Consider the following 56,090-nt stretch of genomic DNA (forward strand, 5'->3'; position numbering starts at 1 on the left):
AGCGCCAGCACGCGCAGCGGGCTGCCCGAGCCGCTGCGGATCTTCAGCGGCGCGGAAAAGATCACGGCGCCCGTGGCCGGCAGCTGGTCCAGGTTGGTCAGGCATTGCAGGCCGTAGCGGTTGTTGCCGTGCATGTAGTAGTGGCAGGGGTAGGGCGGGTCCAGGTGCTGGGCCTGGCCGGCGTCGGTGCCCACCGATTCGGTGCCGAAGCCGTGCACGTCGCGCTCTTTGATCAGCCAGGGCACGACCTCGGCGTCGGGGCCGGGGGAGTGCGCGCCGTCTTCCCGCATGTTCAGGTATTCGGCGGGCTTGGCGCGCTTGGACCAGTCGGTGCGCATCAGCACCCAGGACCGCGCGGGAATGCGGCCATGCCGTTCTTCCCATTTCTTCACGAAGTCGACGGTCAGGAGAAAGTCCGGGTTGTCGCGCGATTCGGCGGAACAGTCGATGACGCAGGCGCTGGCGATGAAGGCGTCGACGGGGATCGTGTCGACAGTATTGTCGGGCTGGTCCTTGCCCGTGACCCAGTGCGCCGGCGCATCGAAGTGCGTGCCCGTGTGCTCGGAACAAGAAAAGTTGTTCCAGTACCAGGCCGGGCCGCGCTCGTCGTAGCGCGAGATTTCCTCGATGCGGAACGGCCAGGCCTGGCCGAACTCCGGCGGCAGCACGATGGTGGGGAATTCCGGCGTCAGGGTTTCGGTCAGGTCCACCAGGCGGATGCGTCCGGAAACCAGTTCGGTCATGAATTGGGCAAGAATGTTTTGACTCACGGTGCTGTCTCCAGTTGGTTCGTGGGGGCGGCGGCGCGCGGCTACGCGCCCAGCTCCCGTTCCAGGCCCTTGGGGTTCTCGGCCAGCCGGGCGCGAAACTCCTGCGCCACGTCGCCGACATACACGTCCTCGATGCCATCCTTCAGCGCCCGCACGATGGCGGCGGCAATCGCCGCGGGCGCCACGCGCGGCGGCGGCGTGCGCTGTTCCCATTCATGGTCGACCGGGCCGGGGAACACGTTGACCACCCGCACTCCCGCGCCGCGCAGCTCCGCGCGCAGACATTGCGCCAGCGACAGCGCGGCGGCCTTGGATGCCGACCACATGCCGCGCGACGGCAGGTTCATGTGGGCGTAGATGGACAGCACGTTGACCCAGGCCGCGGCGCTGTTCACGCCGTCGGCGGCGCGTCCGCACAGCGCGGGGCCGAAGCACTGGGCCAGGCGCATCAGGCCCAGCACGTTCACGTCCATGGCGTCGCGCGCGGTGTTCACGTCCTTGCGGTTCAGCAGGCCGCCTTCGCGTTCCAGGTCGGCGGTGTTCACCAGGATCTCGACCTTGCCGCCGATGGAAGCGGCGACGCGCTCGACGGAATCGGTGTCGGTCACGTCCAGCGCCACCACCTGCACCCGCGGGTCCGCGCCCAGCGCGTCAAAGGCGGCATCGCGCTTCCAGGCCTGCGGGTCGCCCAGGAACACCGCGGGGCAGCCCGCGTCCAGCAGCGCGCGCGCCACGGCCTGGCCGACGGCCGACTTGCCGTCCGTCACCAGCGCGCGGCGGAACTTCGGGTCGCACGAGGTCTCGCGCAGGGTCTTGTCGTCTTCCATGTTCGGGGTATTCCTCTCAGGCAGGGCGATCATCACGGCCTGGCCGCTGCGGTCCAGCTTGAGCGCCAGGCGCACGCGGCCGCCATCGGCGCAGTCCTGGTGGACGTGCGCCACGACGGAAGGGCCGGCGTCCATGCGCACCGTGCCCACGCGCCAGGGCAGGCGCTCGCGGAAGTACAGGTCGTTGCTGTGATGCAGGGTGGTGCTGACCAGCAGCGCGCCGTTCGGATCGGCCGGCCGCCAGGGCAGGTGTTCGGACAGGCAGTCGCCGCACACTTCGCGGGGCGGGTACTGCACGGCGCCGCAGTCGGCGCAGGTCTGCAGGTCGAAGCGTCCTTCGGCGGCGGCGGCGGTCAGCCCCAGGGCCGCGCGGCTGCGCGAGCCGGGCGGCAGCGTGGGCTGCCGGGTGCGCGCAACGGGGTTCTTCCGGGGCGGCTTGGCTAGCGGCTCGGTCATGCGTCGCTCCTTGCCAGGATGGCCGCGGCGGTGCACAGCCCGCGGTCGTAATTGATCATGCCGAAGCCGCTGACCAGCCCCAGGCGGGCGCTGGCGACCTGCGTGCCGCCGGCCGCGCCGGTCAGCTGGCGCAGCGCCTCGACCATGCCGAGATAGCCGCCGGCGGCGCCCGCCTGGCCGACCGACAACTGGCCGCCGTTGGTGTTGAACGGGAAGCTGCCGTCCACCGTGAAGGTGTTGCCGCGCACGAAGTCCGGCGCCGCGCCTTTCTCGCAGAAGCCCAGGTCTTCCATCTGCATCAGGTTGATCACGGGGTAGTCGTCGTAGGCCTGCAGGAAGTCCATGTCGGCGGGGGCGGCGTTGGCCTGGCCGTACAGCTCGTCCACGTCCATGGTCCAGCCGCCGCGCGTCTGGATGGGATCTTCGATCCAGGCGTTGTGGCGTTCGATGGTGGACAGGATGCGGGCGCAGGGCAGCTTCAGCGCGCGCGCCCGGTCCTCGCTCATGACCAGGAAGGCGTCGGCCCCGGCGCAGGGCATGACGCAGTCGAACAGGTGGATCGGGTCGGTGATGACGCGGGCGTCCAGGTACTGCGCCAGCGTCAGCGGCTTTTTCATCAGCGCGTGCGGATAGCGCAAGGCGTTGTCGCGCTGGGCCACGCAGAGCTTGCCGAAGTCTTCGCGGGTGGCGCCGGTGGCGCGCATGTAGTTCGCGGTCAGGAGCGCGAAGCTGGCGTTCGGGCCGCCCGCGCCGTACGGGTAGACGGCGTCCTGCGCGAACCGCGAGAACTGGCTGACCGTATTGCGGAACGAGTCCACATGGTTGGTGTCGCCCGCGATGCAGGCCACGATGTCCGCGTCGCCCGCCTGCACGGCGCGCGCGGCGCGGCGCAGCGCGGCCACGCCGCTGGCGCCGCCCATGGGGATGTGGTCCAGCCAGCGCGGGCTCATGCCCAGGTGCTGCACCAGCCCGACGGCGGTGTCGGGCGCAAGGGTGAAGCTGGACACGCACAGCCCGTCCACATCGGTCTTGGCCACGCCGGCTTGCCGGATCAGCGCGCCCAGCGCGCGGCCCAGCCACCAGTGCGCGGCGTGCGTCGAATAGCGCTCGTAGGGAATCGTGACGGGCAGGGCCGCCACGACGCCGTCATAGCCCAGGCGGCTCATGGGCGAGCCTCCTCGGAGGCCGGCAAGCCCGCTGCAGCGGGCGTGGCATGGGGGCGCTTCTTCATCGCCGTCGTGTCCATGCAGCGCGCCGTGCCGGGCAAGGTGGGCGCCAGCGCCTTCATCTCGCCGCGCTGGATCTTGTTGGTGGTGGTGAGCGGCAGGCTGTCCACGAACGCGACATAGCCCGGCGCCTTGTAGTACGCGAGCTGCTCCAGGCTCCATTGCACGATGCCGCGCGCGGCCTCGGCCATGGCGGCTTCGCCGGCGGGCAGGATTTCCGGCACCACGCAGGCCAGCACTTCGTCGCCGCGCACGGGGTCGGGCACGGCGGCGACCGCCACCGCCTTCACCAGCGGATGCTGCATCAGCACGCTTTCCACTTCCACGGCCGAGATGTTCTCGCCGCTGCGGCGGATCACGTTCTTCTTGCGGTCGACGAAGCGCAGCGCGCCGTCGGCTTCGCGGCGCACGATGTCGCCGGTGTGGAACCAGCCGTCCTGCCAGGCTTCATCGGTGGCGGCCTGGTCCTTCAGGTAGCCGGCAAAAAAGCCGTAGCGCGGATCGTCGCCGGCATGGCGCACCAGCAGTTCGCCGTGTTCGCCGGCCGCGGCGGGGCCGCCTGCGTCCGTCACGATCCGCACCTGCACATCGTCTTCCTCGCGGCCGAAGCTGCTGGTGCCGACATGGCGCGGTTCCTGGTTGGCGATGACGACCGCGCCCGCGCCGGTCTCGGTCATGGCCCAGGCTTCCAGCAGCGGAAAGCCGAAGCGCGCTTCAAAGGGCTGGTGCAGCTTGCGGTCCACGCCCGCCCCGAAGCCGAAGCGGATGGCGGGCTGGCGGTCGCGCTCGGACGGCTCGGCCTTCATCAGGATGGCGGGCATGACGCCCAGGTAGTGCAGCACGGTGGCGCCGGACTCCCGCACGCTGTCCCACCAGGTCCTGGGATGGAAGCGGTCCAGCGGGATCAGGCAGCCGCCCGTCAGCACCATGGCCATGGCCGAATACGCCATGGCGTTCATGTGCACCAGCGGCAGCGGCGTCAGCATGCGTTCCTGGCCGGGGCGCAGCGCGGCCAGCCCGCCGATGCGCGCGTACCAGCCGCCCGCGTGCAGGAAGTAGCGGTTGGGCAGGATGCAGCCCTTGGGGCGGCCGGTGGTGCCGGACGTGTAGAGCAGCGCGCATTCGGTCAGCTCGGCGGGCGGCGTGTCGCCCAGGGGCGCGGGAAACGGCGCGGCGGGCGGCGCATCGTCCGGCCCCATGATGCGCAACGGACGGCCAGCGCGTTCGGCGGCCGCCAGCAGGTCGGCATGGCGTTCGGGCAGCGCCACGGCCAGCGCGATCTCGGAGTGGCCGGCCAGGTATTCCAGTTCGGCGGCGCGCAGGTCGGGGTTGATCGGCACGACCGAGACGCCCAGCGCGTTGAGCGCGAACCAGTGCAGGAAGAACGCGGGGCGGTTTTCCAGCAGCAGGCCGGCGCGGTGGCCGTGGCCATAGCCGGCCCGGGCGTAAGCGGCGCGCAGCGCCTCGATGGCGTCGGCGGCCCCGGCGTAGGTCAGCTCGCCTGTTTCGATGCCATAGGCGCCGGCCGTCTCGGGCAGGATGCACAGGAAGGGCCGGGCGCCGTGGCGGGCTGCGGTGTCGCGGAAAGCCTGGTGGACGGTGGGGCTCACAAGCCGCTCCTACATGAACAATTGGATGTTGCCGAAGGCGGCGTCGCAGTTGACGAGGTCAACGCGCTTTAAGCGGATGCGCAGGGCGCCGTCCCGTTCCACCAGGTGGTGCGTGGCCCAGCCGGCGTAAAGCGTTTGCGCGTCCTGCCGGGTTTCGACGTAATGGAAGGCGGTGCGCAACACGTAGCGGCCTTCTGCGGGCGCGGCCTCGGGGTGGCCGTGTTCCACGGCAGGCGCCTGCAGCAGGTGGTGGCAGCGGCTCTTGGGCTGTTGCGAGAACGTGCGCTGGCCGGCCAGCCGCTCCACGCGCACGCGCAGCAGCAGCTTGTCCTCGTACATGAGCGAGGCGTGCAGCTTCGGGTCGGTCTGGCCGTGGGCCAGCGGCATCCAGTAGCAGCCGTCCTCGGTGTACAGGTTCAGCCAGTCTTCGAAGCGCAGCTCGTCAAGCATGCGCGCCTCGGCGTAGACAAAATCGATAAGCTCGCGGTCGCTTGCGCTCATACGGAATCCGGTCCGGTCATGTAGCGGCCCCATGCGCGGTACTGGTTGCGCATTTGCCATTCATTGGTGCCATTGGTGGCGACGTTCTTCTGGCCGGCCTCGCCAGGCGTATACAGCCGTCCCACGTTCACCCAGTCGCGGGCGCGGGAGTTCAGGCCGTCCTGCGCGCGCTCGTACATTTCCAGGTCGTCGTGGCCGACCACGGACGTGGGGGCGTTGATGAGGCGGTTGTACATGAGGGTGCGCTCCAGCAGCAGGTCCGGCGCGCCCACCAGGCGGAAGGTCCAGGACTCCACCAGCGTGCGGTCGGCGGCGATGGGCTTGAAGATCCGCAGCGTCTGGATGGGGCCCTTGACCATGATGTTGGGGAAGTACACGGTGTTGTGGCGCACGTCGCCCAGGATCTGCCTGGCGCGTTCCTCTCCGTAGGCCGCCGCCATCGATTCCCAGTAGCCCGGCACGCCGGAATAGGACGCGTGGATGGAGTCCGACACGCCGGTGTGGCCGTGGCCGTTCTCCCAGACGCGGATGCCCATGTTCTCGAAGAACTCATAGGGCGAGATGAACGGCGCGAACAGCTCCACGGCCATGGGCTTGGGCGTGCCCGCCGGGGCCTGTTCCCAGACCTTGACGGCCGTGCCCGCGGACGATTCGTGCGCCACCATCGGGTGGCAGGTGTCGGTCTGGTTGTCGACCAGCATCTTCCAGTTGCAGCGGTGCATGTAGCGCAGCACGCCGCCGGCGACTTCGAGCCGGCCTTCGGGCGAGCGGTCCACCATGTTGTCCAGCGTGGAAAGCGATTCGCCGAAGAACTCCTCGAACGGCTGGCCGTCCGGGTTCAGGCGGCAGAACACGAAGCCGCGGTGGTTCTTCACGTCTTTCACGGCGGCCATGCCCTGGCTGGCTTCGCAGTTTTCCAGGCCGGTGTTCTCGTAGCCCTTCTTCAGCGGAATCGACAGCAGGCTGCCGTCCGTCTTGAACGTCCAGGCGTGGTAGGGGCAGCGGAAAAACTTGCCCGTGTTGCCGCAGGCGTCGCCCGCCACCATGGTGCCCTTGTGGGGGCAGCGGTTGTGCAGCACGCGCACCGTGCGGTCGCTGTGGCGCACCATCACGACGGGCTGGTTGCCGACCGTGGTGGTGATGTAGTCGCCGGGATTGGGCACCTGGCTGTCGTGGCCGACATAGACCCAGGTATTGGCGTACAGGCGCTCCATTTCCAGGTCGAACAGCTCCTGGTCGATGAACAGGTCCTTGTGCACCTCGGTGTCGCGCAGCAGGGCGCGGATGGCGTCGGGGTTGTCGCGGTATTTGGCCATGGTCGCTTCCTTCCTACAGGTCCAGCACCAGGCGCGCGGACTTGGCGCGCGAGATGCAGATCTGGATGATCTTGCCGCTGGCCTTCTCGGTGTCGGACAGGTAGTAGTCGCGGTGGTCGGGCTCGCCTTCCAGCACCGTGGCCTGGCAGACGCCGCATTCGCCTCGCTTGCAGTCGAACATCGGGTCGCAGCCTTCTTCTTCCATGACGTCGACGATGGTCTTGTCGGCGGGGATGGCCAGCACGCGGCCGGACTGGCGCAGCTCGACCTCGAAGGGCCGGTCGCCGGCCTGCGCGGCGGCGGTGACGAAGAGTTCAAAATGAATGTGCGCGTCGGGCCAGTGGCGCGCGCGGGCGCCCTGGATGACGGCGTCGATCAGGCCCTTGGGCCCGCACACGTACAGGTGCTGGCGCGGCGTTGCCGATTCCAGCAGCGCCTGGAGGTCGAAGCGGCTGGACGGGTCGTCGTCGGCGTGCAGCGTCAGGTCGCCGCCCGCCAGCGCCTGCAGCTCGGGCAGGAAGGCGAACTGGTCCTTGGCGCGGCCGCAGTAATGCAGGTGGAAGGCGCGGCCGGCGGCCTTGAGCGCGGCGGCCATGGACGCGATGGGCGTGATGCCGATGCCGCCCGCGATCAGCACGACGGGCTCGTCGCCCGCGGGCGATTCGTGCAGCGGAAAGTCGTTCTTCGGGCCTTCGACCGTCAGCGTGTCGCCTTCGGCCAGCGCATGCATGTGGCGCGATCCGCCCTGGCTGGCGTCTTCCAGCCGCACGCCCAGGCGGTATTCGGCGGGCTGGGCGAACTGCCCGGCTTCGGGCGCCAGCTGAACCAGCGAATAGCAGCGCGGGTCGCGCAGGCCCGGCACCGACACCTTCAGGTGCGCGCCCGGCCCGAAGGCGGGCAGCGGGCCGGCGTCCGCGCGCGCCAGCCGGAACGAGCGGATCAGCGGCGATTCCTGCCGGACTTCCCGGACGATCAGTTTGAATGTCTGCACAGCGTCTGTCTCTTGTCTGGTAGTGGGCTCAAGCGGCCAGTTTTTCCGCCAGCTGGCGTTCCATGGGCCCGCATTTCTCGTTGGCCAGCGCCGTGTCGCGCAGGGCGCGCAGCGACTCGGCGGCGTCGGGCCGGCCTGCCAGCTGGGCCGCCGCGGCGATCAGCTGGCGATACTTGCCGCCGCCGCGCACATGCGTGTCGCTGTAGCCCTTGACCAGGCGGCGGCAGTTGACGGTCTCGACCGCCAGCGCGTAGTCCTGCGGCGCCAGCCTGGCGATCAGGGCCAGCCACTGTTCCAGGCCCTCGGTTTCGATCTGGTGGCGCAGCGTGCGGCGGCGAAAACGCCGCATGCCGGCCAGCATGTACAGCATCAGGAAGCCGCCCAGCGTGCCGCTCTGCATGCGGCGGCCCTTGCCCAGGCGGCGTTCGACAAAGCCGCCGAACGCCTTGGACCCTTCCAGCCAGCGGCCCAGTCCGGAGGGCAGGGCGCCGCAGATTTCCTCCAGCCGCGGATGCATGAATTCCGTCATGTAGACCAGCTGGTCCGGACGCGCGCCGACTTCCTGGCGCACCCGGTCAAAGCGCGTGCCGCGGGTCTTCAGGTCCGCGACGCGGATCACGTCGTCGTAGGCCATGGCCGTGGCCACGTAGCGCGCGGCGGCGCAGGTCAGCGCCCATTGCCGGGCGTCGCCGCCGTGCTGCGCGTCCAGGTCGCGGATGGCCTTCATGCGCCGCAGGTAGTCCTGGGCGTAGGCCAGGTCCTGGAACTCGATCTGGCGGCGCACGCCCGCGGCCAGCATGGGCTGCGCACAGGCGGGGAAGTCGCGCCGGATCTGGTCCAGCAGGGCTTGGGTCCGGGGATTGGCGGCGCGCTCGGGCAGGGCCGGCACCGGCCGCGCCAGGTCGATGGCGGCGGGTTGCGCGGGCGCCTGGTCGGCGGATTCGAAGCCCAGCGCAAAGGCGCGCAGGCTCGCGTCCACGCCGAGGCCGGCGCGGCGCACGGTGGCCTCGTAGTCTTCGCGCGCAAAGGGCAGGGCGCCGCTGCCGGCGACCGCGCCGAACAGGCTGGCGCTGATGACGCTGCCGGCGCGGTCGGCCAGGTCCTGAAGATCAAAGCACAGGAAGCGCCTGGCCGCGGAGCGGCCGGCTTCCAGCACCTTGTTCGGATCGGCGATGCCGTTGCCGGGCGCGGATTTCTCGCTGACCGCATAGCTGCGGTGCGAGGATGCGATCAGCACGGTGCGTTCCGGCGTGACCAGGCCGCGCTGGATGGCGCGGCCGCCTTCCATCAGTTCGGCCGCCACCACCAGGTCCACGTCGCCCGGGGTGGGCATCAGCGCCAGCGCGGGCTGGCGGCCGGCGCGCTTGACGTCGGCCTCGGGCAGCAGTTCCAGGTAGTAGATCGTGGCGCCGGTGCGCTGGGCCACGCCGGGCACGGAGGTGGTCTGCGCCCACCAGCCGGCGTGTTCGGCCATGTCGACGATCCAGTCGGCCAGCACGCCGCCGCCCTGGCCGCCCATGGCGAGGATGGCGATCTTGATCGGGGTGCCTTGCTGCATAGCCGCCGGGTTCATGAGGCAGGTGTCCTTAAAAGGCGTTGTGGGCCAGGCGCGCCGCGCGGCGGCGCTGCAGGAAGCCGATGACCGCCCCGCGCACGCGCGCCAGGAAGCGGTCGCCGCCCGTCGGGTTGTGAACGATGTCGGCGCGGTAGAACGACGGGCACAGCACGGCCGCATGGGCGACTTCGCCGCAGTTGCCGCAGCCCACGCAGCTGCTTTCCACATGGGCCACCGGATCTTCCTTCAGGGGGTCGCCGCTGTCCTTCACTGTCAACGACGGGCAGCCGGACAGGCGGATACAGGCGTGGTCGCCCGTGCAGACGTCCGGGTCCACGCCGAAGCGCTCCTTCACCATGCGGCGGCCTTCCTTGACCGCCTTGTTGAACAGCGGCTTGACGCGCCGCTGCTTGTTCAGCATGCACTCGGACTGCGCGATGATGACCTTGGGGCCCTTGATGTCGGTCGTGAGCGCTTCCTCGATGGTGGCGCGCACGCGGGCGACGTCGTACGTGCGGTCCAGCGTGCGCACCCACTTCACGCCCACGCCGCGCACGGCGTGGTCGATGGGATTGTTGGTGGACCGGTCGGGGTTGTCGGCGCGCGAGGACAGGATGTCCTGCCCGCCCGTGGCCGAGGCGTAGAAGTTGTCGACGATGACGATGACGCCGTCGTACTTGTTGAACACCGCGTTGCCGATGCCGGACGACAGGCCGTTATGCCAGAAGCCGCCGTCGCCCATGATGGAGATGGGCCGCTTGGCCGCCGGCACGTTGAAGGCCGCGGCGCTGGATGCGCCCAGGCCGTAGCCCATGGTCGTGGCGCCCAGGTTGAAGGGCGGCAGGATGGAGAACAGGTGGCAGCCGATGTCGCAGGAGATATGGTGCTGGCCCAGCGTTTCCTGCGCCAGCGTCAGCGCGGAAAAAATGGGCCGCTCCGGACAGCCCGTACAGAAGCCGGCGGGGCGGGGCGGCACCACGGCCGCCAGGCCTTCGACCTGCTTGTGGAAGGTGATGGGCTGCTCGGCGGGGCGGGCGGGCTTGGGCCGCGACACCTCGGTGATTTCAAGCTGGCGGGTTTGCGCCTGCGGGTCCGCCGCGACGGCGGCGTGCGTCTGCAGCGACTCGGGACGGTGGCGCTTCAGGAATTCGCGCAGGCCGTCGCGCATGACCTGGGTGGTGTATTCGCCCGCCATGGGCAGCACGTCCTTGCCCGACAGGTGCGTGGCGACGCCGGCGCGGCGCAGCACGGCGTGCAGGTTCTGTTCGATGTAGTCCGGCTGGCCTTCTTCAAGCAGCAGCACGGCGCGCTTGCCGCGGCAGAAGTCGATGACCTCGTCTTCGATGACGGGGTAGGTGACGTTCATGACATACAGCGGGATGCGGCTGTTGCCGAAGTTGTCCGCCAGGCCCAGCAGTTGCAGCGAGCGGATGACGCCGTTGTACAGGCCGCCCTGCAGGATCAGGCCGATGTCGTCCTGGTCGCCGTCGAAGTGCTCATTGAGCTTGTGTTCCTTGATGTAGCGGATGGCGGCGGGCCAGCGCTCCTTGATTTTTTCCTGTTCGTGCAGGAAGGAGGCGGGCGGCAGCACGATGCGGCTGGTGTCTCGCGCAGGGCTTTCCAGCGCCTGGGCCAGCGAGAAGGCGGGGCGCTGGTTTTCCTTGGCGATGAAGCGGCCATGCACGTGGCAGCCGCGGATGCGCAGCTGCAGCATCACGGGCGTCTTGCTGGCTTCGGAGAGCTCGAAGCCGTCTTCCACCGCCTTGACCATGCTTTCCAGGTTGGGGCGCGGGTCCAGCAGCCAGATCTGGGACTTCATGGCGAACGCGTGCGAGCGTTCCTGCATGATGGACGAGCCTTCGCCGTAGTCTTCGCCCACGATGACCAGCGCGCCGCCCGTGACGCCGCCGGAGGCCAGGTTGGCCAGCGCGTCCGACGCGACGTTGGTGCCGACGGTGGACTTCCAGGTGACCGCGCCGCGGATGGGGTACATGACCGAGGCCGCGAGCGAGGCGGCGGCGGTGGCTTCCGAGGCGCTGGCCTCGAAATGCACGCCCAGTTCCTGCAGGATGTCGTTGGCGTCGGCCAGCACGTCCATCAGGTGCGAGATCGGCGAGCCCTGGTAGCCCGCGACATAGCCCACGCCGGATTGAAGCAGCGCTTTGGTGACGGCAAGAATCCCTTCGCCGCGGAACTCTTCGCCCGCGCCGATGCGCAATTGCTGGACTTCTTTCTTGAAAGACCTTTCAGCCATCTGGATTCCTTTCGCGGACCGGCGCGCCGGTCCTCAAGCATTGCTGCCGCGCAGCATGGTCACGTCGCGAAATTACCGCATGAAAAATACTTTAGGAGTCAACGTTTTAGCTGTCAATAAAAAAGATGAAATTTCATGGAAATCAAAAAATATCACGCTAAAACAAGGGTGTATATACTGGTTGTCCTTTAGGCATGTGTCCTATTTTCGGCGCCGCAATGGTGCAAAAACGGGTTGCGATTCGGGGTATACCCTGTGCTGCGCAACAGCATTGCGGCACATCATGGCGCGTGTTTGCGCCGCCGTGGTGCAATGCCTTTTTCGGCGGAGGTTCGCCCTTGGATACCGGTGCGTGGGAGCAAAGCAACATGCGGTTGGATAAGCAGCGCGGTGGCCGCGCGGGCGTGCGCGGGCCCAGGTTTGTCGACGGCTATCTGGCCTATCTGCTGGCGCAGGCCAGCCAGCGCATCTCGGCGGAATTCCATTTGCAGGTGAAGGCCGCCGGACTGTCGGTGACCGAATGGCGGGTGCTGGCCAGCCTGGAAGGCAGCGCGGGCGAGACCATCGGCAGCCTGGCGGTGCTGGCGATCACCAAGCAGCCCACGCTGAGCAAGGTGGTCCAGCGCATGGAAGCGGAAGGGCTGGTAGCGCGCACCGGCGTGCGCGCGGACCGGCGGCAGACGCGGGTCTGCATCACGGCCAAGGGGACGAACCTGATCGCGGCGCTGTGCGAGCAGGCCCTGCAGCACCAGAAAGCGGTGCTCGCGCCGTTCGGCGAGGAAAAGGCTGCGCTGCTGATCGAGATGCTGGGCGTGCTCATGACGGAGCATGTGCCGCTGGAGCTTCCGTTCGAGGCCGACGAGTAAGTCCGTTGCATGCGTGCACTCGAACATTGTTCGCTTCGATTATTTTGTTACAAGCATATGCGTCCCTGATTATTCCCGCTCTGTGAAAACCAGCTCCGGTACGCATAAACCCTGAATTGACGCGGGTCTGGCGGGTAGGCACACTCGCGCCGATATTCAGACTACTGTCAGGAGTTGACACTTATGCGCCGCACTTTGATTGCTATCGCGATCGCCGCCGCCGTGGCAGTGCCCTCGATCGGGCAAGCCAAGTCCTTCCGCTGGGCCGCCCAGGGCGACATCCTCACCTTTGATCCGCATTCGCAGAACGAAGGCATGACGATCGCCGCCAACAGCTACATCTACGAGCCCCTGGTCGATTACGACAAGACGTTCAAGGTGGTGCCCCGCCTGGCAACCGAGTGGGAGCAGCTGTCGCCGACGCTGTACCGCTTCAAGCTGCGCCCCGGCGTGAAGTTCCATGACGGCGCCGCCTTCACGGCGGACGACGTGGTGTTCTCCATCCACCGCGCCATGGCGCCCACGTCGAACTACAAGGCGTACACCACCGGCATCAAGGAAGCGCGCAAGGTCGACGAGCTGACGGTCGAGATCGAAACCTCGGCGCCCAACCCCGTGCTGCTGCGCCAGCTGACCAACGTGTTCATCATGAACAAGGCCTGGTCGGAGAAGAACAACATCGCTAAACCGCAGGACTTCGTCAACAAGGAAGAAACCTACGGCGCGCGCAACACCAACGGCACCGGCCCCTACAAGCTGAAGAGCCGCGAAGTGGACGTGCGCACCGTCTTTGAAGAAAACAAGGACTGGTGGAACAAGGCCGGCAAGGTCGGCAACGTGACCGAAGTGGTGTTCACGCCGATCAAGCAGAACGCCACGCGGACCGCGGCGCTGCTGTCGGGCGAGATCGACTTCGTGCTGGATCCGGCCGCGCAGGATCTGGAGCGCCTGCGCCAGGCGCAGAAGGTGGTGGAAGGCAACGAATACCGCACCATCTACCTGGGCCTGGACCAGAAGCGTCCCGAGCTGCAGTACTCGAACATCAAGGGCAAGAACCCGTTCCAGGACATCCGCGTGCGCGAGGCGCTGTACCGCGCCATCGACGTGGACGCGATCAAGCGCGCCGTGATGCGCGGCCTGTCCGCGCCCACCGGCACGATGATCGCGCCGCAGGTGCATGGCTGGGCGGAATCCGTGCACAAGCGCGTGCCCTACGATCCCGAGAAGGCACGCGCCCTGCTGAAGGAAGCCGGCTACGACGGCACGCTGAACTTCACGCTGGACTGCCCGAACAACCGCTACATCAACGACGAGGCCATCTGCCAGGCCGTGGTGGGCATGTGGGCCAAGGTGGGCGTGAAGGCGACGATGAACGCCATGCCGCGCTCCACGTACTTCCCGAAGGTGCAGTCGTTCGACACCAGCGCCTACCTGTTCGGCTGGGGCGTGCCCACGTTCGACGCCATGTACACGCTGCAGAACCTGATCCGCACCAAGGGCGAAGGCGCGGACGGCATGTACAACCTGGGCAACTACAGCAACAAGGAACTGGACGTCATCATCGACCGGATCAAGACGGAAACCGATCCGGCCAAGCGCGACGCCGACATCATCACCGTGCTGCAAGGGCACGCCAAGGACTTCGGGCACATTCCGCTGCATGACCAGGTCATCCCCTGGGCGATGCGCAAGAACGTCACGGTCATCCACCGTGCCGACAATCGCCTCGTTGCCGATTGGGTCAAGGTTGACTGATCCAGGCTAACCACCAGACGGCGCGGGGCCTATCCGGCCCCCGCCGTTTTGCTTTTTTCCGCCTATGTTCGCTTTCATACTGCGTCGCCTGTTGCAGGCCGTAGCGGTGATGCTCACCGTCGCGCTACTGGCCTTTGTGCTGTTTCAATACGTCGGCGACCCTGTCACCATCATGCTGGGGCAGGACGCCACCGACGCCGAGCGCATCGAGCTGCGCGAGCGCCTGGGGCTGAACGAGCCCGCCGTCGTTCAATTCGGCCATTTCGTGGCCAATGCCGTGCAGGGCAACTTCGGCATTTCCCTGCGCCAGAGCGAACCCGTCTCCACCCTGCTGAAGTCGCGCCTGCCGGCCACGCTGGAGCTGTCCCTGGTGGCGGCTTTGCTGGCGCTGGCCGTGGGGGTGCCGCTGGGCGTGTACACGGCGCTCAAGCGCAACAGCCTGGTCTCGCAGATGCTGCTGGCCGGGTCCCTGCTCGGGGTGTCGCTGCCCACGTTCCTCATCGGCATCCTGCTGATCCTGGTGTTCTCCGTGCAGCTGGGATGGTTGCCCAGCTACGGGCGGGGCGACACGGTCAGCGTGGGCTGGTGGTCGTCGGGCCTCTTCACCGCCACGGGCTGGAAGCACCTGATCCTGCCGTCCATCACCCTGTCGCTGTTCCAGATGACGCTGGTGCTGCGGCTGGTGCGTTCGGAAATGCTGGAAGTCCTGCGTTCCGACTACATCAAGTTCGCGCGCGCCCGGGGCCTGAAGCGCCGCGCCATCCACTTCGGGCATGCCCTGAAGAACACGATGGTGCCGGTCATCACGATCACCGGCCTGCAGCTGGGCGGCATCATCGCCTTCGCCATCGTCACGGAAACCGTGTTCCAGTGGCCGGGCATGGGCCTGCTGTTCATCCAGGCGGTTCAATTCGCCGACGTGCCGGTCATGGCCGCGTACCTGTGCCTGATCGCGCTGGTGTTCGTGGTGATCAACCTGATCGTCGATCTTCTGTATTTCGTCGTGGACCCGCGCCTGCGTTCCGGGCTGACCCGCGGCGTGGGGGCTCACTGATGCGCGCCGTACTCAAACGCTGGTGGGACAGCGACATCGCCTGGGCCTGGCGCCGGGCTCCCGTGGCCATCGTGGCGACCCTGCTGCTGGCGGCTCTCCTGATCGGCTCCTTCGGTGCCGGCTGGGTGGCGCCGCACAATCCGTTCGACCTGACCAAGGTAGAGCTGCTGGACGCGCTGCTGCCGCCCGCCTGGGAGGCCAACGGCCTGCCGACGTATCTGCTGGGCACGGACAGCCAGGGCCGCGACCTGTATTCGGCCATCCTGTACGGGACGCGCGTGTCGCTGCTGATCGGGTTGGCCTCGGTGCTGCTGTCGATGCTGATCGGCATCGTGCTGGGCCTGATCTCGGGCTATGCCGGCGGGCGCATCGACGCCTTCATCATGCGCATCGCGGATGTGCAGTTGTCGTTTCCCGCCATCCTGATCGCGCTGCTGATCGACGGCGTGGCGCGCGCGGCGGTGCCGCGCGAGATGCATGAGCTGATCGCCTTTCCCGTCCTGATCGGCGCCATCGCGCTTGCCGGCTGGCCGCAGTACGCCCGCACCGTGCGCGGCTCCACCCTGGTGGAGAAGAACCGCGAATACGTGCAGGCGGCGCGGGTGATCGGCGTGGCATCGCCGGTGATCATGTTCCGCCATGTGCTGCCCAATGTGCTGGGGCCCGTGCTGGTGCTGGCCACGGTGCATCTGGCGACCGCCATCATCACCGAGGCGACGCTGTCGTTCCTGGGGGTGGGGGTGCCGCCGACGGCGCCGTCGCTGGGCACGCTGATCCGCATCGGCAACGATTTCCTGTTTTCCGGAGAGTGGTGGATCACCATTTTCCCGGGCGCGGCGCTGGTGCTGCTGGTGCTGTCGGTCAACCTGCTGGGCGACTGGCTGCGCGATGCGCTCAACCCGCGGCTGAACTGAGGCAACCATGAGCGCACTTCTGGAAGTCCGCAATCTGCGCGTGGAGTTTCCCACGCGCCGCGGCACGCTACGCGCCCTGGACGATGTGTCCTTTTCCATCCAGGCAGGCGAAGTCCTGGGCGTGGTGGGCGAATCCGGCGCCGGCAAATCGCTGACCGGCGCATCCATCATCGGCCTGCTGGAACCTCCCGGCCGCATCGCCGGCGGCGAGATCCTTCTGGCGGGCCGCCGCATCGACAATCTTCCCGACGAGCAGATGCGCCGCGTGCGCGGCCGCGAGATCGGGGCGGTGTTCCAGGATCCGCTGACGTCGCTGAACCCGCTGTACACGGTGGGCCGGCAACTGGCGGAAACCATCGTGACCCACCTGGACATGACCTGGACGCAGGCGCGCAACCGCGCGGTGGAGTTGCTGGCGTCGACCGGCATTCCCGCGGCGCGCGAACGCATCGACCACTATCCGCATCAGTTTTCAGGCGGCATGCGCCAGCGCGTGGTGATTGCGCTGGCGCTGGCCGCGGAACCGAAGCTGGTGGTGGCCGATGAGCCGACCACGGCGCTGGATGTTTCCATCCAGGCGCAGATCATCGAGCTGCTCAAGCGCCTGTGCCGCGAGCAGGGCACGGCGGTCATGCTGATCACGCACGACATGGGCGTGATCGCGGAGACCGCGGACCGGGTGGCGGTGATGTATGCGGGCCGCGTCGCGGAGATCGGCCCGGTGGCGGACGTGATCCACAAGCCGCGCCACCCGTATACGGCGGGGCTGATGGGGTCGATTCCCTCGCTGGAAGGCCACCGGGAGCGGCTGGTGCAGATCGACGGCAGTATGCCGCGCCTGAACGCCATTCCGCCGGGCTGCGCGTTCAATCCGCGTTGCGGCCAGCGTTTGCCGCGCTGCGCGCAGGAGCGCCCCGAGCTGATGCCGGCGGGCACGTCCCGCGCGGCCTGTTGGTTGCATGACGATAAACACAAGGTGGCCGCATGAGCACCCCGTTGGTGGAAGTAAAGGACGCGGCGCGCTGGTTCGATGTGTCGCCGCCTTGGCTGGAGCGCAAGCTGGCCGGCAAGCCCAAGGTGATGCTGCGGGCGGTGGACGGCGTGTCGTTCGAGATCGCGCGCGGCGAGACGCTGGCGCTGGTGGGCGAATCGGGCTGTGGAAAGTCCACGGTGGCGCGGATGCTGGTGGGGCTGTATGACCTGACGCGCGGGGATATCCGCTTTGATGGCCAGCCGCTGTCGCGGATGTCGGAGCCGGGCGGGCGCGCCCTGCGCAAGCGCTTGCAGATGATTTTCCAGGATCCGTACGCCAGCCTGAATCCGCGCTGGCGGGTGGGGCGCATCATCGCGGAGCCGATGCTGACGCATACGCGGATGACGCCGGACGAGCGCGTGGCGCGGGTCAGTGAACTGCTCAAGCAGGTGGGCCTGGATCCGGCGGACCAGGGGCGCTATCCGCATCAGTTTTCCGGCGGCCAGCGCCAGCGCATTTCGATTGCGCGGGCGTTGGCGGTGAATCCGGAGTTCCTGGTGTGCGATGAGCCGACCTCGGCGCTGGACGTGTCGGTGCAGGCGCAGGTGCTGAACCTGATGAAGGACCTGCAGAGGAAACTGGGGCTGACGTATCTGTTCATCTCCCACAACCTGGCGGTGGTGCATCACGTGGCCGACCGGGTGGGGGTGATGTACCTGGGACGCATGGTGGAGGTGGCGCCGCGCGACGAGCTGTTTGCGCGGCCGCGGCATCCGTATACGCGGATGCTGCTGGAGGCGATTCCGGATATCAATGGGGCGGGCAAGCCGCGCACCGCGGTGGCGGGGGAAGTGCCGAATCCCTTGAATCCGCCTTCAGGGTGCACGTTTCATCCGCGGTGTCCGCATGCCAATGAGCGGTGCCGGGCGCAGGCTCCCGCGGCGATGCTGGCGGGGGTTTCGGTTGTGGCTTGCCATGCGGTGGAGGAGGGGCGGATCGGGGTTTGATCCGGGGGCAGCGGGTTCTTTTGGACGTTGCTGGTTCTTCTTGGCGTTGCCGGTTCTTTTGGCGTCCGGCGTGGCGATCGCTGGGGCGGGCGGATTGCTTGGCGTTCTGGCCGCGGGTGGTGGGCGGGGGAAGGTCTTGCGGGGTCGCCAAAGCGGCCGCGCGGGCGGCCTTGTTTGGCGTTTGGCTGGTGGGGCGTCGGGGCGTTGTGCGCTTCGCGCTCTGGGTCGTGCGGTTTGCGCGTTGCGGCCAATTCATCATCGGGCGCGAGCCGGATGATGCTTCATTTCAATGACGGTGATCGTGCACGTCGTCGTACGGCGTGTCGTCGTCCTCGTCCTCGCCGTCTTCCTCTTCTTCCTCGTCCTGGTCCGGATCCGCTTGCGGCTCTTCGGTCAGTGCGAAGGGCAGCACGTCTTCCAGGTTGTCGGACCAGGCGGATTCCTCGCCGTCGTGGTCGAGCTTGATGAAGCGTTCGCCGTCGTTCAGCGAGATCTGGATGGCCCAGAGGTAGAGGCAGTCGTAGGTGTCGTCATCGGACTGGGGCAGGCCGCCGCGGTTGCCGAGGATGCGGGCGCCGGGGCCGCCCAGCTGGACGTGGGTCTGCTCCTCGTCGGTCTTGGCGTTTTCGTCGATGGGCACGCCGTAGGTCACCCATTCGGTGCCTTCGTCGCCCAGCACCACTTCGGCCAGCACGGGTTTGCCCAGGTAGGCGCTGAGGGCGTCTGCGGTCTTGGCCAGCATGTCCAGCTCGGGTGGGCTGAAATGGGTCAAGGAAGCAGGGGGAGTAGCGGAGGCGGACATGAAGGGGGTTCCTGGGCGCGATGAAGCCGCGACGGCACGGCAGATACGTAAAGTCAGACGCTATTGTCTCGCGATCCGCGCCGCGGTGCATCGGACGCTTGGATGACGATTCGCGGCGGGCGTTCAGGGCGGCGCGGGAAGGCCGCGCTTGCGGGCGCTGTCCGGGGATTCGCCGGTCAGGCGCTGGAACATGGCGATGAAGGCGGACGGGGTGCTGTAGCCCAGGTCGCGGGCGACGGCCTGCACCGGGCGGCCTTCGTCCAGCATGCCCAGCGCGCAGACCACCCGCAGCCGTTGGCGCCATTCGTTGAACGACATGCCCAGGTGCTGCTGGCAATGGCGCAGCAGGGTGCGCTCGGTGATGCCGGCGGTCGCGGCCCAGTGGGCGGCGCCGCGCTTGTCGCCGGGATGGCGCTGCAGCGCGGCCAGGACGGGGGCCAGCACGGGTTCGGTGGTGGAGGGCAGGTAGCTGGCGTAGGCGCGCGCCTGGCGCGCCTGGTCGATGACGATCTGCGCCATGCGCCGGTCTTCGGGCGTAGTCGGATAGCTGATGCCGCGCCGTTCGAAGTCGGCCAGGATCGCCCGCATGACGGGGCTGATCTCCAGCGTGCAGGGTTCGTCGGGCAAGCCGGCGCAGGCCGCGGCGGGGATGTCGATGCAGGCGTAGTGCACTTCGCCCGCATTCTGGCAGCAATGCTCTACGTGCGGTGGTATCCAGATGGCGTATTGGGGCGGCGACAGGTAGGTGACGCCGCGGATGCCGATTTCCATGATGCCGGAGATGGCGAAGTTCAGCTCGGCCCAGGGCGAAGCGTGGCGCTTCATGCGGGAGTTGGGCGTGAAGTGCAGGATGCGGCAGGCCAGGGGGTAGGGCAGGTGCTCGGCCAGGACGGGAAGGGCATCCATGTCGGAAGTTCGTATGGGTTTGTCTGTTTTTCATTATATACATAATGTCGGACACCCCCTACACTGGCCGGCCATTCCTGTTCTGCATCGCTGCTTCCCATGACGCGTCCCGACGCCCCGCACCTTCCCCTACGCTACCTGTTGTTCCCGCTGCTGGCGGCCCTGATCTGGTCGGTCAACATGATCGTGACCAAGATGGCGGCCGGCGTGATTGCGCCGGCCGCCATCGGCTTTTACCGCTGGGCGCTGGCGGGCGCGGTGTTGACGCCCTTTGCGCTGCCGGGCGTGTGGGCGCAGCGCCGCGCGGTGCTGGCCCATCTGCCGAAGTTCGCGGTGCTGGGCGGGCTGGGCATGGCGCTCTACCAGGGCCTGGCCTATGTGGCGGCGTCCACCACCACCGCCACCAACATGGGCTTCATTACGGCGATGATTCCGCTTTTGACCGTCGCCGTGGTGGCGGTGGTGCTGCGCGAGCGTCCGTCGCTCATGGCGATGGTGGGCGGCCTGGTGTCGCTTGCCGGACTGGCGCTCCTGATCGGCGAGGGCGATCCGGCGCGGCTGCTGTCCGTGGGCGCCAATCATGGCGACGTGCTGATGGGGCTGGGCGCGCTGGCCTATGCGCTGTACGGCGTGCTGCTGCGCCGCTGGGCCTTGCCGGTGGGGCCGTGGCAATCGCTGTACGTGCAGGTCGCGTTCGGGGTGCTGTTCCAGCTGCCGGCCTTCCTGCTGGCGCCGCCGTCTCCGCTGAATGCCGAGAACGTGCCGCTGGTGCTCTATGCGGCGGTCTTTCCGTCGCTGTTCGCGCCTTTCCTGTGGATGCAGGGCGTGCGGCACCTGGGGCCCAACCGCGCCAGCATCTTCCTGAACGTGATGCCGGTGTTCACGGTGGCGATCGCGGCGGTGTTCCTGGGCGAAAAGCCGCATCTCTTTCACATCGCGGGCGGCGCGCTGGCGCTGGCCGGCGTGATGCTGGCGCAGATGCGCACGCCGCGTCTCGGCGGGCGCGCCGGCAGGGCCGCCTGACCGCGGAATGGGGCCGGAGCCCGCCTGACGCACGCCGGTCAGGGTTCCGGCCTACAATCAACGGTTTCTCAGCTATATCTCACATACGAGCCCATGGCCCAATACGTCTACACCATGAACCGCGTCGGCAAGATCGTGCCGCCCAAGCGGCAGATCCTGCGCGATATCTCGCTTTCGTTTTTTCCTGGCGCCAAGATCGGCGTGCTGGGCCTGAACGGCTCGGGCAAGTCGACGCTGCTGAAGATCATGGCGGGCGTCGACCGCGAGATCGAAGGCGAAGCCATCCCGATGCCGGGCCTGAACATCGGCTACCTGCCGCAGGAACCGCAGCTCAATCCCGAGCACACGGTCCGCCAGTCGGTCGAGGAAGGCCTGGGCGCGGTGGTCACCGCCAAGAAGCGCCTGGACGAGGTCTACGCCGCCTACGCCGAGCCGGACGCCGATTTCGATGCGCTGGCCGCCGAACAGGCTGACCTGGAAGCCATCATCGCCGCGGCCGCCTCCAGCGGCTCGGACGACATCGAACACCAGATGGAAATCGCGGCCGACGCACTGCGCCTGCCGCCCTGGGACGCCATCGTCGGCAAGCTGTCCGGCGGTGAAAAGCGCCGCGTGGCCCTGTGCCGCCTGCTGCTGTCCAAGCCCGACATGCTGCTGCTGGACGAACCCACCAACCACTTGGACGCCGAAAGCGTGGAGTGGCTTGAGCAGTTCCTGCACAAGTTCCCCGGCACCGTCGTGGGCGTGACCCACGATCGCTACTTCCTGGACAACGCGGCCGAGTGGATCCTGGAACTGGACCGCGGCTACGGCATTCCCTGGAAGGGCAACTACAGCTCGTGGCTGGAACAGAAGGAAGACCGCCTCAAGCAGGAAGAGTCCTCGGAATCCGCCCGCCAGAAGACCATCAAGAAGGAACTGGAGTGGGTGCGCCAGAACCCGAAGGGACGCCAGGCCAAGGCCAAGGCGCGCCTGGCCCGCTTCGAGGAACTGTCGTCGTATGAATACCAGAAGCGCAACGAAACCCAGGAAATCTTCATTCCGGTGGGCGAGCGCCTGGGCAACGAGGTCATCGAGTTCAACAACGTCAGCAAGGCCTACGGCGATCGCCTGCTGATCGACAACCTCAGCTTCAAGGTGCCGCCGGGCGCCATCGTCGGCATCATCGGCGCCAACGGCGCCGGCAAGTCGACGCTGTTCCGCATGATCGCGGGCCGCGAGCAGCCGGATTCGGGCGAAGTGAATATCGGCCAGACCGTCAAGCTCGCCTATGTCGACCAGTCGCGCGACGCGCTGGAAGACAAGAAGACGGTGTTCGATGCGGTGGCCGACGGCGCCGACATCCTGACGGTGGGCAAGTTCGAAATGTCGTCGCGCGCCTATCTGGGCCGCTTCAACTTCAAGGGCGGCGACCAGAACAAGGTCGTGGGCCAGCTCTCCGGCGGCGAACGCGGCCGCCTGCACATGGCCAAGACGCTGATCGCCGGCGGCAACGTGCTGCTGCTTGACGAACCGTCCAACGACCTCGACGTGGAAACCCTGCGCGCCCTCGAAGACGGGCTGCTGGAGTTCCCCGGCAGCGTCATGGTGATCAGCCATGACCGCTGGTTCCTGGACCGCATCGCCACGCACATCCTGGCCTTCGAAGGCGATTCGCAAGTGGTGTTCTTTGATGGCAACTACCAAGAGTACGAAGCCGACAAGAAGCGCCGCCTGGGCGAAGAGGGCGCCAAGCCCAAGCGCCTGCGCTACAAGGCCCTGAAGTAAGCCTGCCGGCAGGCTAGGCAGTCCGAAAAATCCCGGCCCGCGCGCCGGGATTTTTCATGGGCGGGTTATCCTGGGAGCTTGCTCCGGGAGTTCACACCATGCTGCTGTCCGCCTCCGATTCCACCCTGCTGATCGTCGACATGCAGGGCCGCCTGATGCCCGTCATCCACGATGGCGACGCGGTGCTCAATGCCGCGCACAAGCTCGCGCAGGCCGCGCGCCTCCTGGACGTGCCGGTGGCCGCCACCGAGCATCACAGCAAGATGCTGGGCGTCACCGTCGATCCGCTGCGCGGGCTGGTGCAAAGCACGTTCCAGAAGATGCACTTCTCGGCGGCGCGCGAAGCGGGCTTCGACGGCTGGCTGCCGGCCGCGCGCCGGACGATACTGGTGGCGGGCTGCGAAGCGCATATTTGCGTATTGCAGACCGTGATCGGCCTGGCCAGCCTGGGCTACAAGGCCGTGCTGGTGTCGGATGCGGCGGGGTCGCGCAAGCCCGCCGATCATCATGCGGCGCTGCGCCGCGCGCGCGCGCATGGCGCGGAGATCGTCACTTCCGAGATGGCGATTTTCGAGTGGATGGAGACCTGCGAGCATCCGCGCTTTCGCGAGGTGTTACGTCTGGTCAAATAGCCGGCGCCGCTGCAACATTGTCCACTGCGGGGCGTAATTATTCTCTCGCCCTTTGACACAATTCATGGGCAAACCTCACAGCGCGGCCCCGGATATTTTGCGATCCTGAAGGCTCTAAACCCGCAAATGGGAACCGCGCGCTCGCATGAGATTCATTGGCGCGGCTCCTGGGTACAAGAATAGGAGCTACATCATGAAAATCGCATCGCTTTCCAAAATCTGTGTCGCACTGGCCATGACCGCCGCCATGGCCGGCTGCTCATCCTGGGATGGCATGAGCCATCGCCAAAAGAGCACCGTGGGCGGGGCCGCATTGGGCGGCGTGGCAGGCGCCGTGATCACCAACGGCGGCGTGCTTGGCACAGTGGGCGGCGCGGCGATCGGCGGCGTGATCGGCGATCAGGTCGGCAAGCGTTAAGCTTGCGTCCCAATGCTGAAACGCCCGGCGATGCCGGGCGTTTTTTTATGCGCGGCGCGCGCCCGAAGGCGGCGCGCGGGGCGCATCAGGTCTCGTTTTGCGGCATCTCGATCTTCACTTCCAGCACCTCGAGCGTGTCCTGGCGTTCCAGGTGCACCTTGATGTCTTCGGGGTTGATCTTCACGTACTTGGAGATGACCGCGATAAGTTCCTGCTGCAACTGCGGCAGGTAATCGGGCGAGTCGCCGCGGCCCCGCTCGTGGGCCAGGATGATCTGCAACCGCTCTTTGGCGACGGAAGCGGAAGATTTCTTTTGACCGAGCAGAAACGACAGGAAGGACATTGCTTACTTGCCTCCGAACAGGCGTTTCAGGAAACCGGGCTTTTCGTAATCGGTAAAGCGCAGGGCCTTGTCTTCGCCCAGGTAGCGGCTGACGACGTCCTTGTAGGCTTCGGAGACATCGGTCTCTTTCAGGTGGATGGCGGGCAGGCCCTGGTTCGAGGCCTGCAGCACCGCTTCCGATTCGGGGATGACGCCGATCAGCTTGATGCGCAGGATGTCTTCGATGTCGCCCAGCGACAGCATTTCGCCGTCGGACACGCGCTTCGGGTTGTAGCGCGTCAGCAGCAGGAATTCCTTGACCGGCTCGCCGCCGTCGACCGCGCGCTTGGACTTGGCCGCCAGGATGCCCAGGATGCGGTCGGAATCGCGCACCGACGAGACTTCGGGGTTGGTCACGACCAGCGCGTCGTCGGCGAAGTAGGCGGCCATCAGCGCGCCCGTCTCGATGCCGGCGGGGGAGTCGCAGACGATGTACTCGAAGCCCATTTCCTTCAGGTCATTGATGACCTTTTCCACGCCTTCCTGCGTCAGCGCGTCTTTGTCGCGCGTTTGCGAGGCGGGCAGGATGAACAGGTTTTCAAGCTGCTTGTCCTTGATCAGCGCCTGGTTGAGGGTGGCTTCGCCCTGGATCACATTGACGAAGTCGTACACCACGCGACGCTCGCAGCCCATGATGAGGTCGAGATTGCGCAGGCCGACGTCGAAGTCGATGACAGCGGTTTTGTGGCCCCGCATCGCGAGGCCCGCGGAAAAACTGGCGCTCGTCGTGGTTTTACCCACGCCGCCTTTGCCGGAAGTCACCACAACAATGCGTGTCATGACGATCAAACCCTTATGTTCGAATAAATCGCGTTATCGTAAAGCAAAAAGCCCATGTAAGGCTTCTTACAGGATGTGTTGAGATTTGTGCGCGGCTCGCGCCGCGCGGCCGTCACGGGCCGGCGCATCAGGGCTGGGGCGTCACGCCTTCAGCGCCTCGATGCGCAAGGTGTCGCCGTCCAGGCGCACCAGCGCGGGCTGGTTCTGCAGCGTGCGGTCGAGCTTGTCCTCGACCACCCGGTATACGCCCGCCACGGCCAGCAGTTCCGCATCCAGATGTGTCGTGAAGATACGGGCCGAGGCGTCCCCGCGCGCGCCGGCCATCGCCTTGCCGCGCAGCGGGCCATAGACGTGCACGTTGCCGTCGGCGATGACTTCCGCGCCCTGGCTCACCATGCCGATCACGACCAGGTCCGTGTGGCGCGCGTAGACGCGCTGGCCCGAACGCAGCGGCTTGGTGATGACCAGCGCCGAAGACGAGTGCGGCGCGGCGGCCGTGGGGCTGGCGGCGGAGGTGGTGCTGCTGGCGGCGCGAGACGGCATCGGCTCGGCAGCGGCCTTCCCAGCTTCCGACGCATCGGCGCCCGACGCATCGGCGCCCGGCGCATCGGTGGTCGGGTTGTCGGTGTTCGACGTATCCGTGGGCGCTGGCGCGATCTCGACGGCCGCGGCCGGCATCGACGGCACGGGCGTGGCGACGTCGTTCGGCGGCGCGGTGTCCACCACGGGGGCAGGCCGGGCGGCGGGCGTGGACAGTTCCACCGGCGTCAGGCCGGCCTCGCGCGCGGCTTGCAGGTTGGCGCCTTCGGCCACCACCCCGATGGGGGGCAGGTTATGGCCGCGCAGCGCCGCCACCAGGGCGGTCCAATCGATCTTTTCCTCGACGCGGCTGGCGTCGATGACGACGGGCTCGTTCTCGAAGAAGCTGCCGGCATCGGCCATGCGCTTGGCCAGCGCGGCGTTCAGGCGTTCGGGATCGGCGCTATGCAGAACCACCCGGATGGCATACAGGGTGGCGCTCTTGAAGTCCAGGGCTAGGGATTCAGTGTTCATCTTGATTGTGGCTGGCGGTCCGGGCGCCTGGAAACGGCGCGCTCAACCGGCTGCGGGATGTCGGGGATGATAACCCGCCCAGGGCGGCCTGAGCCGCAACGGCGGCGAAAGAAAAAGGCGCCCGAAGGCGCCTTTTTCCCGTATTACGCACGCGAACGGTCAACCTTGGGCCCAGGAATCGCGCAGGGTCACGATGCGGTTGAGCACCGGGGCGTCTTGCGTCGAGTCCTTCAGGTCGGCCGTGAAGTAGCCCAGGCGCTCGAACTGCCAGGTGGCGCCGGGGGTGGCGACGGTGCCCGGTTCCAGCCAGGCCGTGACGGTCTGCTTGGAGTTCGGGTTCAGGCAGGCCAGGAAGTCCTTGTCGCCGCCATCGGGGCGCGCGTCGGCGAAGAGGCGGTCGTACAGGTGGATCTGGGCGGGCACCGCGTGGGCGGCGCTGACCCAGGTGATGTTGCCCTTGACCTTGACGCTGTCGGAGCCCGGCGTGCCGCTCTTGGTGTCGGGCAGGTACTCGGCCTGGACCTCGACGACCTCGCCCGCCTCGTTCTTGGTGAAGCCGGTGCAGCGCACGACGTAGCCGTATTTCAGGCGCACGGTATTGCCGGGGAACAGGCGGAAGTACTTCTTGGGCGCTTCCTCGCGGAAGTCGTCGCGCTCGATCCACAGTTCGCGCGAAAGCGGGAACTCGCGCACGCCGGCTTCCGGATCGTGCGGGTTGCGCGGCGCGGTGCAGGGCTCGGTCTGGCCTTCGGGATAGTTGGTGATGACCAGCTTGATCGGGTCCAGCACGGCGACCGAGCGGGGGGCGATCGGGTCCAGGTCGTCGCGCACGGCCTGCTCCAGCAGGCTGTAGTCGATGCGCGAATCGGACTTGGACACGGCCGTGCGCTCGCAGAACAGGCGGATCGAGGCCGGCGTGTAGCCGCGGCGGCGCAGGCCGAAGATGGTCGGCATGCGCGGATCGTCCCAGCCGTCCACATGGCCTTCGCGCACCAGCTGCAGCAGCTTGCGCTTGCTGGTGACGACGTAGCTCACGTTCAGGCGGGCGAACTCATATTGGTGCGGCAGCGGCGCGGCCAGCTTGCCCAGCTCGGCCAGGCGCGTCAGGATCCAGTCGTAGAACGGCCGCTGGTCTTCGAATTCCAGGGTGCAGACGCTGTGCGTGATGCCTTCGAGCGCGTCTTCCACCGGATGCGCCCAGCTGTACATCGGGTAGATGCACCATTGGTTGCCCGTGCGGTGGTGGGTGGCGTGGCGCACGCGGTACATGACCGGGTCGCGCAGGTTGATGTTGGGCGAAGCCATGTTGATCTTCGCGCGCAGCACCAGGCTGCCGTCGGGATGCTTGCCGTCGCGCATTTCGCGCAGCAGCGCGATCGACTCCGCGGCCGGGCGGTTGCGCCAGGGCGAATCGGTGCCGGGTTCGGTCAGCGTGCCGCGGTTGGCGCGGATCTCTTCGGGGCTTTGCTCGTCCACGTAGGCGTGGCCGGCTTCCACCAGCGCTTCGGCGAACTCGTACATATAGCCGAAGTAATCGCTGGCGAAGTACAGGTTTTCCTGGCCGTTGTCGGCCTTCCAGTCAAAGCCCAGCCAGTGGACGGCCTCGATGATGGCGTCGACGTATTCCTGGTCTTCTTTTTCGGGATTGGTGTCGTCAAAGCGCAGGTGGCAGACGCCGCCGAAGTCGCGCGCCAGCCCGAAGTTCACGCAGATGCTCTTGGCGTGGCCGATGTGCAGGTAGCCGTTGGGCTCCGGCGGAAAGCGCGTGCGGATGCGGGCCGGGTCCGCGTCTCCCTGCTGCTGCAAGGCCGCCGGGCCAGGCTTGCCCGCCCAGCGTTTGCCCTGGAAGCGGTTCGCTTCGAGGTCGTCTTGGACGATATTGAGCAGGAAATTTGATGCGGCGGGGGTCGGCGTCGTGGCGGAGGTCATTCTTGAAAGAATAGGAAAAAGCAGCGACAAAGCGCCAATTTTGCCACGTTCCGCATGCAAGCTCTTTTCAGGCCGTCCGCAACTGGATTCAAAGTGACCCCCATAGCCTTGTAACTGGCTCTACACTACGGGCCATTATGGATATATCCACCTTATCGCTGGCCCGGGCGCAGTTCGTGGCCAGCCTGAGCTTCCTGGCGCTTTTTCTCGCCGTCTCCCTGGCGCTTGCCTGGGTGCTGCTGTTCTTCAAGATCCGGGCCCGCTGGTCGGGCCATGGCGGCTGGACGGCGGCCTACCGCTTCTGGGTGCGCATTTTCGCGCTGGCCTTCGTGCTGACCCTTGCCGCGAGCGTCCCCGTGCTGATCCAGATCGGCAGCCTGTGGGCGGGACTGATGGACAAGATCGGCAATGTGGCGGGCCCCTTGCTGGGCTACGGCATTCTCTCGGTCTTCATCCTGAAATCCTGTTTCCTGGGCGTCATGCTGTTCGGCCAGCGCCGCGTGTCCGACGGCGCGCATACGCTGGCGGTGCTGATGGTGGCGGCGGGGCAGCTGGTCGCGGTGTTCTGGGTCCTGGCCCTGCAGTCCTGGATGCAGACGCCGGACGGCGCGGTGCTGGTCGACGGCCGCTACCAGGTCTATGACTGGGTGGCGGTGGTGCTGAACCCGTCGGTGGGCTGGCGCATGGCCGTGGTGATCGTCGGTTCCGCCCTGGCCGCCTCGTTCCTGATGATGGGCGTGACCGCGTTGCAGGCCCTGCGGCGCCCGCTGGGCGACGGCGAGCGCAGCGCCTTCAAGACCGCGCTGGTCGTCGCCGTGGTGGCGGCCTTCCTCCAATTGCCGGTCGCCACCGGCGCCGGGCAGATGGTGGCCAAGCTGCAGCCCGCCAAGGCGGCCGCGGCGGCCGGCTTCTGGGAAAGCGGGGCCGAGCCGCAGTTCGTGCTGTTCGGCTGGCCGGACGCGCGCGCCCACACCAACGTGGGCGACCTGACCCTGCGCAATACCGGGGGCATGTGGCTGCACCGCAATCCCGACGGCACCTACCAGGGGCTGGACAAGTATTCGGGCATGCTCCCGCCGGTGGCGCTGACCTTCTGGTCGCTGCGCGTGGCGGCGGGGCTGGGCCTGCTGATGCTGGCGGTGGCGTGCGTGACCTTCCTGTGGACGTTCCGGCGCGGCATGGATCCGTCGGGCTTGCCGCATTGGTGGCAGCGGGTCCTGTGCGGCATGATGTTCTCAGGCGGCATCGCCGTCGTGGCCGGATGGTGGATGTCCGTCATCGGCCTGCAGCCCTTCGTCGTGAACGGCACCATCACGCAATCCGAGGTCCTGGGCTCTGTCGCTTCCAGCACGGTGCTCTACGGCCTGATCGGCTACGGCCTGCTGTACGCGCTGCTGCTGGCCGCGTTTGCAGGCATGCTGTTCCATGCCGCGCGCTATGGCGTCGTGCCTGTGCGCAAACTGGGCGGAGGTACGCCATGATCGCCATGCTGGCCGCCTCGCAGGGGCTGAGCCCCGACGATCCTTCCTTCTGGATGCCGCTGGCCTTCATGGGACTGCTGTTCGTGGTGATCGCCGCGGGCATGGTCCTGGACGGCTTCGACCTCGGCGTGGGCATCCTGCTGCAGCTGGCCCCCGAACACGAGCGTGGCCGCATGATGGGCCTGCTGAGCCCGTGGCGGGACGCCAACGAATTCTGGCTGCTGCTGGGCATGGGCCTGTTCGCGTCGGCGTTTCCGTTCGCTTGGGGGGCGGTGCTGGGCAAGCTCTACGGGCCCCTGACCTTCATGGTGCTGGGCGTGGTGCTGCGCAGCGTCTCGTTTGAATTCCGCATCCGCGCGCGCACGGAAATGAAGCCGCGCTGGATCTTCGCGTTCTGGGCGGGCTCGATCATCACGGCGTTCGGCCAGGGCATGCTGCTGGGCCGCATCGCGACCGGATACCAGTCCGACGCCGGCTACGGCTGGTTCGCCATGTTCGTGGGCCTGTGCGCGGTGGCGGCCTATGTGCTGCTGGGCGCGTCGTGGCTGGTCATGCGCGTGGACGGCGACCTGCAGCGCCGCGCTGCCAACTGGGCCCGCCACGCCATCCGCTGGACGGCCGTGGGCATGGTGGCGATCGCCGTCACGCTGGGCCTGGCGAATGCCGGCATCTTCTACAAGTGGAGCAACATCGCCCACCTGAGCCTGGCGGCTTCGGTCTGGGTGCTAATGCTGGCGGGATTCGTCGCTGCCGAGATGCTGCTGGCGCGGCTGCCCGGCCGGGCGGACCGCTTCAGCTGGCTGCCCTTCGTGCTGACCGTGTCCCTGTTCCTGCTGATGCTGAGCGGCCTGGCCTACAGCCTCTTCCCCTACCTGATCCTGGACGACATGACCTTGTGGGACGGCGCGGGCGCGCTGGGCTCGATGCGCCTGGTCATGGCGGGCGCGGTCGTGGGGATTCCGGTGGTGCTGGTGTTCAACATCCTGGCGTACCGGTCGGTGTTCGGCAAGGAACGCCCGCCGGTGCCGCTGTTGCCGCCGCCGTCGTATTGATGGATGCGGCGATGGCCGATGGCGCTTGCCATCGGCCCGCCGGCCAGGCGCGCGCCTGGCTACAGGACCGGCTTGGCCACCCGCTGCAGGATCTCTTCGCCGTAGGCTTCCAGCTTGCGGGCGCCCACGCCGCTGATGTGGCTCAGGGCGTCCATGGATTCGGGCTGGGCCAGGGCGATCTCGCGCAGCGTGGCGTCGTGGAAGATGACGTAGGCCGGCACGCCATGGCTCTTGGCGACTTCGCCGCGCCAGGCGCGCAGCGCCTCGAAGACGGGCTGCAATTCGGGCGGCAGGTCGATGGCGGCGGCCTTGGGGCGGCCGCTGCTGGTCTTGCCCGACCGCGTTTTCTTTTCGGATTCGCGCCGCAGCATGAGCTGGCGTTCGCCCTTGAGCACGGCGCGGCTGCCTTCGGTCAGGGCCAGCGTGCCGAAGCCTTCGTTGTCCACCGTCAGCAGGCCCTGCGCCAGCAGCTGGCGCAGCACGCCGCGCCAGGCGGTGTCGCTCAGGTCTTCGCCCACCCCGAACACGCTCAGCGTTTCATGGCCGTGCTGCCTGGTGCGGTCGGTGACCTTGCCGCGCAGGATGTCGATGATGTGGCCCGCGCCGTAGCGCTGGCCGCGTTCCTTCCACAGCCGGTAGACGGCCGACAGCACCTTTTGCGCGGCAACGGTGCCGTCCCAGGCTTGCGGGGGCTCCAGGCAGACGTCGCAATTGCCGCAGGCGGTGATCTGCTGCCCGAAGTAGGCCAGGAGGCGCACGCGCCGGCATTCCACCGTTTCGCACAGCCCCAGCATGGCGTCCAGCTGCTGTCCCAGGCGCCGGCGATAGGATTCGTCGCCGGGCGATTCGTCGATCATGCGGCGCTGCTGCACCACGTCTTGCAGGCCATAGGCCAGCCAGGCGGTGGCGGGCAGGCCGTCGCGGCCGGCCCGGCCGGTTTCCTGGTAGTAGCCTTCCACGGACTTGGGCAGGTCGATGTGCGCCACGAAGCGCACGTCGGGCTTGTCGATGCCCATGCCGAAGGCGATGGTGGCCACCATGACCACGCCGTCCTCGCGCAGGAAGCGCGACTGGTTGGCCGCGCGCACCTGCGCGCTGAGCCCCGCGTGATAGGGCATGGCGTCGATGCCCTGGTTGCACAGGAACTCGGCGGTTTCTTCCACGCGTGCGCGCGACAGGCCGTACACCACGCCGGACTCGCCCTCGTGCTCGGTGCGGATCATGTCCAGCAACTGCTTGCGCACCTCGTTCTTTTCGATGATGCGGTAGCGGATGTTGGGGCGGTCGAAGCTGGAGACGAAATGGCGCGCGTCGTCCAGCGACAGGCGCTGGGCGATTTCGGTGCGGGTGTCGGCGGTGGCGGTGGCCGTGAGCGCGATGCGCGGCACGTCCGGCCAGCGCTCGTGCAGCATGGACAGGCCCAGGTATTCAGGCCGGAAGTCATGTCCCCACTGCGACACGCAGTGGGCTTCGTCGATGGCGAACAGCGCAATGCGGCCGCGTTCCAGCAATTGCAGGCAGCGGTCGGTCAGCAGGCGTTCGGGCGCCACGTAAAGCAGGTCCAGCTCGCCGGCCAGGAAGGCCTGCTCCACGTCGCGGGCCACCCGCCACTCCTGCGTGGAATTCAGGAAGGCCGCGCGCACGCCGAGTTCGGTCAGGGCGTCCACCTGGTCCTGCATCAGCGCGATCAGCGGCGACACGACTATGCCGGTGCCTTCGCGGACCAGCGAGGGGATCTGGTAACAGAGCGACTTGCCGCCGCCCGTGGGCATGAGGACCAGCGCGTCGCCGCCGTCGATCACTTGTTCGACAATGGCTTGCTGGTCGCCGCGGAAGGATTCGTAACCGAAAACGCGCTGCAACACGCCGAGGGCGCGCGCGTCAGACATGGGGGTAGGCCGGAAGCATCATGGCGGGGATTTTAAGCCCCAATTCCGGCTGGCCTCTTCCGGAGGGATATTTCCGTCCGTGTCGCGGTCCGCCTACCAGCTCAGCCAGGTGCCGCGCATGAAGGTATCGACGGGCATGCTCAGGTTGGCGCGCCACTCGTAATTGCCCGACACGATGTCGCGGTCGGCGCCCACGGCGAACTTGACCTTGGGGGCGACGAACATGCTGTGCGACAGGCCCACGCGCTGCTCGGCGAGGACGGAGCCTTCGCGCAGGCCGGAATACGTGCCGCTGAGCGTGCCCCAGCCCGACAGGGGAACGCCCGCCGACAGGGTGTTGCGGGTCTGCGGGACCGAGGCCACGCCGCCGGAGTAGGTCGACAGGTCGCCATATCCCGCCCCGATCTGCTCGTTGGTGTAGCCCAGGTTCACCAGGTCGGCGACGTCCACGTTGTAGCCGAAGCGGTAGCGGTAGCCGCTGGCCGCGTCGAACGTGCTTTGCGTGGCGCCGGCCTGGAACGTGCCGAACTCGCCGGCGGTGTAGGTGGTGCCCATGCCGCGCGTGGTGAGCGAGGGCGCGCTCTGCACCTGGCCTTCCAGGGTCAGGACGGGCGTGACCCCGTAGCGCACGCTGCCGCTGCCCACGGAGGCGCCATAGTCCACGGCGCCGGAGCTGGCGCCGGGGTCCATGAGGTTGAGCTTGCCCAGCGACGACGAGTATCCGAAGCTGCCTTCGGGCAGCGTGGCGCTGGTGCCGGCCCAGTTCGATATCTGCAGGCCGCCCACCGGCGCGCCGCTGCCCCAGGCGGGCGCGTTGGCGCTGACGTTGCCGACCGTGACGGCGGGGCCCGCGGTGTTCCGGTAGACCCAATTGCGGTTGCCGCCATAGCGCAGGCCGTCTTGGCCGCTGACGGACGCGAACCAGGGGCGGCTGGGGCGGGACACGCCGGAAATGACCACGACCGGCACGCGGGGGAGGTCCCCGTCTTCCAGCGCGAAGGAATAGTCCGGCGCGCTCTCTTCGGGGGCGGCGGCGGCCGCGGCCGCGTCGCAGCCCAGCGGGGCGGGCTGGGCGTCGCCGGAGAGGGCCGCGCCGGTGCCGGGGATGAATTCGTCGTCGCCGCTGTCGTCCGAGCCCTGCACGCTGGTGTCCATGGCGGGTTCGGCGGTTTGCAGGTCGCAGGGGGTCGGATCCAGCGGCATGGCGCGCGCGTCCAGCGACGGCGCGGGGCGCACGGGAATCGGTTGAACCGGGGACAGGACACCGATGCCGCGCGCCACGCGCGTCGCCGCGCCGGGCGGGGGCCGCGGGGAAACATAGGGGGACGCATCAGACGTGTCGCCGAACGCCGGGGCCAGCGGGCAGGCCATGCCTGCCGTCAGCGCCGCGTGCAACAGCCGTCTGCGCCAGATGATTGCAGGGGCGATCATAGGGACAGTGTAGAGAGGGCCTGTCGCCGCAGCTGTAAACGAATTTTAGTAAACCGCACGAGCGGCAGCAGGCGAGCCGATATTCTAGGGCCACTCCGCGTCCGAAATGTGTTCGCGCCCAAAAGCGCGGGAAACGGCGGCCAACATCGCGTAACGGGTATATTTCAGTTGATTTCTTGGCTCTTGCGGGCGGAGGCGGCGGGCCGCACTATGACGTCCATGGACAATCCCCACACCAAGCTGCTGGTCGTCGACGACGACCCGGCCTTGCGCCAGTTGCTGGCCGACTACCTGAACCGGCACGGCTACGACACCCTGTTGGCGCCGGACGCGACCGACCTGTCGTCGCGCATCACCCGCTACGCGCCCGATCTGCTCGTGCTGGACCGCATGCTCCCCGGCGGCGACGGCGCCGACGCCTGCCGCCGCCTGCGCGAGCAGGGCGAGGACATCCCCGTCATACTGCTGACCGCGCGCGACGAAGCCGTGGACCGCATCATCGGCCTGGAGGCCGGCGCGGACGACTACGTCGGCAAACCCTTTGACCCGCGCGAGCTGCTGGCCCGCATCGAGGCCGTGCTGCGCCGCAAGCGCGGTCCGTCCGCGCTGACCAAGGACGCCCCGGTGTCCTTCGGGCCCTTCGTGTTCGATCCCTCCACGCGCCAGCTCTCGCGCGAAGGCACGGTCGTCAAGCTGACCGGCGGCGAGATCAATCTGCTCGAAGCCCTGGTGCGCAACGCGGGCAAGCCGCTGTCGCGCGAGCGCCTGCTGGCGCTGGCCCGCGACGACGACGCCGGCGAACGCAATGACCGCGCCATCGACATCGCGATCCTGCGCCTGCGCCGCGTGATCGAAGACGATCCAAAGCAGCCGCGCTGGATCCAGACCGTCTGGGGCATCGGCTACCGGTTTTCCCCCTGATGCGTTTTTCCCCCCGCTTTCTGGTGCCGCGTTCCCTGCGGGCGCGACTGATCCTGCTGATTCTGGGCTCGGTCCTGCTGACGCAGGCGGCCACCCTGGTGACGGTGTCGTACTTCCGGCACAAGTTCATGGAAGACGTGGCCATCGGCTACATCGTCACCACCATCCGCACCCTGCGCGCCGCCGTGTCCCAGGTGCCGGCCGAGGACCGCGCCGATTTCGTGCGCGCCGCGTCCCAGAACCAGTGGCGGCTGTGGTCGCGCGTGCTGCCGGCCGAAGCCAAGCTCCAGCGCTTCAACGGGCGCCGCCCGCCGCCTGCGCCCCGGGCCGCCCCGCGTCCGCCTCCCCGTCCGCAGCCGTCCGCCATGGACTCGCAGATGCATGGCCCGCCGCCGCCTCCACCGCCCGAGGTGCGCGACGAGCGCGACGGCGACGGCGATGGCGAGCATGGCGAGGAACGCACGCAAGCGCAGCGCGACGCCGACCGCGCCCGCGAGCGCGACGAATACGAGCGCCGCCACAAAGCCGAGCCGGACGACATCCGCCGCGATCTGCGCGTGCTGGTGCAGCAGCTCAACGAACGCCTGAACGACGGCACGCGGGTGGCGCTGTCGCGCGGACCCACGCCGGAGATCTTCATTTCGCTGGCGCCCAATCCCGCCACCGAGGACGCGCCGCGCCTGCGCGAATGGCTGGTCATCCCGCTGGACCGCCTGGACCCGCCCGTGGCCACGCCGTTCATCGCCGCCTGGCTGGGCGGCCTGGGCCTGCTGCTGTTGCTGGCGGTGGGCTTCTCCTGGCACATCACGCGCCCGATCACGCGGCTGGCCGATGCCGCGGACCAGCTCGCCGCCGGGCAGCCGCAGCGGGTCGAGCCCTCGGGCCCGCACGAAACCCGGGTGCTGGGCGAACGCTTCAACGCCATGCTGGACGCGCTGGCCGAGTCCGATTCGGTGCGCCGCACCCTGTTGTCCGGCCTGCCGCATGACCTCAAGGGTCCCTTGTCGCGCATGTGGCTGCGCATCGAGATGGCGGACGACTCCAAGCTGAAAGAGGGCTTGCGCACCGATTTGCAGGACATGCAGCACATGGTCGACCAGTTCATCGGCTTTGTCCGCGGCACGGACCCTGCCGCCTACCGCTATGCCCCCATCGTCCTGTCCGATTGGCTGGCCGAGCGGGTGGGCGCCTGGCAGGGCGCGGGCACGGAAATCGGCCTGGACACCGGCGATGACGCCTCGGCGCTGATGGTGCAGGCGGACGCCGTGGCGCTGGGCCGCCTGCTGGATAACCTGATCGGCAACGCGCTGAATCACGGCGCGCCGCCGGTGGAGGTCGCGCTGCGCCGGGAAGACGGCGAGGCGGTGCTGGATGTGGCCGACCATGGCCCCGGCATCGTGCCGGAACGCCGCCAGGAGGCCCTGCGCCCGTTCAGCCGCCTGGACGACGCGCGCACGCGCACCGGCAGCGTGGGGCTGGGCCTGGCGCTGGCCGAGGCCATCGCGCGCGCGCACGGCGGATCCCTGGAATTGCGCCAGGCGCAATCCGGCGGCTTGTGCGTGCGGGTCAGGCTGCCCCTGTCCCAGGCCGCATGAGGGCGGGCCGCCCCTGGGCGGCCCGCGCTACGGTACGATGCATCCTGCTTCGTCCTTTGTCGTTTCCGCACCATGGCCATCCAGTCCGATTCGCTTTCCTCCCGTCCCGACGCTCCCCGTATCGTGGCGCCGCAGCCGGTGTCGCCCAACGAGGAGTCGATCGAACGCGCCCTGCGGCCCAAGGCGCTGGACGAATACGTCGGACAGCACCGCGCCCGCGAACAGCTCGAAATCTTCATCGCCGCGGCGCGAAACCGCGGCGAGGCCCTGGACCACGTCCTGCTGTTCGGCCCGCCGGGCCTGGGCAAGACTACGCTGGCCCACATCATTGCGCATGAAATGGGCGTGCAGCTGCGCCAGACCTCCGGCCCCGTGCTGGAACGTCCGGGCGACCTGGCCGCGCTCCTGACCAACCTGGAAAAGAACGACGTTCTCTTCATCGACGAAATCCACCGCCTGTCGCCCGTGGTCGAGGAAATCCTCTACCCGGCGCTGGAGGACTTCCAGATCGACATCCTGATCGGCGAAGGCCCGGCCGCGCGCAGCGTGAAGCTGGACCTGCAGCCGTTCACCCTGGTGGGCGCCACCACGCGCGCCGGCATGCTGACCAATCCGCTGCGCGACCGCTTCGGCATCGTCTCGCGGCTTGAGTTCTACAACGCCGCCGACCTCGGCCATATCGTGACGCGCAGCGCGGGCCTGCTGCACGCCGCCATCACGCCGGACGGCGCCGCCGAAGTGGCGCGCCGCGCCCGCGGCACCCCGCGCATCGCCAACCGTCTGCTGCGCCGCGTGCGCGACTATGCCGAGGTCAAGGCCAGCGGCACGATAGACGCCGAGGTCGCGGGCCGCGCGCTGGCCATGCTCGAGGTCGACCCGCAGGGGCTGGACCTGATGGACCGCAAGCTGCTCGAAGCCATCATCCATAAGTTCGATGGCGGTCCGGTCGGCGTGGACAGCCTGGCCGCGGCCATCGGCGAAGAACGCGACACGATCGAAGACGTGATCGAGCCCTACCTGATCCAGCACGGCTATCTGCAGCGCACCCCGCGGGGGCGCACCGCCACGCTGACCACCTGGCGCCACCTGGGCCTGACCCCGCCCGCCGGCGCGGCCGGCGGCAGCGCCGACCTCTTCGGCAAGTAGGCGGGCCGCCTGCGCCGCGCGCTTCGCCCGTCGTGCATCCGGGCGGCGCGCAAACCGCGCGGACGGGTTTATGATCCGAGGGTTTCGACTCCCCCCCGCGATCAAAGGACCGAATTCCATGCAGCCCGAATTGCCCACCTATGACGATGTCGTGCGCGCCAGCGAGCGCCTGGCCGGCAACGCACACCGCACGCCCGTCCTGACCTCGGCCACCGCCGACGCCATCGCCGGCGCGTCGCTCTTCTTCAAGTGCGAGAACTTCCAGCGCATGGGCGCCTTCAAGTTCCGGGGCGGGTACAACGCCATCGCGCGCCTCGCGCCCGAACAGCGGGCCGCCGGCGTGGTGACGTTCTCGTCGGGCAACCACGCGCAGGCCATTGCGCTGGCCTCCAGGCTGCAAGGCGTGCAGGCCACCATCATCATGCCGCTGGACGCGCCCGCGGCCAAGCGCGCGGCCACCGAAGGCTACGGCGGCAAGATCGTCACTTACGACCGCTATACCGAGGACCGCGAGGAAATCGCCCGCCGCATTCAGGCGGAAACCGGCGCCACGCTGATCCCGCCCTACGACCACGAGGACGTGATCACCGGGCAGGGCACCGCGGCCAAGGAACTGTTCGAGGAAGTGGGCGAGCTGGATTACCTGTTTGTGTGCCTGGGCGGCGGCGGCCTGCTGTCGGGCTCGGCCCTGTCCGCGTTCGCGCTGAGCCCGCGCTGCCTGGTGTACGGCGTGGAGCCGGAGGCGGGCAACGACGGCCAGCAGTCCCTGCGCAAGGGTGAAATAGTCCGGATTCCAGCGCCCAAGACCCTGGCCGACGGCGCCGCCACGACGCACCTGGGCAACCTGACATTCCCCCTTATTCAGAAGTACGTCCGCGACATCGTCACGGTGACGGATGAGCAGCTCGTCGCCACCATGAAATTCTTCGCCGAGCGCATGAAGATGGTCGTGGAGCCCACGGGCTGCCTGGGCGCCGCCGCCGTCATGCAGAACGTGGTGCCGGTGCGCGGCGCCCGGGTCGGCGTCATCATCAGCGGCGGCAACGTCGACCTTCCGGCCTACGCCCGGCTGCTCGCGGCCTGAGGCGGATACGGCGGCCCGCCCGCCGGGCCGCCGATGCGTGCTTGCGGTTGTCGATCTTGCAGGGCAGAATCAGAATTCGATCCTGACCAACAGGAGGATGCATCATGCGTATCCTTGTCATCGGCGGCACGGGCTTTATCGGTCGTCACCTGGTAGCGCGGCTTTGCAGGGACCAGCATGAGCTCATCGTGCCTACGCGTCTTTTTGCGCGCGGGCGCGACCTGCAAATCCTGCCTACCGTCACCCTGCTCCAAAGCGACATCCATGACGATGCCGCGCTGGACAGCCTGGTGCAGGGGTGCGACGCGGTCATCAATCTCGTGGGAATCCTGCACGGCAACACGGGCCGGCCCTATGGCTCGGACTTTGCGCGGGCCCATGTGCACCTGCCGCAGCGCATCGCGCAGGCTTGCCTGCGCCACGGCGTGCACCGTCTGCTGCACGTCAGCGCGCTGGGCGCCGACTCAAGCGGCGAAAGCATGTACCAGCGCTCCAAAGGGGATGGCGAGGCCGCCATCAAGCAGGCGTTCCTGGAGCGGCAGGAGGGCGGCTGGACGATCTTCCGTCCCTCGGTCCTGTTCGGGCCGGACGACAATTTCACCAATATGTTCGCCAAGCTGGCGCGCTGGCTGCCCGTGCTGCCGCTGGCCGGCGCGCATGTGCGCATGCAGCCGGTCTATGTGGGGGACGTGGTGACCGCCATGGCGTCCGCGCTGGCCGATACGCATACCTGCGGCAAGACGTACGAACTGGGCGGGCCCCAGATCTACACGCTGGGCGAGATCGCGCGGCTTTGCGCCGCCTGGAGCGGCCATCCCCGGCCGGTGGTCAGCGTGCCGATGGGCGTGGGCCGCATGCAGGCCAGGCTGTTCGAATGCATGCCCGGCACGCCCCTGATGTCGCGGGACAACCTGGATTCCCTGCGCCGCGACAATATCTGCTCCGGGCCGATCGCGCCGGAACTGCATGTGGTGCCGACCGGCCTGGAAGCCGTGGCGCCCCGCTACCTGAGCCCTAGCGCACCAGTGCCTTGAGCGCCTGCTTGATGCCGTCGGATACCCCCACGCCTTCGGGCAGCGTCTTCAGCGCCGACAGCGATTCCTTCTCGGAGTAGCCCAGCGCCAGCAGCGCGTTCAGGATGTCGGACTGGTTGTCGGGGGTGATGTGCGACGAGGCGCCGATGTCGGCGCCCAGCTTGCCGCGCATTTCCAGCAGCAGGCGCTCGGCGGTCTTTTTGCCGATGCCGGGCACGCGGGTCAGGCGGCCCGATTCCTGCAAGGTGATGGCCTGGGCCAGGTCCGCCACCGACAGGCCCGACAGCACCGACAGCGCGGTGCGCGCGCCGATGCCGCTGACCTTGATCAGCTCGCGGAACGCACTGCGTTCGCTGGCGGACGCGAAGCCATACAGGATGTGGGCGTCTTCGCGCACCGTCAGGTGCGTGTAGAGCGTGACGCGGGCGCCGGTTTCCGGCAGCGAATACAGCGTGCTCATGGGCACGTCGATGTCATACCCCAGACCGCCGACATCCACGCAGATCGTGGGCGGCAGTTTTTCGATCAGGGTTCCGGTGATGCGTCCGATCATGGTGATGAAGGCCTGGCAATGGTGGCGCCGCTAAACACGCGGCGAATGCGGGGATTCTATACGCGCGGACGCGCGATCGGGCCGAACCGGGGGCGCGGCGCGCAAAAGCAGGGGAAAAGGAGTCAGCCGATCAGGCGGCCGTTGCGGATGCGGGTCTTGCCGCCCATGCGCAAAGAGGTGCCCAGGCGCTCCAGCTTGTCCTGCAAGGGGCCCACGTGGGCGTGGCAGATCGCGCAGGCCAGCGCGTCGGCGGAGTCGGGCGCGGGCGTGCCGTCCAGCGCCAGCAGGTGCTGCACCATCATCTGCACCTGTTCCTTGGCGGCGCGTCCGGTGCCCACCACGGCTTTCTTGATCTGCAGCGCGGTGTATTCATGCACCGTCAGCGAACTGTCGGCCAGCGCGCAGAGCGCGGCGCCGCGCGCCTGGCCCAGGAGCAGGGTGGACGCGGGATTGGCGTTCAGGAAGACGATTTCCAGCGCGGCCACGTCGGGTTGCGTGTCGCGCGCCACCTGGCGCAGATTGTCCAGAATGACTTTCAGGCGTTCGGACAGCGTCAGCGCCGGCGGGACCACGATGGTCCCGCTGGCCACGTAGCGCAACCGCGAGCCGTCGGCATCGATCACACCGAAGCCGGTGCGGCGCAAGCCGGGATCGATGCCGAGGACGCGCATCAGTGGCGGAAGTGGCGGGTGCCGGTCAGCACCATGGCGATGCCGTGCTCGTCGGCCGCGGCGATCACTTCGTCGTCGCGCATGCTGCCGCCAGGCTGGATCACGCAGGTCGCGCCAGCCGCCACCACCACGTCCAGGCCGTCGCGGAACGGGAAGAACGCGTCCGACGCCACGGCCGAACCCTGCAGGGTCAGGCCGGCGTTTTCCGCCTTGATGGAGGCGATGCGGGCCGAGTCGATGCGGCTCATCTGGCCGGCGCCCACGCCCAGGGTCATGCCGCCGCCCACGAACACGATGGCGTTGGACTTGACGTACTTGGCGACCTTCCAGGCGAACGACAGGTCGTTCATTTCCTGTTCGGTGGGCTGGCGCTTGCTGACCACCTTCAGGGCATCGCGCGGCACGTTATAGGCGTCCGGGGTTTGCACCAGCCAGCCGCCGCCCACGCGCTTGATGTCGAAGGCGTTCTGGCCCGTGCCCATCGGCACTTCCAGCACGCGCACGTTTTTCTTCGCGGCCAGGATGGCCAGCGCGGCGCCGTCATAGGCGGGAGCCAGCAGCACTTCCAGGAACTGCGCGCTGACGGCTTCGGCCGTGGCGGCGTCCACCGGACGGTTGAAGGCGATGATGCCGCCGAAGGCCGACGTGGGGTCGGTCTTGAAGGCCTGCTGGTACGCGCCCAGCGTGTCCGCCGCCACGGCCACGCCGCAGGGGTTGGCGTGCTTGACGATGACGCAGGCGGGCGCTTCGAAGCTGCGCGCGCATTCCCACGCGGCATCCGCGTCGGCGATGTTGTTGTAGGACAGTTCCTTGCCCTGCAGCTGGCGGTAGTTGCCCAGCAGGCCGGCCTGGCGCTGCGCGTCCACGTAGAAGGCGGCGCTCTGGTGGGGGTTTTCGCCGTAGCGCAGCGCCTGCTCCTGCTTGACCTGCAGCGTCAGCGTGCCGGGCCATTCGTTGCGGGCCGGCACGGCTTCCTGCTTGGGCTCGGCGTCGACCAGGCTGGTCAGGTAGGCGGCGATGGCGCCGTCGTAGGCGGCCGTGTGGGCGTAGACCTTGGACGCCAGCGCCAGGCGCAGGCCGTAGGAGGTGCTGCCGCCCTTGTCCATTTCCGCCAGGACGCGCGAGTAGTCGACCGGATCGATCACGACCGTGACGCCGCCGGCCTCGGTGCCGTGGTTCTTGGCCGCGGCGCGCAGCATGGCCGGGCCGCCGATGTCGATGTTCTCTACCGCGTCGGCGAACGTGCAGTCCGGCTTGGCGACGGTTTCACGGAACGGATACAGGTTGACGACCAGCATGTCGATGCGATCGATACCGGCTGCCTTGATGGTGTCCATGTGCTCGGCGCTGTCGCGGCGGGCCAGCAGGCCGCCGTGGATCTTCGGGTGCAGCGTCTTGACGCGGCCGTCGAGGATCTCGGGCGAACCCGTGTGGGCGGCCACTTCGGTCACGGTCAGGCCGGAGTCGGCCAGCAGCTTGGCGGTGCCGCCGGTCGACAGCAGGCGCACGCCGCGCGCGGCCAGGGCGCGGGCAAATTCAACGATGCCGGTCTTGTCGGACACCGAAAGCAGGGCGGTTTCGATTTTCATGATGAGGGACGGGAGTGGGGCGGGGACGCCTTTCTCGTTCTGGTCGGGATGGGAAATCTGAAAGGGGCGGGCGGCGCGATTCCGCCGCCCGCGCGGGGAAAGCTATACCTGGATATTGTGCGCCAGCAACTTCTTGCGCAGGGTGTTGCGGGTGATGCCCAGCATTTCGGACGCCCGGGACTGGTTGCCGCCCGACCGCTCCAGCGCTACTTCAAGCACCGGGCGCTCCACGCAGCGCATCACCATGTCCCACATATCGTGGGGCTCGGATTCACCCAAGTCTTCGAAATAGCGCTCCAGGCTGGCTCGCACGCATTCTTCCAGGACATCTTTCTTGCTCATTTGAGTACAGATATTTTTATGTTGGTGTTGAGGCGGTTATGCCGCCAGCAGGGCTTCTGCGACCGGCGCCGGGTTGGGACTGCCGTCGCGCGAGATGATGTCGAACCAATCCGACACCGCCCGCCACTGGTCGCGGGTATTGTCGATCAGGTTCATGCGGGCGCAGAACGAATCCGCGCCCGGCAGGCCGTCCAGATACCACCCTATGTGCTTGCGCGCCGTGCGTACGCCGGTGTGTTCGCCATAGAACCGGTAATGGTCGTCGAGATGTTCGAGCAGCAGCTCGCGCATTTCCCCATAAGAGGGAGGGGCCAGTGTTTCGCCCGTGCGCAGGTAGTGGTCGATTTCGCGGAAAATCCAGGGACGGCCTTGAGCCGCCCGGCCAATCATGACCGCGTCGGCGCCAGTGTAATCCAGGACGTGCTTGGCTTTTGCGGGCGAGTCGATATCCCCGTTGGCAATCACGGGGATGGTCAGCTCGGCCTTGACGGCGCGGATAGTGTCATATTCCGCCTCGCCCGTATAGAGGTCGGCCCGCGTGCGGCCGTGCAGGGTCAGGGCGGAAATGCCGGCGTTTTCGGCCAGTTTCGCCACGCGCAGGGCATTGCGGCTGTCGCGGTCCCAGCCGGTGCGGGTCTTCAGGGTGACCGGCACGTCCAGGGGCGCGCAGGCGGCCACCACGGCGTCCAGGATGCGCGCGATCAGGTCTTCATGGCGCAGCAGCGCCGACCCGGAGGCCACATTGCACACCTTCTTGACCGGGCAGCCCATGTTGATGTCGATGATCCGGGCGCCCTTGCCGGCGTTGAAGGCCGCGGCCTCGGCCATCATGGCGGGGTCGGCCCCGGCGATCTGGACCGAAATCGGGGCAATCTCGCCGTCGTGGTTCAGGCGGCGCGAGGTCTTGACGCTATCCCAGAGCTTGGGGTTGCTGGCGGCCATTTCGGACACGGCATAGCCCGCCCCCAACTTCTTGCAAAGTTGTCGGAACGGACGGTCGGTCACGCCCGCCATGGGCGCGACGAGAACGTTGTTGGGAAGGGTCCACTGGCCTATGCGCATGGTCACATTTTAACCGGCTCGATCAGACCCCCATTTTCGGCCCGCGACGGCCTGGTAACAAACGGGGGCGAAAAGAGGCGATTCCGGCCACATTTCAGGGCCGGAACCGGAGGGAATCAGGCGCGAAAGCCCTGCAGCAGATGCTGGGCCAGCGGGGCGCGCAGCGGGGACGCCAGATCCATCCCCAATAAAGCCAGCCCGCAGGCATGTTCCACCGGCGCCAGGCCGGTCGAGAAGACGCGCGGCATCAGGTCGGTGAGGCCCGCGGTAATGAATCGGTCGACATGGCGCGCCTGGGCGAATTCGGCCAGGGCGGCGCCGGGGTTGGAGGCGGGCCGGGCAAGCCAGCCGGCCAGCGTCTGGGCCAGGCGGGCGGCGTCGCGCAAGCCCAGGTTCAGGCCCTGGCCAGCCACGGGGTGCAGGGTCTGCGCGGCGTTGCCGATGGCCGCCACGCGGCCATGCACCTGCGCCCGGCGCGCGGCCAGCGCCAGTGGAAAGACGTGGCGGGGAGCCTGGCTGGACAGCCGGCCCAGGCGTTCGCCAAAGGCCTCGGACAGCGCCCGAGAAAAAGCGGCGTTGTCCAGCGCGGCCAGTTCGGCGGCGCGGTCCGGCGCGCTGCACCAGACGACGGAATAGGCGTCCGGCGTCTGCGGGTGCGGCAGCAGCGCCAGCGGCCCTTCGGAGGTGAATCGTTCCCAGGCCCAGCCGCGGCGGGGCAGCGTGGCGTGCGCCGTGGTCAGCACGGCATGCTGGTCGTAGTCGCGGCGCACGTCGGCGGCGCCCGCGCCGTCGGACTGCACCGCCACCTGGCACAGCAGCGCCGCGTCGCCCTGCTGGATGCGAACGCCTTCGGCGTCCTGGCGGCCGATCAGGGCGGGCGGGCCGGACAGCACGGTGACGCCGCAGGCGGTCACGCATTCGTCCAGCTTGGCGTGCAGCCCCGAGTAGGCGACCACGCTGCCCAGCTGCGGCACGCCGAAATCGGTGTTCTGGATCAGGGTGCGGCCCAGCCGGCCCCGCTGCGACACATGGATATTGCGGATGTCGGCCGAGCGCTCGGGCCAGGCATGCAGCGACTCCAGCAGCACGCGGCTGCCGTGGTTCATGGCCAGCACGCGGGGATCCGCGGCGGGCACGGCCGCGGCCGGGGTGGCCGGGACGGGCGCGCTGCCCGCGAGCAGGGCGATGCGCGCCGGGTCCGGCGCCACGCGCGCCAGCATCAGGGCCAGTACGCGGCCCACGGGGCCGGCGCCAAGAATCGCAACGTCGAAGGCAGAGGAAGTCATGCCCGGATTTTAACCGTCCACTACAATCCCGGGCAGCCGGCGCGGCTTGGCGCGACGGTCCCTTTCCCGGTTGATTGACATGACGCAGGCTCAGGCTTCCTCTTCGCTGTCCGCCGTTCCCGCCCGCAGCCCGCGCGGCAAGGTCGCGGTGGGGCTTTTGGCCTGCCTGTTCGGCGCCGTGGGCGCGCACTGGTGGTATCTGGGCCGCCGCCACGCCTGGCTGGTGACGGCGCTGGCCCTGGCGAGCCTGTTCTGCGCGTTCCGCTTCTACCCTGTCTGGTACGACAACCCCGCCTTCTTCCTGCTTTTCATTCCCATGATCGACGGGTTCATCGAAAGCGCGGTGTTCTCGCTGATGCCCGACGAGAAATTCGACCGGCTCTACAACGCCGGCCTGGGCCGGCCGTCGTCCACGGGCTGGGGGCCGGTGCTGGTCGCCATCCTGGCCTGCCTGGTCGGCGCCATCGTCACCATGTTCGCCATCGCCATGGTGGTGGTCTACGTCTGGGTGGCCATGGGCTGGCTGGACGGCTACGTCCTCTAGGCCGGCCGGGGCCCCGGGCCTATTCCCGCATCAGCGCTTCGATCTCGCCGGCCTGCACCGGCACGCCGCGCGTGATGAGTTCGCATCCCTCGTCGGTGACGAGTGCATCGTCCTCGGTGCGGATGCCGATATTCCAGTAGGCCTCGGGCACGTCGTCGGCGGGGCGCACGTAGATGCCGGGCTCGATGGTCAGCATCATCCCCTTTTCCAGCTTGCGCCAGGGGCGCTCGGCCCCCTGGGCCGGGCCGGGCTGGCGGTAGTCGCCCACGTCATGCACGTCCAGCCCTAGCCAGTGGCCGGTCCGGTGCATGTAGAAGCGGCTGTAGTCGCCGGATTCCAGCACGCCGTCCAGGGATCCTTTCAACAGTTTCAGGTCCAGCATGCCTTGCGCCAGGACGCGCAGGGCGGCCTGGTGGGCATCGTTGAACCCGCGGCCGGGGGCGGTGGCCTGGGCCGCGGCCTCCTGCGCCGCCACGGTCAGGTCGTACAGCGCGCGCTGGGGGCCGCTGTAGCGCCCGTTCACCGGAAAGGTCCGCGTGATGTCGCTGGCGTAGCTGTCCACTTCGCAGCCCGCGTCGATCAAAACCAGGTCGCCGTCGCGCAGCACGGATTCTCCGGCCGGGTAATGCAGCACGCAGGCGTTCGCGCCCGCGGCCACGATGCTGTTGTAGGCCACCGACTGCGCGCCGTGGCGGCGGAACTCATAGAGCAGTTCGGCCTCGATCTCGTATTCGCGCATGCCCGCGCGGGCAACGCGCATGGCGCGGACATGCGCGCCGGCGGAGATCTTCGCCGCGCGCCGCATCGCCGCGATTTCAGTGGGGTCCTTGATCAGCCGCATGCCGGCCAGCAGCGGGCGGATGTCCTGCTGCCGGGCGGGCGGAGCGTGGCCGCCGCGGCCCGCCTCGCGCGCCGCGGCCAGCCAGCGATGCAGGCGTCCGTCCGTGCGCTTGTCGCCAGCCATCGGCGCGTACAGCGTGGCGTGGTCCAGCATGAGCGTGGGCACCAGTTCGTCCAGCGCATCGATCGGGTGGGCGTCGTCGAAGCCGAAATAAGCGGCGGCGGCCTCGGGGCCGAATCGCTTGCCCTCCCATATTTCGTGTTCCACATGGCGCGGCCTGCAGAACAGCACGGCGCGGTCGGACGCGCCGGCGATCAGCACCAGCCAGGCGCCCGGCTCGGTGAAGCCGGTCAGGTAGAAGAAATCGCTGTCGTGCCGATAGGGGTACTCCGCGTCGCGGTTGCGGACGGCCTCCGGCGCGGTCGCCAGGATGGCGATGCCGCCGCCGTCGGCGCGCATGCGCTCGAACAGACGCTGGCGCCGTGCGGCGAAGGGAGCGATATCGTCGGGAGGCAGGCTCATGGCGGGCCGGGGCGCAAGCCCCGCAAGGGCGGTAGATGGCGTTTACTTTACCCGCCATCCCGCAAATGCAACACCCCGCGGACGTTTCCACGGCGCCGGTTCGGGATTCGCTCGACGGCCGCGCATCCGCTGCTACAATCGCCGCTCTGTCATTGGGGAGTAGCCATCCTTTGTCCCCAAAGGAGTTAGCGTCAACAGACTTGGTGGTTCGGGGCCGCGTAGCGGTTGCCAGAACTCCATGGCGCTAACGGTTTCCATGCGCGCGGCACGCCCGCCGCATGGATCAGCCAGGCGAGACCTTTGGCCGCGTAGCGTTCACCCTAGCCGGGCGAGCCGCTGCGTCGCGCCAATTGGTTTCTGCTCGTCCGGCTGCGTCTATATGTTGCTCACCCTGTTCCTGTTTTTCCTGTCCGCGGCAGTGATCTACGTCGCCTGCGAGTTCTTCGTCAACGGCGTTGAATGGGTCGGACACCGGTTCCACCTGGGCGCCACCGCCACCGGCACCGTCTTGGCCGCGTTCGGCACCGCCTTGCCGGAAAGCGCGGTCACCTTCATGGCGGTCGTCTTCGGCGACACTCCCGAGCAGAAAGACATCGGCGTCGGCGCGGCCATGGGCGGCCCGCTGGTGCTGGCGACACTGGCCTACGCCGTGGTCGGCCTGGCGCTGTGGCGCGCCCGTCGAGGCCGTCCGACGCAAGCCGGCTGTATCAACGCGGACCAGCGCCGGCTGGCCCGCGACCAGGCCTGGTTCATGGGCATCTTCATCTTCAAGGTGGGCCTGGGGCTGCTGGCCTTCGCCTGGAAGCCCTGGCTGGGCATCCTGTTCCTGGCCACCTATGGCCTATACGTCAAGCGCGAACTCAGCAGCGACGAGGAAAGGGTCGACTGCGAGGACCTGGAGCCGCTCAAGCTGCGCCCCCGCGATGAAAACCCGACCATGTTCTGGGCGGCCGCGCAGACGATCATGGCGCTGGTGGTGATCGCCGGGGCTTCGCATGTATTCGTGAACCAGATCGAGCTGCTGGGCGTGGCCATGGGCGCGTCGCCGCACGTGGCCGCCTTGCTGCTGGCCCCCGTGGCGACCGAGCTGCCCGAAATCATGAATGCGCTGATCTGGGTGCGCCAGGGCAAGGAACGCCTGGCGCTGGCCAATATCTCGGGCGCCATGATGATCCAGGCCACCATCCCCAGCGCGCTGGGCATTTTCATGACGCCGTGGCTGCTGGACGCGCCCTTGCTGGCGGCGGGCCTGTTCACGATGCTGTCCATCGGCCTGCTGTGGCTGCGCTTCCGGCGCGCGGCCATGAGCGTGCCGGCGCTGTCGGCGGTCGGCGGCCTGTATGCCGTGTTCGCGGGCTATCTGGGCTGGCACTTCTACGCCTGACGCCGATTGCGGCGCGAGCCCGCACGGGGCTTGCGCCGCTGTTGCCGTCTTGCCGCGCCTTAAAAGCGCATAAACCTTGTCCATCAGTAGAAACCCGCGTAAAATCGTTCTGTTATCCATCCCAGGAGCAGTCTTCGTGAATACCGATTCCGGCGAAAGTTGTCGATCTTGCATCGACGTCGCTGTCTGACAGGAAACACGCAGAACTCCATCTGCCGCATCCTGTCATTCAGGTTGCGGCGTATCCCAAGCTCCAGGCTCGCGCCCGGGCAATAGCGCAGGCCTTCAGCCTGCCGGGACCCTCCCCAACGTAAACCGCCAGAACCGCCGCTAGTCGCAGCGCCAGCGTTCGTGCACGTTTGCCGTGCACGCCGTCCAGGCGCGGCGCGGGTGCGCATGTGTTCGCGATCACGCTCCCCATTCTTGCAATGGAGGTCGTTATGCGTTTCTTCGACTTGTTCCTACGCCGCGCTGGCGTGGACCGCGCCACCGCCCTGGGCCGCCGCCGCGGCACATCGCGCCTGACGGTCATCTGTCCGCGCGACGAGCTGGGCGCCTTGCGCAAGCAGATCTGCCTGGACTTCAGCGCCGCCGGCCTGGATGTCTCGCAAGTGCAGATCGATCAGGGTCAAGACCCGGATCTGGCGTCGGCTTGCATCACCGTCAATTGCCCCCCGGAATTGCGGGCGGAACTGATGTCGCAAGCGCGCCGCCTGAGCGCCAACCCCGCTGTGCGCCACGTGCATTTCGGCGCGCAAGCCGCGATGGCCTGAAGCCCGCCATCCGAATCCACAGGAGAGATCATGCCTAGTGCCTTAGACCCCGAGCCTCGATTGCGCCCAGTGCGCGGCGCCGGCATGCCTGTCTGACCTGTCCTCTCACTGCGAGCCGACCGGCCGGATAGCCATCCCGGTCCGTACGGAGTCCGCAGCCCAGAATCCCCGGCCTTGCCCGCACCCTGTGCGACGCCTGCCCCGGTTCCGATTCCCCCGCTAGCTCCCCTTCCGTTTTCCGCACCCCGGCGCGCCATCGACGCGATCCGGACACCGGCAACATTGCTCCGGCGCCTGCGCACGCCTGTACGCGGCGGATTGACGGCTTTCTTCCCGAAAGCCGCGGCCCGCTGCTGCCCGCGCGCAGCCGCCGCGGGCGGGGTCGTCCGTGTCTCCAACAACAACTCCAATAACCGGAGCACTCCGATGTTTACGTTCCTGAAATCCTTTTTCTCGTCCGCCGCGGGCCTGCGGCGGACTGGCCGCCACTTCCGCCGCGCCCCCATTCTTGAGCAGGGCGGCGAAGCCGCGGCGGTGTCCTCCGAGGCCTCGCGCCGCGCCAACCGGCGCATGCTGGAAACGTCGAGCCTGGGCTTTGACTCTTTGTTCATGCTGTTCGGCAGCGGCCGGGGTGGCCTGTCCGAAGCGCAGGCGCAGGCCGCGCGCGACCGCCACGGCGCCAATGAAGTCGATCACGAAAAGCCGCTGTCCTGGCATGCCCACCTGTGGCTGTCCTACCGCAATCCGTTCAATCTGCTGCTGACCGCGCTGGCGGTGCTGTCCTGGCTGACCGATGTGCGGATGGCGGCCTCCGAGGAGCAATCCTGGACGGCGGTCGTGATCATCGGCTCGATGGTCGTGATTTCCACCGTGCTGCGCTTCGTGCAGGAACGGCGGTCGAACCGCGCCGCCGAGGCGCTCAAGGCGATGGTGCAGAACACCGCCACCGTGCTGCGCAGCGATGCCGGGGCGCCGGCCGAGGGCGGCGCCCGGCGCTTTTTCGGCGCCGCGCTGCACGCCACGGGCTCCCATCAGCGCGAGGTGCCCCTGGCCGAGCTGGTGCCCGGCGACGTCGTGTTGCTTTCCGCGGGCGACATGGTCCCGGCCGACTGCCGCATCCTGAGCGCCAAGGACCTGTTCGTCGCGCAAGCCGCGCTGACCGGCGAGTCCCTGCCCGTCGAGAAGCACATGGCCCAGCGCGTGGAAACCGGCAATTCGCTGGAACTGGAGAACATGGCGTTCATGGGGACCAATGTGGTCAGCGGCTCCGGCAGCGCGCTGGTCGTCGCCACCGGCTCGAATACGTACTTCGGCCAGCTGGCGGGCCGCGTCACGCAGGCCTCCCGCGCTCCGACGCAATTCCAGCAGGGCATCAACCGCGTGAGCTGGATCCTGATCCGCTTCATGCTGGTCATGGCGCCGGTCGTCATGCTGATCAACGGCTTCACGAAAGGCGACTGGCTGGAAGCGCTGCTGTTCGCGCTGGCCATCGCGGTGGGGCTGACGCCTGAAATGCTGCCCATGATCGTCACGGCCACGCTGGCCAAGGGCGCCTTGCGCATGTCGCGGCGCAAAGTCGTCGTCAAGCGCCTGGACGCCATCCAGAACCTGGGGGCGATGAACGTGCTGTGCACGGACAAGACCGGCACGCTGACGCAGGACCGCATCGTGCTGGAACGCCATACCGACGTCTATGGCGCCAGCAGCGACGACGTGCTGGCCTATGCCTATCTGAACAGCTACTACCAGACGGGGCTCAAGAACCTGCTGGACGTGGCGGTGCTGCAGCACGCCGAGGTGGAGCGCCGGCTGAATCTGGCCGCCCGCTATCGCAAGGTCGACGAGATCCCCTTCGATTTCTCGCGTCGCCGCATGTCCGTCGTGGTCAACGAGACCGAGAACGGCCGCGACCACCACGAATTGATCTGCAAGGGCGCGCTGGAGGAAATGCTGTCGGCCTGCACGCGCCTGCGCGTGGGCAGCGAGGTGCATCTGCTGACAGACGCCCGCCGCGCCGATATCCGCCGCGTGACGGCGGAGCTGAACCGCGACGGGCTGCGCGTCATTGCGGTGGGCGTCAAGGAGATGCCGCCGACGCAGCAGGCGTACGGCGTGGCGGATGAATCCGATCTGGTGCTGGTGGGATACATGGCGTTCCTGGATCCGCCCAAGGAGTCCACGGGCCCCGCGCTGGCGGCGCTCAAGGCCTCGGGCATCGAGGTCAAGGTGCTGACGGGCGACGTCGAGCTGGTGACGCAGAAGGTCTGCCGGGAAGTGGGCTTCGAGGTCCGCAAGGTCTTTCTGGGCGCCGAGATCGAGCAGATGGACGACGCGCAGCTGGCGCTTGCCGTGCGCGAAGCCAATGTGTTCGCCCGCCTGACCCCCGCCCACAAGGAGCGCATCGTGCGCAGCCTGCGGGCCCAGGGCGACACCGTGGGGTTCATGGGCGACGGCATCAATGACGCGCCCGCGCTGCGGGCCGCCGACGTGGGCATCTCGGTGGATTCGGCCGTGGATATCTCGAAGGAAGCCGCCGACATCATCCTGCTGGAGAAGAGCCTGATGGTGCTGGAAGATGGCGTGATCGAAGGCCGCAAGACCTTCTGCAACATGCTCAAGTACCTGAAGATGACGGCCAGCTCGAACTTCGGCAATGTTTTCTCGGTGCTCGTGGCCAGCGCTTTCCTGCCGTTCCTGCCGATGCTGCCCATCCATCTGCTGCTGCAGAACCTGATGTACGACATCTCCCAGACGGCGATCCCGTTCGACAATGTCGACGAGGAATTGCTGAAGCAGCCCCAGCAATGGGACCCGGACGGACTCGGCCGCTTCATGGTCTTCTTCGGCCCCATCAGCTCCATCTTCGACATCGCCACCTATGCCCTGATGTGGTACGTGTTCCAGGCAAACGCCCCCGAGCACCAGACGCTGTTCCAGTCGGGCTGGTTTGTCGAGGGCCTGTTGTCGCAGACGCTGATCGTGCATATGATCCGTACGCGCCGGATTCCCTTCCTGCAAAGCCGCGCCTCCTGGCCCTTGATGGGGATGACGCTGATGGTCGTGACGCTGGGCCTGCTGCTGCCGTTCTCGCCGCTGGCCGAGTACTTCCAGCTGCAGGCGCTGCCCTGGAGCTACTTCCCGTGGCTGGCGGGCATTCTGCTCGGGTACTGCGTCCTGACGCAACTGCTCAAGAGCCTCTGGGTACGCCGCTACGGCTGGCAGTAAGCCGATACGCCGCGCGGCGGGCGTTGTCCGCCGCGCCAGCGGGAGAACATCATGAAAATCGCATTCTGCGCCGCCTTGGCGGCAGGCTGCCTGGTCCCGCCCCAGGGGGCCATGGCCGCCGGCGACAGCCCCGGCCTGCGGCTGTACGGTGTGGTGGACGCCGGCGTGGCTGTCACGCGCGTCTCGGGGGTGGGCAGCCGCGGCGGCCTGCTAGACGGCGGCCTGACGGATTCCCTCTGGGGCCTTCAGGGCGCCGAGGAACTGGCCGGGGGCTGGCGAGCGCGCTTCCAGCTGGAAAGCGGCTTCGACCCGTCCAGCGGCAAGGCGGCCGACGACGACAGCCTGTTCAATTACGGCGCCTGGGTCGGGCTCGTCCATGAACGCTACGGCGACCTGCGGCTGGGCCGCCAGGACACCGTCGGCAAGACCTACGGCAGCGCGCTGGAGATCGCCTCGTGGAAGGACATGGGCATGGGCGCCACCTTCAAGGCGTCGGACAACTATCAGTTCAGCAACCTAGTCAACTACTACTCGGCGGACTGGAACGGGTTCCAGGCGGGCATCGGGTATTCCTTCGACGCCGACGCTCAGGACCGATTCCGCGCCAGCCGGAACAATCGCGCGCTGAGCGCGGGCCTGAAGTACGAGGAGGGCCCTTTGCTGGCGGTGGCCACATGGGACCAGTTGCGCCTGGCCGGGCCGCCTGCGGACAGCAACGGCTGGCCCCAGGCCGTGCAACTGGGCGCCTCCTATGATTTCGAGGTGATCAAGCTGTCGCTGGCGTGGTCGCGGCAGCGCAACGGCTATGTCGGGCTGGACGGCGCGGACCCCGGCAGCCTGGGCCTGGGGCTGGGGCCGGCTCCCTTTGCCCAAGGCGGCGCCATCAACGCCTGGCTGGTGGGCGCCAGCGTGCCGGTGGGACCGGGGACCGTGCTCGCGCAATGGTCGCTGGCCAGGCCGGACTGGCGCTGGAGCGATGGCATGACGGCGCGCAATGCGCAGGTCGCGACCCTGGGCTATACCTATGCCTTGTCCTCGCGCACGACGCTCTACGCCTTTGCCGGCTATGCGTCGAACTACACGCTGGACAAGCAATTCGACCCTGCCAACTCCCACACCACGCGTATCGCGACGGGCGTTTCGCACCACTTCTGAGCGAGGGGGCGCGGCCGGGAGCGCGCATCTTCGGGGTCTACTACAATCGGCGGGGTGCGGCGCATGGCGCCGGCCCCCGTCTTCTGCGTCGTTTCTCGGATGGCCCGCATGGATAGTCTCGAATGGCTCGTACCCTGGGAGTTCTCTCCCACGCTGGTAGCCTCCTTTCTGGTGGCTATCGTGCTGTTCGTGCGCGGCCAGCGCGTTCACCATGTGACGGGCGCGCGCCGCGTCCTGTTCTGGGCGGGGATGGCGCTGCTGTATCTGTCGATGCATACCCGGCTGGACTATTACGCCGAGCGCATGTTCTTCATCCACCGCATCCAGCATCTGGTGCTGCACCACCTGGGGCCGCTGCTGGTCATGGCGGCCTTTCCGGGGCAGGTCATGCGCGCGGGGCTTCCGATGGCCTGGCGCATCCGCCTGCGTGATTTCCTGCGCACCGGGGCCGGCCGCGCGACCGTGGCGGTGCTGACCAACAAGATCTTCGTCCCGGCGCTGTTCGTCTTCCTGGTGCTGGTCTGGCTGATACCGTCGGTGCAGTTCTATTCCATGCTGGACTGGCGGCTGTACCGGCTGATGAACTGGTCGGTGGTGATCAGCGGCTTCATGTACTGGAACCTGATCCTGGACCGCCGTCCCGCGCCGCCCGCGGCCATGACGCCGGGCGGCCGGGTGATTTCCCCCGTCGCGACGATGCTGCCGCAGATGGTGGCGGGCGCCGTCATCGCCTTCACCGAAAGCGACATCTACCCGCTGTTCGAACTGTGCGGCCGCGCGATCGCCATGTCGGCCCAGACCGACCAGACGATAGGCGGGCTGACCATGTGGATACCGGCCGCGCTGGTGGAAGTGATCGGCTTGATGGTGGCCCTGGGGACCTTGATGCGCCTGTCCGCCAAGGGCCGGCTGCGCAAGGTGGACCGCGATGCGCTCGCACGCGCCAAGGCCCGCGCGGCGCTATCGGGCTAGCCTGGATGCGCCCAGGCGCGCGTCGCGCGCCGGACGGGCCGGATCACTCCGGCAGCAGGCCGTGGTATTTCTTGCCCAGCGCCACGGTGGCCTGGAACATGCCCGCCTTGTTGCCGCAGTCATAGCGCGTGCCGTCGAAACGGTGCGCAAACACGGCGCGTTCGCGCATCAGCGACGCAATGCCGTCGGTCAGCTGGATCTCATTGCCGGCGCCCATCTTGGTCGAGCGCAGGTGATCGAAGATCGCGGCTTCCAGCACATAGCGGCCCACGACCGCCAGGGTGGAGGGCGCGGCGTCGGGTTCCGGCTTTTCAACAATATGCGTGACGCGTTCCGTGCGGCCGTCCGCCAGGGCGTCGCCGTGGCGGGTGGCGACGATCCCGTACTTGCGGGTGTCGGCGCGGGGAACATCCTGGACTCCCAGCACGCTGGCGTTTTGCTGGACGGCAATGTCGACCAGCTGCTTCATGGCGGGCGTGTCGGCGTCGATCAGGTCGTCGGCGAGCAGCACGGCGAAGGGTTCGTCGCCCACGGCTGGGGCGGCCGACAGCACGGCGTGGCCCAGCCCCAGCGGGGCGGATTGCCGGATATAGAGGCAATTCACATGCGCGGGTAGAATGCTCCGCACCATGGCCAGGAGCTCGTGCTTGCCTTTGCTTTCCAGGTCCGATTCCAGTTCGGGCGCCGAGTCGAAGTGGTCTTCGATGGCCCGCTTGTTGCGGCCTGTCACAAAAATAAGGTCAGTGATGCCGGCGGCTACCGCCTCTTCCACGGCGTACTGAATGAGCGGCTTGTCGACGACGGGCAGCATTTCCTTTGGCATCGCTTTAGTGGCGGGCAGGAAGCGCGTGCCCATACCGGCGACGGGGAAAACGGCTTTACGGACGGGACGCATTGAGACCTCGTTGGGGTTTCGATGAAACATTTTAAGCTCATCGCTATCATAGGCTTATGAACCGCAGGAAAATGCCATCCATTTGCTCGATTGCGAAACAGGGCACGATCATCAGCCTGTGCGCAGCCCTGGCCGCTCCCATGATTCCCGTTGCCGCCCTGGCGCAGCCGGTTGGCCTGCCCTCGATGGGCGCCGCGTCGGCGGCCGAACTGTCGCCGATGCTGGAACGCAGCCTGGGCGAAGCCATCATGTCGCAGGGCCGGCGCGATCCGACCTACGTGGACGATCCCGAACTCAGCCAGTACCTCACCACGATGGGGCGCAAGCTGGCGGCGTTTGCGCCGGGCGGGGTGCCGGAAGTGGAAATGTTCGGCGTGCGCGACCCTGAAATCAACGCATTCGCCATGCCCGGCGGCTTTATCGGCGTCAATACCGGGCTGATCGTTTCCTCGGGCAGCGAGTCCGAGCTGGCGGCGGTGCTGGCGCACGAAATCGGCCACGTCGTGCAGCGCCACATCGCGCGCGGCATGACGCAGCAGAATCAGAACGGCATGGTGATGCTGGCCAGCCTGGCGGGCGCGCTGCTGGCGGCGCTGGCCGGCGGCGGCGGCAACCTCGCCATGGGCGTGGCGGCCTTCGGCCAGGCCGCGGCCATCAACCGCCAGCTCGGCTTTTCCCGCGATGCGGAACGCGAGGCCGACCGCGCCGGGCTCCAGATGCTGACCAAGGCGGGCTACGACGCCGACGGCATGTCGCAGATGTTCTCGCGCCTGATGAACGCGTCGCGCCTGAATGAAGGCGCGGGCGGCGGCTCCTGGGCCAGCACCCACCCGCTGTCCATCGAACGCATGTCCGACGTGCAGAACCGCATCCGGT

General features: G+C 67.8%; 50 protein-coding genes and 1 riboswitch (2 of these 51 running past the window's edge). Of the genes, 25 read left to right on the plus strand and 25 right to left on the minus strand.

Translation table 11 applies throughout. The annotated features are described in order from the left end of the window. The 9 genes in view from ACFWP0_RS19090 to ACFWP0_RS19130 are tightly spaced (at most 41 nt apart) and all read right to left on the minus strand, a layout consistent with a single transcriptional unit that may run on beyond the window. Window positions 1-770: the 5' portion of a cyclase family protein gene (locus ACFWP0_RS19090; protein WP_377844645.1), read on the minus strand. 16 nt of this gene lie to the left of the window's left edge; 770 of the gene's 786 nt are visible here — the first part of the coding sequence; its start codon is at window positions 768-770; its stop codon lies beyond the left edge, outside the window. Between the two features lie 41 nt (window positions 771-811). Further along, window positions 812-2,053 carry an SDR family NAD(P)-dependent oxidoreductase gene (locus ACFWP0_RS19095; RefSeq protein ID WP_377844647.1) on the minus strand — a complete coding sequence of 414 codons (1,242 nt, stop codon included), beginning with the start codon at window positions 2,051-2,053 and terminating at the stop codon, window positions 812-814. After that, entirely contained in the window at window positions 2,050-3,219 is a 1,170-nt protein-coding gene (locus tag ACFWP0_RS19100) for a thiolase family protein (protein WP_377844649.1), read from the minus strand. Before ACFWP0_RS19100 ends, ACFWP0_RS19095 begins: the two co-directional genes overlap by 4 nt. Then, window positions 3,216-4,889: an AMP-binding protein gene (locus tag ACFWP0_RS19105; protein WP_377844651.1), complete on the minus strand. Its 1,674-nt coding sequence runs from the start codon at window positions 4,887-4,889 to the stop codon at window positions 3,216-3,218. The genes ACFWP0_RS19100 and ACFWP0_RS19105 overlap by 4 nt, the downstream gene beginning before the upstream one ends. Window positions 4,890-4,898: 9 nt before the next feature. Beyond that, entirely contained in the window at window positions 4,899-5,390 is a 492-nt protein-coding gene (locus ACFWP0_RS19110) for an aromatic-ring-hydroxylating dioxygenase subunit beta (RefSeq protein ID WP_377844653.1), read from the minus strand. Then, window positions 5,387-6,706 carry an aromatic ring-hydroxylating dioxygenase subunit alpha gene (locus tag ACFWP0_RS19115; protein ID WP_377844655.1) on the minus strand — a complete coding sequence of 440 codons (1,320 nt, stop codon included), beginning with the start codon at window positions 6,704-6,706 and terminating at the stop codon, window positions 5,387-5,389. Before ACFWP0_RS19115 ends, ACFWP0_RS19110 begins: the two co-directional genes overlap by 4 nt. A gap of 13 nt (window positions 6,707-6,719) precedes the next feature. Next, window positions 6,720-7,697, minus strand: coding sequence for a PDR/VanB family oxidoreductase (locus ACFWP0_RS19120; RefSeq protein ID WP_377844657.1), 978 nt, complete (start codon window positions 7,695-7,697; stop codon window positions 6,720-6,722). A gap of 28 nt (window positions 7,698-7,725) precedes the next feature. After that, window positions 7,726-9,270 carry an indolepyruvate oxidoreductase subunit beta family protein gene (locus tag ACFWP0_RS19125; protein ID WP_377844659.1) on the minus strand — a complete coding sequence of 515 codons (1,545 nt, stop codon included), beginning with the start codon at window positions 9,268-9,270 and terminating at the stop codon, window positions 7,726-7,728. A gap of 13 nt (window positions 9,271-9,283) precedes the next feature. Continuing rightward, complete coding sequence (locus ACFWP0_RS19130) at window positions 9,284-11,506, minus strand: thiamine pyrophosphate-dependent enzyme (RefSeq protein ID WP_377844661.1); 2,223 nt, start codon at window positions 11,504-11,506, stop codon at window positions 9,284-9,286. Here ACFWP0_RS19130 and ACFWP0_RS19135 point away from each other — a divergent pair. The 7 genes from ACFWP0_RS19135 to ACFWP0_RS19165 all read left to right on the plus strand — a co-directional run bounded on the left by ACFWP0_RS19135 (window position 11,487) and on the right by ACFWP0_RS19165 (window position 18,075). Beyond that, complete coding sequence (locus tag ACFWP0_RS19135; RefSeq protein WP_377844663.1) at window positions 11,487-11,888, plus strand: hypothetical protein; 402 nt, start codon at window positions 11,487-11,489, stop codon at window positions 11,886-11,888. The genes ACFWP0_RS19130 and ACFWP0_RS19135 overlap by 20 nt on opposite strands. Further along, complete coding sequence (locus ACFWP0_RS19140) at window positions 11,875-12,372, plus strand: MarR family winged helix-turn-helix transcriptional regulator (RefSeq protein ID WP_377844664.1); 498 nt, start codon at window positions 11,875-11,877, stop codon at window positions 12,370-12,372. Before ACFWP0_RS19135 ends, ACFWP0_RS19140 begins: the two co-directional genes overlap by 14 nt. Before the next feature lie 183 nt (window positions 12,373-12,555). After that, complete coding sequence (locus ACFWP0_RS19145; RefSeq protein ID WP_377844666.1) at window positions 12,556-14,127, plus strand: ABC transporter substrate-binding protein; 1,572 nt, start codon at window positions 12,556-12,558, stop codon at window positions 14,125-14,127. Window positions 14,128-14,191: 64 nt separating this feature from the next. Then, complete coding sequence (locus tag ACFWP0_RS19150) at window positions 14,192-15,181, plus strand: ABC transporter permease (RefSeq protein WP_377844668.1); 990 nt, start codon at window positions 14,192-14,194, stop codon at window positions 15,179-15,181. Further along, the gene (locus ACFWP0_RS19155; protein ID WP_377844670.1) at window positions 15,181-16,095 is read left to right on the plus strand and encodes an ABC transporter permease; all 915 of its coding nucleotides are present in this window, start codon (window positions 15,181-15,183) and stop codon (window positions 16,093-16,095) included. The genes ACFWP0_RS19150 and ACFWP0_RS19155 overlap by 1 nt, the downstream gene beginning before the upstream one ends. A 7-nt stretch (window positions 16,096-16,102) precedes the next feature. Beyond that, the gene (locus ACFWP0_RS19160) at window positions 16,103-17,083 is read left to right on the plus strand and encodes an ABC transporter ATP-binding protein (RefSeq protein WP_377844671.1); all 981 of its coding nucleotides are present in this window, start codon (window positions 16,103-16,105) and stop codon (window positions 17,081-17,083) included. After that, the gene (locus tag ACFWP0_RS19165) at window positions 17,080-18,075 is read left to right on the plus strand and encodes an ABC transporter ATP-binding protein (protein ID WP_377844672.1); all 996 of its coding nucleotides are present in this window, start codon (window positions 17,080-17,082) and stop codon (window positions 18,073-18,075) included. Before ACFWP0_RS19160 ends, ACFWP0_RS19165 begins: the two co-directional genes overlap by 4 nt. A 286-nt stretch (window positions 18,076-18,361) precedes the next feature. Here ACFWP0_RS19165 and ACFWP0_RS19170 read toward each other — a convergent pair whose 3' ends face one another. Both ACFWP0_RS19170 and ACFWP0_RS19175 read right to left on the minus strand, forming a co-directional pair. Next, window positions 18,362-18,877, minus strand: a complete 516-nt coding sequence (locus ACFWP0_RS19170; protein WP_377844674.1) for a hypothetical protein — start codon at window positions 18,875-18,877, stop codon at window positions 18,362-18,364. A gap of 123 nt (window positions 18,878-19,000) precedes the next feature. Then, a complete protein-coding gene (locus ACFWP0_RS19175; protein WP_377844676.1) occupies window positions 19,001-19,783 on the minus strand; it encodes an AraC family transcriptional regulator in 783 nt (260 codons plus the stop codon). Window positions 19,784-19,882: 99 nt separating this feature from the next. Between ACFWP0_RS19175 and ACFWP0_RS19180 the strand changes: the two genes are divergently transcribed. The 4 genes from ACFWP0_RS19180 to ACFWP0_RS19195 all read left to right on the plus strand — a co-directional run bounded on the left by ACFWP0_RS19180 (window position 19,883) and on the right by ACFWP0_RS19195 (window position 23,623). Then, entirely contained in the window at window positions 19,883-20,806 is a 924-nt protein-coding gene (locus ACFWP0_RS19180) for a DMT family transporter (RefSeq protein WP_377844678.1), read from the plus strand. Window positions 20,807-20,899: 93 nt separating this feature from the next. Continuing rightward, complete coding sequence (gene ettA / locus ACFWP0_RS19185) at window positions 20,900-22,573, plus strand: energy-dependent translational throttle protein EttA (RefSeq protein ID WP_377844679.1); 1,674 nt, start codon at window positions 20,900-20,902, stop codon at window positions 22,571-22,573. 98 nt (window positions 22,574-22,671) lie between these two features. Next, complete coding sequence (locus tag ACFWP0_RS19190; protein ID WP_377844681.1) at window positions 22,672-23,205, plus strand: isochorismatase family protein; 534 nt, start codon at window positions 22,672-22,674, stop codon at window positions 23,203-23,205. 193 nt (window positions 23,206-23,398) lie between these two features. Continuing rightward, window positions 23,399-23,623: a glycine zipper 2TM domain-containing protein gene (locus ACFWP0_RS19195; RefSeq protein ID WP_100852949.1), complete on the plus strand. Its 225-nt coding sequence runs from the start codon at window positions 23,399-23,401 to the stop codon at window positions 23,621-23,623. Between the two features lie 85 nt (window positions 23,624-23,708). On the opposite strand, the gene minE is transcribed toward ACFWP0_RS19195, so the two are convergent. From minE to ACFWP0_RS19215, 4 genes are all read right to left on the minus strand, one after another. Beyond that, complete coding sequence (gene minE / locus ACFWP0_RS19200) at window positions 23,709-23,966, minus strand: cell division topological specificity factor MinE (RefSeq protein ID WP_171661813.1); 258 nt, start codon at window positions 23,964-23,966, stop codon at window positions 23,709-23,711. Between the two features lie 3 nt (window positions 23,967-23,969). Beyond that, window positions 23,970-24,785, minus strand: a complete 816-nt coding sequence (minD, locus tag ACFWP0_RS19205; RefSeq protein WP_377844684.1) for a septum site-determining protein MinD — start codon at window positions 24,783-24,785, stop codon at window positions 23,970-23,972. 141 nt (window positions 24,786-24,926) lie between these two features. Next, window positions 24,927-25,838, minus strand: coding sequence for a septum site-determining protein MinC (gene minC, locus ACFWP0_RS19210; RefSeq protein ID WP_377844686.1), 912 nt, complete (start codon window positions 25,836-25,838; stop codon window positions 24,927-24,929). Between the two features lie 159 nt (window positions 25,839-25,997). Continuing rightward, window positions 25,998-27,767: a glutamine--tRNA ligase/YqeY domain fusion protein gene (locus ACFWP0_RS19215; protein ID WP_377844688.1), complete on the minus strand. Its 1,770-nt coding sequence runs from the start codon at window positions 27,765-27,767 to the stop codon at window positions 25,998-26,000. Window positions 27,768-27,904: 137 nt separating this feature from the next. Here ACFWP0_RS19215 and ACFWP0_RS19220 point away from each other — a divergent pair, with 137 nt between their 5' ends. Next, the gene (locus tag ACFWP0_RS19220; protein WP_377844690.1) at window positions 27,905-29,248 is read left to right on the plus strand and encodes a cytochrome ubiquinol oxidase subunit I; all 1,344 of its coding nucleotides are present in this window, start codon (window positions 27,905-27,907) and stop codon (window positions 29,246-29,248) included. Then, window positions 29,245-30,300: a cytochrome d ubiquinol oxidase subunit II gene (locus tag ACFWP0_RS19225; RefSeq protein ID WP_377844692.1), complete on the plus strand. Its 1,056-nt coding sequence runs from the start codon at window positions 29,245-29,247 to the stop codon at window positions 30,298-30,300. The genes ACFWP0_RS19220 and ACFWP0_RS19225 overlap by 4 nt, the downstream gene beginning before the upstream one ends. Before the next feature lie 59 nt (window positions 30,301-30,359). On the opposite strand, the gene recQ is transcribed toward ACFWP0_RS19225, so the two are convergent. Together recQ and ACFWP0_RS19235 are read right to left on the minus strand one after the other, a co-directional pair. Then, window positions 30,360-32,189, minus strand: coding sequence for a DNA helicase RecQ (gene recQ / locus ACFWP0_RS19230; RefSeq protein ID WP_377844693.1), 1,830 nt, complete (start codon window positions 32,187-32,189; stop codon window positions 30,360-30,362). A gap of 93 nt (window positions 32,190-32,282) precedes the next feature. After that, the gene (locus ACFWP0_RS19235; RefSeq protein WP_377844695.1) at window positions 32,283-33,620 is read right to left on the minus strand and encodes a fimbrial protein; all 1,338 of its coding nucleotides are present in this window, start codon (window positions 33,618-33,620) and stop codon (window positions 32,283-32,285) included. A 219-nt stretch (window positions 33,621-33,839) separates the two neighbouring features. Here ACFWP0_RS19235 and ACFWP0_RS19240 point away from each other — a divergent pair, with 219 nt between their 5' ends. From ACFWP0_RS19240 to ACFWP0_RS19260, 5 genes are all read left to right on the plus strand, one after another. Next, entirely contained in the window at window positions 33,840-34,541 is a 702-nt protein-coding gene (locus tag ACFWP0_RS19240) for a response regulator (protein ID WP_054457345.1), read from the plus strand. Then, a complete protein-coding gene (locus ACFWP0_RS19245) occupies window positions 34,541-36,136 on the plus strand; it encodes a sensor histidine kinase (RefSeq protein ID WP_377844697.1) in 1,596 nt (531 codons plus the stop codon). The genes ACFWP0_RS19240 and ACFWP0_RS19245 overlap by 1 nt, the downstream gene beginning before the upstream one ends. A 72-nt stretch (window positions 36,137-36,208) precedes the next feature. Beyond that, complete coding sequence (ruvB, locus tag ACFWP0_RS19250; RefSeq protein ID WP_377844699.1) at window positions 36,209-37,282, plus strand: Holliday junction branch migration DNA helicase RuvB; 1,074 nt, start codon at window positions 36,209-36,211, stop codon at window positions 37,280-37,282. A 118-nt stretch (window positions 37,283-37,400) separates the two neighbouring features. Beyond that, a complete protein-coding gene (locus ACFWP0_RS19255) occupies window positions 37,401-38,366 on the plus strand; it encodes a threo-3-hydroxy-L-aspartate ammonia-lyase (RefSeq protein ID WP_377844701.1) in 966 nt (321 codons plus the stop codon). A 104-nt stretch (window positions 38,367-38,470) separates the two neighbouring features. Further along, window positions 38,471-39,400, plus strand: coding sequence for a complex I NDUFA9 subunit family protein (locus tag ACFWP0_RS19260; RefSeq protein ID WP_377844702.1), 930 nt, complete (start codon window positions 38,471-38,473; stop codon window positions 39,398-39,400). Here ACFWP0_RS19260 and ruvA read toward each other — a convergent pair. The 6 genes from ruvA to ACFWP0_RS19290 all read right to left on the minus strand — a co-directional run bounded on the left by ruvA (window position 39,381) and on the right by ACFWP0_RS19290 (window position 44,903). Further along, complete coding sequence (ruvA, locus tag ACFWP0_RS19265; RefSeq protein WP_377844704.1) at window positions 39,381-39,953, minus strand: Holliday junction branch migration protein RuvA; 573 nt, start codon at window positions 39,951-39,953, stop codon at window positions 39,381-39,383. The two genes, ACFWP0_RS19260 and ruvA, sit on opposite strands and share 20 nt — an antisense overlap. 122 nt (window positions 39,954-40,075) lie before the next feature. Continuing rightward, the gene (gene ruvC / locus ACFWP0_RS19270) at window positions 40,076-40,624 is read right to left on the minus strand and encodes a crossover junction endodeoxyribonuclease RuvC (RefSeq protein ID WP_377844706.1); all 549 of its coding nucleotides are present in this window, start codon (window positions 40,622-40,624) and stop codon (window positions 40,076-40,078) included. Beyond that, window positions 40,624-42,213 carry a bifunctional phosphoribosylaminoimidazolecarboxamide formyltransferase/IMP cyclohydrolase gene (purH, locus tag ACFWP0_RS19275; protein ID WP_377844708.1) on the minus strand — a complete coding sequence of 530 codons (1,590 nt, stop codon included), beginning with the start codon at window positions 42,211-42,213 and terminating at the stop codon, window positions 40,624-40,626. Before purH ends, ruvC begins: the two co-directional genes overlap by 1 nt. Window positions 42,214-42,315: 102 nt before the next feature. Further along, on the minus strand, window positions 42,316-42,555 hold the full coding sequence (locus ACFWP0_RS19280) for a helix-turn-helix domain-containing protein (RefSeq protein WP_006217670.1): 240 nt from the start codon (window positions 42,553-42,555) through the stop codon (window positions 42,316-42,318). A 36-nt stretch (window positions 42,556-42,591) separates the two neighbouring features. Then, entirely contained in the window at window positions 42,592-43,617 is a 1,026-nt protein-coding gene (gene dusB, locus ACFWP0_RS19285; RefSeq protein WP_377844939.1) for a tRNA dihydrouridine synthase DusB, read from the minus strand. A gap of 116 nt (window positions 43,618-43,733) precedes the next feature. Then, entirely contained in the window at window positions 43,734-44,903 is a 1,170-nt protein-coding gene (locus ACFWP0_RS19290) for a UbiH/UbiF/VisC/COQ6 family ubiquinone biosynthesis hydroxylase (RefSeq protein WP_377844709.1), read from the minus strand. 79 nt (window positions 44,904-44,982) lie between these two features. On the opposite strand from ACFWP0_RS19290, the gene ACFWP0_RS19295 reads away from it, so the two are divergent. After that, window positions 44,983-45,447 (plus strand): hypothetical protein, encoded by a 465-nt coding sequence (locus ACFWP0_RS19295; RefSeq protein WP_377844711.1) that lies wholly within the window; start codon window positions 44,983-44,985, stop codon window positions 45,445-45,447. A gap of 19 nt (window positions 45,448-45,466) precedes the next feature. On the opposite strand, the gene ACFWP0_RS19300 is transcribed toward ACFWP0_RS19295, so the two are convergent. Continuing rightward, complete coding sequence (locus ACFWP0_RS19300; RefSeq protein ID WP_377844713.1) at window positions 45,467-46,810, minus strand: aminopeptidase P N-terminal domain-containing protein; 1,344 nt, start codon at window positions 46,808-46,810, stop codon at window positions 45,467-45,469. Between the two features lie 142 nt (window positions 46,811-46,952). Beyond that, window positions 46,953-47,187: riboswitch (yybP-ykoY riboswitch) on the plus strand. Window positions 47,188-47,189: 2 nt separating this feature from the next. Between ACFWP0_RS19300 and ACFWP0_RS19305 the strand changes: the two genes are divergently transcribed. The 5 genes from ACFWP0_RS19305 to ACFWP0_RS19325 all read left to right on the plus strand — a co-directional run bounded on the left by ACFWP0_RS19305 (window position 47,190) and on the right by ACFWP0_RS19325 (window position 54,319). Next, window positions 47,190-48,194 (plus strand): sodium:calcium antiporter, encoded by a 1,005-nt coding sequence (locus tag ACFWP0_RS19305; RefSeq protein WP_377844715.1) that lies wholly within the window; start codon window positions 47,190-47,192, stop codon window positions 48,192-48,194. A gap of 440 nt (window positions 48,195-48,634) precedes the next feature. After that, window positions 48,635-48,967: a hypothetical protein gene (locus ACFWP0_RS19310; RefSeq protein WP_377844717.1), complete on the plus strand. Its 333-nt coding sequence runs from the start codon at window positions 48,635-48,637 to the stop codon at window positions 48,965-48,967. A 426-nt stretch (window positions 48,968-49,393) separates the two neighbouring features. After that, window positions 49,394-52,192, plus strand: a complete 2,799-nt coding sequence (gene mgtA, locus ACFWP0_RS19315) for a magnesium-translocating P-type ATPase (protein ID WP_377844719.1) — start codon at window positions 49,394-49,396, stop codon at window positions 52,190-52,192. Between the two features lie 51 nt (window positions 52,193-52,243). Continuing rightward, a complete protein-coding gene (locus ACFWP0_RS19320) occupies window positions 52,244-53,347 on the plus strand; it encodes a porin (protein ID WP_377844721.1) in 1,104 nt (367 codons plus the stop codon). Window positions 53,348-53,446: 99 nt separating this feature from the next. After that, window positions 53,447-54,319, plus strand: coding sequence for a cytochrome c oxidase assembly protein (locus ACFWP0_RS19325; RefSeq protein ID WP_377844941.1), 873 nt, complete (start codon window positions 53,447-53,449; stop codon window positions 54,317-54,319). A gap of 43 nt (window positions 54,320-54,362) precedes the next feature. On the opposite strand, the gene galU is transcribed toward ACFWP0_RS19325, so the two are convergent. Next, window positions 54,363-55,214 (minus strand): UTP--glucose-1-phosphate uridylyltransferase GalU, encoded by an 852-nt coding sequence (gene galU / locus ACFWP0_RS19330; protein WP_377844723.1) that lies wholly within the window; start codon window positions 55,212-55,214, stop codon window positions 54,363-54,365. Between the two features lie 71 nt (window positions 55,215-55,285). Between galU and ACFWP0_RS19335 the strand changes: the two genes are divergently transcribed. Continuing rightward, window positions 55,286-56,090, plus strand: partial view of a M48 family metalloprotease gene (locus ACFWP0_RS19335; RefSeq protein ID WP_377844725.1) — the 5' portion only. Its footprint extends 704 nt past the window's final position; only the first 805 of its 1,509 coding nucleotides appear in the window; it begins with the start codon at window positions 55,286-55,288; the stop codon falls past the right edge of the window.

Source organism: Achromobacter sp. NPDC058515 (assembly GCF_042721735.1).
GTDB lineage: Bacteria > Pseudomonadota > Gammaproteobacteria > Burkholderiales > Burkholderiaceae_B > Achromobacter.

Coding starts and splice junctions, on each gene's coding strand:
- ACFWP0_RS19220 (WP_377844690.1), top strand. CDS start 27,905: ATGGATATATCCACCTTATCGCTGGCCCGGGCGCAGTTCGTGGCCAGC.
- ruvA (WP_377844704.1), bottom strand. CDS start 39,953: ATGATCGGACGCATCACCGGAACCCTGATCGAAAAACTGCCGCCCACG.
- ACFWP0_RS19225 (WP_377844692.1), top strand. CDS start 29,245: ATGATCGCCATGCTGGCCGCCTCGCAGGGGCTGAGCCCCGACGATCCT.
- ACFWP0_RS19245 (WP_377844697.1), top strand. CDS start 34,541: ATGCGTTTTTCCCCCCGCTTTCTGGTGCCGCGTTCCCTGCGGGCGCGA.
- ACFWP0_RS19190 (WP_377844681.1), top strand. CDS start 22,672: ATGCTGCTGTCCGCCTCCGATTCCACCCTGCTGATCGTCGACATGCAG.
- ACFWP0_RS19290 (WP_377844709.1), bottom strand. CDS start 44,903: ATGACTTCCTCTGCCTTCGACGTTGCGATTCTTGGCGCCGGCCCCGTG.
- ACFWP0_RS19150 (WP_377844668.1), top strand. CDS start 14,192: ATGTTCGCTTTCATACTGCGTCGCCTGTTGCAGGCCGTAGCGGTGATG.
- ACFWP0_RS19100 (WP_377844649.1), bottom strand. CDS start 3,219: ATGAGCCGCCTGGGCTATGACGGCGTCGTGGCGGCCCTGCCCGTCACG.
- ACFWP0_RS19325 (WP_377844941.1), top strand. CDS start 53,447: ATGGCCCGCATGGATAGTCTCGAATGGCTCGTACCCTGGGAGTTCTCT.
- ACFWP0_RS19310 (WP_377844717.1), top strand. CDS start 48,635: ATGCGTTTCTTCGACTTGTTCCTACGCCGCGCTGGCGTGGACCGCGCC.
- ACFWP0_RS19215 (WP_377844688.1), bottom strand. CDS start 27,767: ATGACCTCCGCCACGACGCCGACCCCCGCCGCATCAAATTTCCTGCTC.
- ACFWP0_RS19300 (WP_377844713.1), bottom strand. CDS start 46,810: ATGAGCCTGCCTCCCGACGATATCGCTCCCTTCGCCGCACGGCGCCAG.
- minC (WP_377844686.1), bottom strand. CDS start 25,838: ATGAACACTGAATCCCTAGCCCTGGACTTCAAGAGCGCCACCCTGTAT.
- minD (WP_377844684.1), bottom strand. CDS start 24,785: ATGACACGCATTGTTGTGGTGACTTCCGGCAAAGGCGGCGTGGGTAAA.
- ACFWP0_RS19240 (WP_054457345.1), top strand. CDS start 33,840: ATGGACAATCCCCACACCAAGCTGCTGGTCGTCGACGACGACCCGGCC.
- ACFWP0_RS19155 (WP_377844670.1), top strand. CDS start 15,181: ATGCGCGCCGTACTCAAACGCTGGTGGGACAGCGACATCGCCTGGGCC.
- ACFWP0_RS19195 (WP_100852949.1), top strand. CDS start 23,399: ATGAAAATCGCATCGCTTTCCAAAATCTGTGTCGCACTGGCCATGACC.
- ACFWP0_RS19115 (WP_377844655.1), bottom strand. CDS start 6,706: ATGGCCAAATACCGCGACAACCCCGACGCCATCCGCGCCCTGCTGCGC.
- ACFWP0_RS19165 (WP_377844672.1), top strand. CDS start 17,080: ATGAGCACCCCGTTGGTGGAAGTAAAGGACGCGGCGCGCTGGTTCGAT.
- minE (WP_171661813.1), bottom strand. CDS start 23,966: ATGTCCTTCCTGTCGTTTCTGCTCGGTCAAAAGAAATCTTCCGCTTCC.
- ACFWP0_RS19235 (WP_377844695.1), bottom strand. CDS start 33,620: ATGATCGCCCCTGCAATCATCTGGCGCAGACGGCTGTTGCACGCGGCG.
- ACFWP0_RS19320 (WP_377844721.1), top strand. CDS start 52,244: ATGAAAATCGCATTCTGCGCCGCCTTGGCGGCAGGCTGCCTGGTCCCG.
- ACFWP0_RS19305 (WP_377844715.1), top strand. CDS start 47,190: ATGTTGCTCACCCTGTTCCTGTTTTTCCTGTCCGCGGCAGTGATCTAC.
- mgtA (WP_377844719.1), top strand. CDS start 49,394: ATGTTTACGTTCCTGAAATCCTTTTTCTCGTCCGCCGCGGGCCTGCGG.
- ACFWP0_RS19160 (WP_377844671.1), top strand. CDS start 16,103: ATGAGCGCACTTCTGGAAGTCCGCAATCTGCGCGTGGAGTTTCCCACG.
- ruvC (WP_377844706.1), bottom strand. CDS start 40,624: ATGCGCGTCCTCGGCATCGATCCCGGCTTGCGCCGCACCGGCTTCGGT.
- ACFWP0_RS19145 (WP_377844666.1), top strand. CDS start 12,556: ATGCGCCGCACTTTGATTGCTATCGCGATCGCCGCCGCCGTGGCAGTG.
- ACFWP0_RS19280 (WP_006217670.1), bottom strand. CDS start 42,555: ATGAGCAAGAAAGATGTCCTGGAAGAATGCGTGCGAGCCAGCCTGGAG.
- ACFWP0_RS19140 (WP_377844664.1), top strand. CDS start 11,875: ATGCGGTTGGATAAGCAGCGCGGTGGCCGCGCGGGCGTGCGCGGGCCC.
- ACFWP0_RS19260 (WP_377844702.1), top strand. CDS start 38,471: ATGCGTATCCTTGTCATCGGCGGCACGGGCTTTATCGGTCGTCACCTG.
- ettA (WP_377844679.1), top strand. CDS start 20,900: ATGGCCCAATACGTCTACACCATGAACCGCGTCGGCAAGATCGTGCCG.
- dusB (WP_377844939.1), bottom strand. CDS start 43,617: ATGCGCATAGGCCAGTGGACCCTTCCCAACAACGTTCTCGTCGCGCCC.
- galU (WP_377844723.1), bottom strand. CDS start 55,214: ATGCGTCCCGTCCGTAAAGCCGTTTTCCCCGTCGCCGGTATGGGCACG.
- ACFWP0_RS19110 (WP_377844653.1), bottom strand. CDS start 5,390: ATGAGCGCAAGCGACCGCGAGCTTATCGATTTTGTCTACGCCGAGGCG.
- ACFWP0_RS19175 (WP_377844676.1), bottom strand. CDS start 19,783: ATGGATGCCCTTCCCGTCCTGGCCGAGCACCTGCCCTACCCCCTGGCC.
- ACFWP0_RS19095 (WP_377844647.1), bottom strand. CDS start 2,053: ATGACCGAGCCGCTAGCCAAGCCGCCCCGGAAGAACCCCGTTGCGCGC.
- ruvB (WP_377844699.1), top strand. CDS start 36,209: ATGGCCATCCAGTCCGATTCGCTTTCCTCCCGTCCCGACGCTCCCCGT.
- ACFWP0_RS19180 (WP_377844678.1), top strand. CDS start 19,883: ATGACGCGTCCCGACGCCCCGCACCTTCCCCTACGCTACCTGTTGTTC.
- ACFWP0_RS19125 (WP_377844659.1), bottom strand. CDS start 9,270: ATGAACCCGGCGGCTATGCAGCAAGGCACCCCGATCAAGATCGCCATC.
- ACFWP0_RS19295 (WP_377844711.1), top strand. CDS start 44,983: ATGACGCAGGCTCAGGCTTCCTCTTCGCTGTCCGCCGTTCCCGCCCGC.
- ACFWP0_RS19130 (WP_377844661.1), bottom strand. CDS start 11,506: ATGGCTGAAAGGTCTTTCAAGAAAGAAGTCCAGCAATTGCGCATCGGC.
- ACFWP0_RS19255 (WP_377844701.1), top strand. CDS start 37,401: ATGCAGCCCGAATTGCCCACCTATGACGATGTCGTGCGCGCCAGCGAG.
- purH (WP_377844708.1), bottom strand. CDS start 42,213: ATGAAAATCGAAACCGCCCTGCTTTCGGTGTCCGACAAGACCGGCATC.
- ACFWP0_RS19170 (WP_377844674.1), bottom strand. CDS start 18,877: ATGTCCGCCTCCGCTACTCCCCCTGCTTCCTTGACCCATTTCAGCCCA.
- recQ (WP_377844693.1), bottom strand. CDS start 32,189: ATGTCTGACGCGCGCGCCCTCGGCGTGTTGCAGCGCGTTTTCGGTTAC.